The following is a 56,193-nucleotide window of genomic DNA, read 5'->3' on the forward strand; positions in this document are numbered from 1 at the left end:
CAAAACAGGTGTTGAAGCCTTTTGCATCGCGCCCGACCTATCTCATCAATATCGGTGACGCGCGCCATTTCCGCGCTTTCGGCAATGACAGCATGTTTGGTGATGTGCTGGAACGGCTTGGTCTGCCAAACGCTTGGACTGATCGTTCCCGCTTTACATTTGCGGCTCCCGTTCCGCTGGAAAATCTGGCGGCAAATCCTGATGCGCGCATCATCATTATATCGGATATTCCAGTTGAATCGCGCAACAGCCTGCGCAACAGCGTGATCTGGCAGTCGCTCAAACCTGTCCGCGATGGTCGTGTCTATATGGTAGATAACATTAGTCCCTATGGCGGACTGACGGCCGGATTGCGGTTTGCCCGGCTTCTGAGCCAGGCGTTGCAGGCAAGCGGCGAGGCATTCCTGTGACCCGTGGTGGACTGATTTCAAGCGCTGTAATCGGCGTTATGACTGCCCTTGGGCTGTTTCTCTGGAACGCCAATGCGTTCTTACCTTTTGCGCAATGGCCTTCGCTGCCGTTTAACCCGCAAAACATGAGCACCGAGCAGGTTATTCTGGCCTATGCGCTGTTTCCGCGCGCTTCCGTTGCGATTTTCGCCGGTGCAGCACTGGGACTGGCGGGTGCTTTGCTGCAGCGGTTGCTCAACAACCCGATTGCCGATCCTTCGACGCTTGGCGTGTCATCGGGCGCACAGCTCGCAATTGTTACGGCAACGCTGTTCTTCCCGACTGTGCTTGACCAGTTTCGCTGGGCGGTCGCGCTTTCTGGTTCTGGTGTTGCGACCGCAATCGTGTTTCTGCTTGGCTGGCGCAGTCGGCTTGAGCCGGTGACGATGGTTGTGTCCGGTCTTCTGATCGGTGTGACGTGCAGTGCGATTTCTGCCGCAATGACATTATCGCAGGGCCAGTATCTCATGTCGCTTGTGACGTGGAATGGCGGTTCGCTGAGCCAGCAGGACTGGTCATCGACGATGGCCCTTGCTTTGCAATTCCTTGTCTGTCTCATTGCCGCAATCATGCTGAGCCGTCCGCTGACGCTCGCAGGCCTTGGCGATAGCAGTGCGCGCTCGCTGGGTGTATCGCTTTCATGGTTGCGTGTTGCGGTCGTGGCTGTTGCGGTGGTGCTGAGCGCAGGCGTTGCGGCCAGTGTCGGGCTTGTCAGTTTCATTGGTCTGGCGGCTCCTGCAGTCGTCCGTGGCTTCGGCGTCAGAAAGCCGGGTTCAATCTTGCTGGCGTCGCCTTTTGCTGGTGCCGTTCTTCTCTGGATTTGCGACGGAGCGGTGCAAGTTTTTGGCGCAAATCTTGGCGAGACTTTCCCGACAGGGGCAGTTACCGCGCTGATCGGCGGGCCTTTGCTGCTCTGGCTCATTCCGCGTGTGCGTTCGACGGCTTCCCAGCAATCCTCGCCTGCACAGGTTTTCAAACGTGCTTCAAATGCCAAACTTGGCTTGCTGCTCATCGCTCTGCTGGTCGCAGCTTTTCTCGCGCTAGCGCTTGCGCGTACGCCAGAAGGCTGGTTGCTTCTGACAGGCGAAAATCTTCGCGATATCTTGCCTTTGCGCTGGCCGCGCCTTCTGGCTGCCGCTGCTGCAGGCAGTCTGCTTGCAATGGCGGGCGCCGTCCTTCAGCGCCTCACTGGCAACCCGCTGGCAAGCCCGGAAGTCATCGGTGTGAGTGGCGGCGCAGGCATTGGTTTTGCTGTAGCCCTTACAATTTTCGCGGCACCCAACAATGCGCAATTGCTGCTTTGCGCCTCCATCGGTGCGCTGATTGCCATGCTGGTCGTGTTGAGCTTTGCGAGCCGCAGAAGGCTCTCATCCGCACGCTTGCTGCTGGCAGGAATTTCGGTCGGTTCGCTGGCATCGGCCATATTGAGCATCTTCCTTTCGATCGGCGATCAACGGTCGTGGCAGATTCTTGCCTGGCTCAGCGGCTCGTCCGCAACGGCAACGCCGGAAAGTTCGCTTTTCCTCGTCGTGCTGACATTCACAGTGATTGGGCTGGCATTGCTCGCATCGCGCTGGTTGACCATACTGCCGCTGGGGCAGACAATTCCAATTTCGCTTGGTTTGCCCGTGCGGTCTGCGCGGATATTGACGATCCTGCTTGCCGCGATTGCCAGTGCCGCCGCATCGCTTCTCGTCGGCCCTTTGAGCTTTGTGGGACTGATGGCGCCGCATATGACGCGTCGTATGGGCTTTTATCAGGTACAGTCGCATGTCATTGCATCAGCCGTGCTCGGCGCGCTTCTGATGGTGATTGCCGATCTTGGGTCGCGCAATGCAGCCTTCCCCTATGAGTTGCCGCTGGGCCTTTTCGCAGCCTTGGTCGGTGCGCCCTACCTTGCCTGGGCATTGAGTAAAAAAGGATAATGTGATGAAGACGAACACGCCGCTCTGGATGGATTCTCCGGAGAGATACGGGCTTGTGAGCCGGATTCTGCATTGGGCAATGGCCTATATTCTGCTCTGGCAGTTTGTGATGATCCTTTCGTGGAAAATAGTCGGCCCTTCACCGGTGCTTGACACCGTCAGGGTTTTAGGCCCTGCACATGGAACTGTCGGGTTTCTGACGATTGTGCTGGTTGTCGTGCGTGGCATCTGGGCATTCATCAATCGCAATCAACGCCCGCCGCATCAAGCAGGGCTGATGGGCAAACTGGCGCGCATTGTACATATTGCCTTCTACGTGTTGCTGTTTGCCATTCCGGCTCTGGCACTGTTTCGTGCCTATGGCAGCGGCAAGGGACGCGAACAATGGGGAATCAATATTGTCCCTGCAACGGGCGAGAAGGTGGAATGGATGATGGCACCCGCAAATGCGCTGCACAGCCTGCTTTCATGGGTTCTGTGCGGGTTGATTGTCGCCCACATACTGGCCGTGCTGTTTCATCGACTGGTTCTTAAAGACGGCATTCTTTCACGCATGGCTGGCCCGATGCGCTCTAAATTCAGAGTTTTGCCGCAAGGAAGTCGATAAAGGCACGGATACGCGCGGCGAGGTGAGGGTGGCCGGGGAAAACCGCATGGATTTTCTCGGGCTCCGCAGGCGACCATGCAGCCAGCACTTCCAAAAGTCGCCCGCTTGCCAAATCATCGGCAACAGTATGTTCTCCGGTCTTCATCAGTCCGCCGCCTTCGATGCAGATGCGTCTTAGGATCGTGCCGTCGCTGCCAAGAAAATTGCCGGAAACGACCTGCCGAATGGTGCGGCCCGTTTCAGGATCGGCAAATTCCCATTCGCTCGGCTGGAAATTATAGCGCAGACAATTATGCGTTTTAAGGTCTTCCGGTCTTTGCGGAGTGCCATGTTTTTCCAGATAAAGTGGAGAAGCAACCACCAGCCGACGCATCAGCGTGATGGGGCGGGCTTTCAACGCCGAATCCTTCAATATGCCGGAGCGGATCGCAAGATCGGTTCGCTCCTGCCAGAGATCGATAATGCTGTCGTTCAAGGTAATGTCGAGTTCTACCTCCGGATATAGTTTCAGAAATTCAGGCACCAGTGGCATGATGACCGTTGCACCAAAGCCGACCGTCGAACTGACACGTAATGGACCGCGCACTGCCGCCTGTGCGCCCTCGGTGATGCGCGCCTCCATTTCGGTCAGCCGGTCGAGCAGGCTGCGCGCTTCCGCCAGATAGATTTCACCTTCCGGTGTCGGCGTCAGACTGCGGGTTGACCGCACCAGCAAACGCACCTGCAAGCGATCTTCCAGCCGCGAAACAAGGCGGCTGATCGCTGACGGTGTCATGTTGAGCTGACGGGCGGCAGCGGAAAAACTGCCTGTTGCCACTGCGCGCGCAAAGACCTCCATTTCACCGAAGCGGTTATCCAAAACATCACCTGTGAATTTGATGAACAGTTATATGCAGGATTATCACTCTTATCATTTGATATCCAGAGCGCGATATGGAGACAAAGTTAAACAACAGGAACTCCTCCCATGCCTGTCGCTCTCATTGCTCTTACGATCGCTGCCTACGCGATCGGGACGACCGAATTTGTGATCGTTGGCTTGCTGCCGACGGTCGCATCGGATCTGAATATCACTTTGCCGCTCGCCGGATTGATCGTCAGCGTTTATGCGCTTGGCGTCACCTTCGGCGCTCCAATCCTCACAGCCCTGACCGGTCGTCTTGAACGCAAGCCATTGCTGCTCGGCCTGATGACGCTGTTCATCGCTGCCAATATGGTTGCAGCCTCCGCCCCAAGCTATGAAATCCTCATGGTCGGGCGCGTGCTGTCTGCCTTTGCGCACGGCGTTTTCTTCTCTGTCGGTGCCACCATTGCGGCTGATCTCGTGCCGGAGAACAAACGTGCTTCGGCTATCGCCATGATGTTCATGGGCCTGACAGTTGCAATCGTTACCGGCGTGCCGCTCGGCACATGGATTGGACAGAACTTTGGCTGGCGTGCAACCTTCTGGGCTGTTTCGGCCATCGGCCTTGTGGCTCTCGTCGGTATTGCAGCACTTCTGCCGCGTGCATTGCCGAAGGCTGAACCAGCATCGCTCATGGATCAGCTGCGTGTTCTGGGCTCCGGTCGCTTGCTGATTGTTTATGGTATGACAGCACTTGGTTATGGCGGCACATTTGTTGCCTTCACCTATCTCTCCCCGATCCTGCAGGATATTAGCGGCTTTTCCGCAGATTCCGTCAGCTACATTCTCGTGCTTTATGGCATTGCCATTGCCATCGGCAATATCGTCGGCGGACGCATTTCAAACGCCGATCCGGTGCGCACCCTGACTGTTCTGTTCGTGTTGCAGGCGATTGTGCTGGTGCTGTTCAGCTTTAGTGCTGTGTCGCCGCTCTTCACGCTGATCACGCTTGCGGCCCTGGGCTTTCTGCAATTCGCAAGTGTTCCCGGCTTGCAACTCTATGTGGTGCAGCTTGCCAAGGAACACCGTCCGGGGGCTGTCGATGTCGCTTCGGCGCTGAATATTGCAGCGTTCAATCTGGGCATTGCGCTTGGCGCGTGGCTTGGAGGCATCGTGGTCGAAAGTCAGCTCGGTCTCATCTCAACCCCTTGGGTTGGGGCAATTCTCGTCGCGGGTGCTCTTGGCCTGACAGTTTTGAGCGGCGTGCTTGATCGCCGCACAGAAACCCGCGTCGCAACCGCTGTTTGAATTCGCTCCGGCACTCCCAAAGTGTAAGGACGGCACAAGCCGTCCTTTTTTCGTGACATGCTTTATCGCTGCACTTTCATGCCAACATAAATGCTGTTGGCATGATATTCGCGATAGGAGATTTTGCTGGTCTGAAACTCATGTCTTAGTCGCGCATCAATGCCGACAAAGCGATTGATCCAGTAGGTCGCGCCAACCTGCGCACCGACCGTGTAGTCGGTGCCGGTACCATCATTGTTGTCGCGGACATTGAGATCAAGCTTTCCGTTCAAGCTCAGATCGGACCTCATCTGACGTTTCACTTCGATACTTGTGAAATGTAAAAGTGCTCCGGCCACGCCCGGGGTTGTTGATGTATCGACTGTGGTTTGCGCATAAAGCTGCACATCAGTGCCGCGTAATGGAGACCAGTTGATGCGGGCAGCCAAGGAAGGCCCGCTGACATCAGCAAGGCGAGAATCATCGCTATTGGCACGCATGAAGCCAGCCGAGAATTCACCGTTGAACTTCTCGCCACGATCAAACATCAGACCGCCGCGTATGGCATATTGTGAGCCGCTTCGTTCATAGCCGTTGCTGTCCACCCGTTCGTCGAACATCCGCTTGCCAAGCTCAACTTCAGCAAAAGGCTTGAGCGCTGGCGAAATTGCAAAACCTCCACGCAACGTGACGCTGGCATAAGTATTGTCGCGGTCCTTCTGACTGACGTTGCCGCCTGAAGACAATTCTGCATCGCCATAGATTTCATGTTCGAGGTGACCCGTGGCACGACCAAAAAGCAGCCCGGTGTCGCGTTCGATGCCGAGGCTTCCGTTGATGGTATGAACGAGGGGCCGCTTCAAAGCGTCTGTGACGCCGTTCGGGCTTGATGCGCTTTCACGCCGCAGCTTATAACCCGCGCCTGCATTAACGGTTATTTGGTCGCTCAAATCAAATCGCAGATTACCCTGAACATCGACACGAGGTTCTGACACGTCCTGCCCGGAGATTGATTTGCTCATCGTGCCGGAAGCATCGATTTTTGCCTGATGGCGTCCCCAATCCGATTCAGCATTGAGACGGAGAGTTGTTTCCGACAGCACGGCACTGGAGCCGGTCGAGCTGTTGTCGCCATTGGTGGTGGCGCGAATGCCTTGTTCGAGTGTCGGACGCAATACAAACGTGCCCGCACGAATGCCGATTGGCGCGAACGGATCGGCTTCCTGTGTTACACGGCGGCCCTGTTCTGGAAGTGCGGGCAGGTTTTCTCGGCGCGCACGAGCGGTTTCGTTCTGCTCTTCAGTTGTGACCGCGCTGACGGGCATATTGTCGGTGGCAAGGAAGCGTGGAGCTTCTTCTTCGGTAATCGTTGCTGCCTGCGCCGTTTCAGCGGGCTGAGGAGGAGGGGGAGGCGTGTAGGAATCGTCTGCAAGATTATCCTGTGCAGGCGCATTCGGATTTGCAGGATCAATATCGCGATCGGCGTTCTGTTCTGACGAGGAAATGGGAAGATTACCGTCTTCGTCCAGAGCGCCGCGAAGCTGCGTATCCTGTGCAAATGCAATCGAATTGCTGATTGCCAAGGCGCACCCAGCCAGCAACAGGCTTCTCAGCCTGCGGGCAAAAGGCGATAGTCCGCCCGATGGGATATTGGCAAAAAGCATATTATCTTCAAACCGTTGCAACGTGGTAAGTGAACGGTAAAGAGACATGGTTAATTATTTATTGACGATTGCGTTTTGAGCTTCGTTATTGTGCGTCAACAAATGCTTGGACAAGCGGCAATGAAGGCGCTAACCGTTGGCGTCATGACAAAGCTCGACACGACACATGCAGCCGCGCATGCTGAGGATTCGATTGCCTCTGCTCTGCGCACCATCAAGACCGAAAATGCAGGCCTCGTGGCGCTCGAAGAAGCGTTGAACAACGGCCTCGCGGCACCCTTTGCCGAAGCAGTCAGGACAGTCGTTGCCTCGAAGGGCCGTCTCGTGGTGACTGGCGTGGGCAAAAGTGGGCATATCGGCACGAAGCTTGCAGCAACTTTTGCGTCAACCGGCACGTCTGCGTTCTTCGTGCACTCGGCGGAAGCCAATCACGGTGATCTCGGCATGATAGGTGCGGATGATGTCATTCTCGCAATTTCGTGGTCGGGCGAAACGGCTGAACTCAAGGGTATTGTCAACTATTCGCAGCGCTTCCGCATTCCGCTGATCGCAATTACTTCAGGCGAGGAGTCGGCACTTGGACGTGCGGCCAATGTCGTGCTGTTGCTGCCAAAAGCGCAGGAAGCCTGTCCGCATGGCCTTGCACCGACCACATCAACGATGATGCAGCTGGCCATCGGCGATGCGCTTGCAATCGCGCTTCTCGAAGCGCGTGGTTTCAGCCCGACAGACTTCAAAACCTTCCATCCGGGCGGTTCGCTCGGTGCAAGTCTCGTCCATGTTCGCGAGATGATGCATAAGGGCGACCGACTGCCGCTGGTCAGCGTGGGCACATTGATGCCGGACGCCATGAAGGTGCAGGCGCAAAAGAGTTTCGGCTGTGTGATCGTTGTCGATCAGGACGGCCAGCTCGCAGGTTTCATCTCTGATGGCGATATTTCGCGAAATCTGAGCCGCAATCTTTCGGAGCTGACCGTTGATGATATCATGACGCGTAAGCCAAGGACGATTGATAAGAACGTGTTGGCGAGCGCTGCGCTCAGCCTTATCAATGAAAAGCACATCGGCGCACTGATCGTGGTTGAAGACAATCGTCCGATTGGCCTCGTGCACTTTCACGATCTGCTGCGTATTGGGGTGGCTTGAGGTTAGGGGAATAGGGCCAAGAACTTGGTGCTAAAATTTGCTTGGGCTCCAAGAAGGCCCGTAAACTCCTTTACTCCGCCACTTCCATCTCAAGCGTGATCGGATCAAATGACACGATATGCACCTCTGTTCCTGCGGGTAAGTCGGGGCCTTTGATGCGCCATGTCGTGTCATTGATGCGGATACGGCCGCGACCGTTGACGATGGGTTCCGCAAGAGTGGCACGCTGGCCGACGAGTTGATCGCCGCGACGATTGAGTAAAGGCTCATCCTGACGATCGCTGAAGCCAAAAACGCGGCGTCCTACCAGCACGAAGATCACGGCCAGCACCAGAAACAGAACGATTTGCAATTGCCAGCCAAAGCTTATTATCGAGCCGAGTAGAAAAGCAAAGATCCCGGTTACAAGGGCTGCAAGACCGAACCAGATAAAGAAGATGCCGGGCGCCAGAATTTCCAGAATGAGCAAGACGAGTCCTAAAACGAACCAGCCCCAGAGCCCAAGTTGTGACAGGAAATTGATGATCATGACGCCCTGCCTGATTTAGCTGCGATTTGTGGGAACGCTGCGCGTGCGTGGAGCAGGTGCACTCGGAGTTGGTTCAACCGAATGGCTGCCATCGCCGAATACTTCCTTCGCAATCGCACCAATACCTGCCAGTGAGCCGATCACTGAGCTTGCTTCAAGCGGCATTAGAACGACTTTCTGGTTCTTCGCACTTGCTATGTTACCCAGTGCTTCGGTGTATTTCTGCGCGACGAAGTAATTGAGCGCTTGAACATTACCGCTTGCGACGGCGTCGGAAACCAGTGTCGTTGCCTTTGCTTCAGCTTCTGCAAGGCGTTCACGCGCTTCGGCTTCGCGCTTGGCGGCTTCCAGCTTGCCTTCCGCTTCAAGAATCTGCGACTGCTTCTGGCCTTCAGCGCGCAAAATCTGCGCATTGCGGTCGCCTTCAGCTTCCAGAACTTGCGCACGCTTGTCGCGTTCCGCCTTCATCTGTCGTGCCATCGAAGTGACGATGTCGGCAGGTGGGTTGATATCCTTGATCTCTACACGGGTCATTTTTAGGCCCCAAGGATGTGCTGCATCATCGACAATGCGCAACAGACGATCATTGATCGCATCACGGTTGGACAGCAACTCGTCAAGATCCATCGACCCCATGACGGAACGGATATTTGTCATGGTTAGATTGAGAATCGCATATTGCAGATTGGAAACCTGATAGGCGGCCTGTGCTGCGTTCAGTACCTGATAGAAGGCCACGCCATCGACACCAACAATGGCGTTATCACGGGTAATGACTTCCTGCGTTGGGACGTCAAGCACCTGCTCCATCATGTTGAGCTTTGCACCAATCCGATCGAAGAAAGGCACAATGAGATTGAGGCCCGGCATGAGCGTACGCGTATAACGGCCAAAGCGCTCGACGGTGTAGTTATAGCCTTGTGGCACAGTCTTGATGCCCGCAAAAAGCGTTGCAAGAACAAGTGCGGCTAAAATCAGCAGCGTAATGTCAAATCCAGTCATTGCGCAAATCCCTTAAATTAAACCCAACCCTGCAACTCGCGGCGAACGAGTGTCTCAATAACTTTCATGCCCTCTTCGCTATCGTTGAGGCATGGTATGTGGCTGAAATTCTCTCCGCCAGCTTCATGGAAAGCCTCTGCGGCTTCATGGCCAATTTCATCGACCGTTTCCAGACAGTCGACGACAAAGCCCGGATTGAGAACTGCAACAGATTTTACGCCCTGCTTTGCCAGTTCTTCAACTGTTTCGTCGGTGTATGGCTGCAACCATTCTTCCGGACCAAAGCGCGATTGGAAAGTGGAACGGAACTGCTTGTCGTCCATGCCGAGGCGCGCGCGCAAAAGCCGTGATGTTTCAAGGCATTGTGCGCGATATGGATCGCCCTTGTCGGAATAGCTTTTCGGAATGCCGTGATAAGAAGCGAGGATCACTTCCGGCTTGAAATCAAGCGTTGCCAGATGCTTCTCAATCGACTGTGCAAGCGCCTCGATATACACCGGCTCAACCTCATAGGAGGGGATCGTGCGCACAGCTGGCATGAAGCGCTTTTTCATAAGCACTTCAAAGAATTTGTCATTCACAGTGGCGGTGGTGGTTGCCGAATATTGCGGATAGAGCGGGAACATCACGATGCGTTCGCAGCCTTGTTTCAGTAGCCGGTCCGTCACTTCCTCAATCGAAGGCTGACCATAGCGCATGGCCCAGTCGACGATTACATTCGGATAATCTTTCAGCGCTACCGCAAGCTTCTCACCCTGCGCACGGGTAAAGGTGCGAAGCGGCGATTCATTTTTCTCACGGTTCCAGATGCGATCATAGAGCTTGCCGGAGCGCTTTGGACGCACGGTAAGCACGATGCCGTAAAGAATTGGATACCAGAAAAGACGTGGCCATTCGATGACGCGGCGATCCGAGAGAAACTCGGCCAGATAACGGCGCATCGGGGCATAACTCGTGCCATCTGGCGTGCCGAGGTTAACCAGCAAGACACCGACTTTGGGTTGCTTTGCAGCATGGTTGGCTGGGGTGGCGATCACTTTATTCGTCTCACTCATATTCCGACTCCTGCTTTGCCGGAAAACTAGAGAAAAAAAGGCAAATTACAATCCTAACAATCACTAAGGCAGTTGAATTGTCTGAAGATTACGAAAGTATCTTATAAAAAAACGGCACACGCCAAAGCGTATGCCGTCTGGAACGGATAATCAAAAGATTTTAGCTGCGACGGGTAAGCGAGAAGCGCGAACCGGCGGATGAGGTACAATTGAGCTGATTTTGCGAAACGAGCGCGCAGTTTACGCGGGACGACGTGCCACGCACGATCGAACGCATATCGATCTCCACGAGCTGCGGGGATTGATAACGATAGCTACCTTCTGCCAGCTTTTCGTTTGTATCGGTGGCGCGCGTTTCAAAAATACCGCCATTGAAGGATGAGACGATCCCGTTCGGATCGACCCAAGAACCATCGATACCGGATGGTGCACGATTGACCACAGGGACATTGCCACCACCGCCGGGGCCGGTTGCAACACAACCTGCAAGGGCGAGCGATACGATTGCCGTAGAGCCAATGATACGGAAGCGTTTCATGTCCATTTTCTCCATAAGAGTGTTTATGGTGTGATGTATGGAAATCTAAGCGAATACAAGTCCCTTTTAACAGGATTGCAAGACTGTTGCGAAACTGCCGCAATCGAAATTGCCCGGCAAAGGCCGGGCAATTCCGTTTGTTTTAGCGCACCAGAATGTTGCGGAATTGCCAAGGGTCTTTGGTGTCGAGGTCTTCTTCGAACAGGACACCACGACCTTCCAGCGGGTTCCAGTCAGTATAATAACCTTTGACGGGTCCCAAATATGGCATTTGCACTTCGAGACAGCGGCGATAATCCATTTCGTCGGTTTCGACGATGCCGCTTTCCGGATTTTCCAATGCCCAAACCATGCCCGCCAGAACAGCAGACGAAACCTGCAGACCTGTCGCGTTCTGGTAAGGGGCGAGCTTGCGGGCTTCTTCGACGCTCAGCTGCGAGCCATACCAATAGGCGTTCTTGTCGTGACCATAGAGCAGCACGCCCAACTCATCCGAGCCGTCAAGAATTTCGTCTTCTTCAAGCACATGCTGCACCGCCTGCGCACGCCCGCTGCCGCCAAACATTTCATCAAGCGAGAGAATGGCGACATTGCTCGGATGGTAGGCATAGTTGCAGGTTGGGCGATATTCGAGCTTGCCCTTCTTGCTGCGCACAGTGAAGAAGTCGGCAATCGAAATTGCTTCATTGTGGGTTACCAGCAGGCCGTATTGCGCACCATGGGTCGGGCACCAGGTGCGAATGCGGGTATTGCCGCCGGGTTGTTCAAGGAAGATGGCAGCCTTGTTGCCCTTCTTTTGCTTGCGGGCGTTTTTAGGCTTCCAGTTTTCATGAGTCCCCCAGCCGAGCTCGGCAGGCTGCAAGCCTTCAGCAATAAAACCTTCCACCGACCATGTGTTCCAGAATGTGTCGAAAGGCTTGGGCGCCTTGGCGCGCTGGGTGTCGCGTTCGGCGATGTGAACCCCCTTCACGCCGGCCTTCTTCATGAGCTTCGCCCAGCCTTGGCGGTCATCGACGGCCGGTTCTTCAAACTGAAGCTTGAGTTCAGTCGCGAGATCGACGAGCGCTTTTTTCACAAACCAAGACACCATGCCGGGATTGGCGCCACAGCAGGAAACAGCGGTCGGGCCACCCGGATTCTTTCTCTTCTCAGCGCGTACGGTCTCGCGCAGCGCATAATTGGTGCGCGATGCATTGTCTGCTTCGGTGTCAAAATAGAAACCAAGCCATGGCTCGACAACCGTATCAATGTAGAGCGCACCCTGTTCACGGCTGTAGCGCATCAGATCGAGCGATCCGGTGTCAACCGACAGATTGACGATGAAAGGCTGTCCTTCGCCTTCCTTGATCAGCGGCCCAAGAACTTTCTTGTAATTATCCTTGGTGATCGCTTCCTTGATAAAGCGGATATTCTTGTCATCAAGGATCTGGCGGTTTTTTTCAGAGGGGTCAATGACGACCAGACGGGATTTGTCGAATTTGAAATGACGTTCGATCAGTGGCAGGGTACCGCGCCCGATCGAGCCAAACCCGATCATGATGACAGAGCCGGTAATTTCGCCATAGACTGGCCATTTCGCTTTCGCCATTTTCTTTATCTCTCCTGCTGTAATGCTACAGCGTTGCACAATTCCTTTGTTTAAGAACTGCTGATTTCGCAACGATAGCACAGGTTCATAGAAAGAAAGAAACGTCACAAGCCTATGACAGCAAACGTGTTTAACGAATTTATATCATAACCAACTGAGCGCGGATCATTCCACGCAGTGAATTGCCGACAAGAATGTTGCGCGCACGGCTGAGATCATCGACGCTGACGGAGCCTTCCTGCACCACGCCATTGTTTAAAAGTTCGCGCCGCAAAACGCCGTCGAGCAGGCCGCAGGAGAGCGCAGGGGTGACGCAGGTTGTGCCGCCAATATCGAGGAAAATCGATGTGATTGTGCCTTCACACACTTCGCCACGATCATTAAGCAGAATGACCTCATCCACTTCCGCCGTCGAATATTCTTCACGAGCCGCAATATAGGCCTGACGCCGTGTGGTCTTGTGGCGCAGCAAGACATCATCATGTTTGAGGCGCGTTTCGGCCAAGGCGATGCGCCACACCGTCTGCGGCTGCAATGGCTCATAGGGAAAGGCTGCAATCTGGACGAGTCCGTCCGGGGCGAGGGTCAGACGCAGTTTGAGCGGTGTGTCGCCTGCACTGATCTCGGCGACCTTCTGATGCACCGTTTCCATATTATAGCGAAAGCCAAGCTCTCTCGCGGAGTTTTCCAGCCGCGCCATATGAAGATCGCAACGCAGGATTCCCGAAAGAGGCTCCCAGCGCATCGTCTCGATCAGCTGATAGTCTGGTTCCGGATGGCTGGTCGCTGTCCCGTCGCGAACCGTGCTTTCAGAAGACATTCCTCATACTCCGCTTGCGCTGTGGAATCGAAGACCACGCCGCCCCCGACATTGAAGATTGCACGATTTTGCTCAAGAAGCGAGATCGTGCGGATGGCAACATTGAACCGCATACGTCCACCCGGCTCTATCCAGCCGAGCGAGCCGCAATAGATATCGCGCGGGCTCGTTTCCAGCCTGCGCAGGATTTCCATCGCGCTGATTTTCGGTGCACCGGTGATAGAACCGCATGGGAAAAGTGCTGCAAAAATCGCGCGCAGCGGCAGCTTGTCTTTAAGCTTTGCACGCACGCGGCTAATCATCTGATGAACGGTTGGATAAGTTTCGACCCGGAAAAGTTCCGGCACATCAAGCGATCCGACTTCGCTGATCAATGAAATGTCGTTACGCAGCAGATCAACAATCATGCGGTTTTCCGCCTGATTTTTAGGATCATTCATCAGAAACTGACGATTGGCTTCATCCTCAAAAGAGGTGGAGCCGCGGGGCATGGTGCCCTTCATCGGGTGGGTTTCGATATAACCTTCACCATCCACTTCAAAGAAGAGTTCCGGTGAGCGCGACAGGATGATCGGCCCACCGAGATCGCAATAGGTCGCATAGCGAACCGGCTGACGCTTTGCGAGCGTGTTGAACAGCACGAGCGGATCGCCGTCCCATTCCGCATGAACCGGAAAGGTCAGATTGCCCTGATAGCAATCCCCTTCGCGCAAATGCTGGTGAAGGCGTGCAAACCTGGGCTGGTAATCCTCAAGCGACCACTGGGCAACCGGTTCCCGTAAGTACGTGATGTTGTCATCACTACGGCTATGCAAGGCTTCATCTGATGGACCGTCGAAGACACCAAAGCATAGAAGCGGCGCTTTGCGACCTTCCGGCAGAAGCTCTTTCAGTTTGGGTTCAAGCAGATAGCCCGCTTCATAGGAGAGGTAGCCTGCAAGCCATTTTCCCGCTTCATGGGCGCGTTGCATGGCCTTCCATGCTGCTTCAAACGTGTCTGGCGTGTCGGCACGGATAATCGAAGACGGAGCCGCGAATAAAACATCGCGTCCCGCCTTGTCATCCCGAAAAAGGATTTGCGGCCTGTTCAAACCCCTATTCAAACCCTTGTGGGTCACGAATTTGCTCAGTCTTCCATGGCTTCAAGTTCATCGATGATGCCTTCCACCACCGACAGGCCCTTGCTCCAGAAATCCGGATCGGTCGCATCAAGGCCAAATGGCGCCAGCAGTTCCTTGTGGTGCTTGGTGCCACCCGCTTTCAGCATGTCAAAATACTTCTGCTGGAAGCCCTTTTCCGAGTTCTGGTAGACGGCATAAAGCGAGTTTACCAGACAATCGCCGAAAGCATAGGCATAGACATAGAACGGCGAATGGATGAAGTGCGGAATATAGGTCCAGAAGGTTTCGTAACCCGGATTGAGATTGACCGCATCGCCAAGGCTTTCGCGCTGCACATCCATCCAGATTTCGCCGATACGCTCTGATGTCAGTTCGCCTTCGCGGCGCTCGGTGTGAACACGACGTTCAAACTGGTAGAAAGCGATCTGCCGCACAACCGTATTGATCATGTCCTCGGCCTTTTGAGCCAGCATGGCCTTGCGTTCGCGCTTGTTGGTGGTGCGTTCAAGCAGCGAGCGGAACGTGAGCATCTCACCAAAGACCGAGGCCGTTTCAGCCAGTGTCAGTGGCGTGGATGCCATCAGCGCACCCTGTTCGCCAGCCAGCACCTGATGCACACCATGGCCGAGTTCGTGCGCAAGCGTCATCACATCGCGCGGTTTGCCCATATAGTTGAGCAGCACATAAGGATGGGCCGAAGGCACGGTTGGATGCGCAAAAGCACCCGGGGCCTTGCCCGGACGCACCGGCGCGTCGATCCAGTTCTTGTCAAAGAACTTCTTGGCGATTTCGGCCATTTCAGGTGCGAAATTGCCATAGGCTGAAAGCACGGTTTCGCGCGCTTCATCCCATGAGATCAATGCCTGTGGGGTTTCCGGAAGCGGTGCATTACGGTCCCAATTTTCCAACTTTTCGAGGCCAAGCCATTTGGCTTTCAACGCATAATAGCGGTGAGAAAGGCGCGGATAGGCTGCTTCAACGGCTTTGGCCAGCGCATCAACGACTTCGCGTTCTACGCGATTTGCAAGATGGCGGCTGTCGGCGATATCCTCAAAACCGCGCCAGCGGTCAGAGATTTCCTTATCCTTGGCCAGCGTATTGGTGATCAGCGTGAAGGTGCGCAGGTTTGCGCCGAAAGTCTTGGCAAGCGCTTCCGATGCCTTTTTGCGCACGGCACCATCCGCGTCCTGCAACATGTTAAGCGTCTGTTCGATGGCCAGTTCTTCGCCATTGATTTCAAAACGCAGGCTCGACATGGTTTCATCGAACAGGCGGTTCCACGCACTATAGCCGGTGATAGACTTTTCATGGAAAAGCTGTTCCAGCTTGTCGTCAAGCTCATATGGTTTGTCGAGGCGCAAATCTTCGAGCCATGGGCGGTAGTGACCGATCGCCGGATTGGAGGCCATCGCCTCTTCGAGCACGTCATCGTCGATGCGGTTGATTTCGAGGCTGAAGAAAATAAGTGGCGTGTTGGCGTCAGTCAGCTTCTGCTGCACATCGCCGAACAATTTCATGCGCTTCGGGTCGGTGGTGTCGCCGTAATAATAAAGGCCCGCGAAGGAAGCGATGCGGCCCATGAGTTCGCTCAGACCTTCATATTCCTTGATCGCATCGGCAAAGTTTCCGCCCTTGGCCTTTGCCGCCTCGTCACCGAGTTTGCCCTTCCAGCGGGTTTCAAAATCGGCTGCATCCTTTGCCGCCTTTTCGAGATCAGCTTTCAATTCAGCACTCTCGGCAGAGGGGTAAAGGTCAGCCAGATTCCACTCGGGCAGCTTTCCAAGGTCGGCCTTCGCAGCAGCTCCCGTATCACCGGCTGGTATGCGCGGCATGGTGTCGAGCGTGACAGACTTTGAAAAACGGTTCATGGCAAAGGTCATAGCATTCTCCTGTTGCCCTCTTTTCGCATGTCTTTTTCAAGACGCCAAGAGGCAAGGCGCTCCCATGGGGCACCGAACTATTCTGAGGATGAAATGTGTTCCAGCTTTAGGAGGGGTTGCATTCACGTGAAGCGCTGCTTCAAATGCGTGCCTGAAATAAGACATATACTAGTTATTGGGATACATTGTCATAAAAACCACTGATAGATAAGCAGTTAATGAGTACGCGTATTCTTATAGTTGATGATGATCCGATACAGCGCAGAAGCCTTGAGGCTAATGTACTGCGTATGGGGTATAGAACCATTCTCGCGGATGGTGGCATTAATGCTTTTGGTTTTATTGCGAGCCGCAAGGATATTTCGCTGGTACTTCTTGATCTTTCCATGCCTGACTTGGACGGTTGTGCAGTTATTGCGAGGATGCGAGAAGCAAATATCAAAATCCCTGTTATTGCCCTTGTGCAGGCTGAAGAGATTGAAAAGGCGATGCAAGCTATTCGGCTGGGCGCTGCCGATTTCATGACGAAGCCTGTTGTTTTTGAACGCATGCAAGTATCAGTGGCCAATGCTTTCAAACTTGATTCTCTCACTCAGGAGCTGGAGCGCACGAGATCATCTCAAAAGCCCCATATCTTGCTTTCTGATATGGTGTCTAAAAGCACCGAAATGGAAAAAGTGATCGGTCTTGCTCGGCGTGTGATCCCTTTGGACACCCCATTGCTTATTGAAGGCGATGTCGGCACTGGAAAGGAAACACTCGCGCGCGCCATCGCAAGCGGAGGAGCGCGGTGGAAAGGGCCATTCGTGACGGTCGATTGTCGCGCGTTATCCAAAGATAACGCGGATAAGGTTATTTTTGGCCAAAACGATATTCATGAAGTGGGTAGCGCGCCTATTCAGATTGCGGGCAAAATAGGTGAGGCGAAAGGCGGCACCATTTTTTTCGATGAGATCAGATCTCTTCCTTATCGTACCCAGTTGCGGCTCTTCTCGGTCATGAAATTGGAACATTCGTCGGGTTGTGACGGACAGGAAATGCCACTTTCTGATACTCGAGTGATCGCTTCGAATAGTCATTCAGTCGCTGAATTGGTTCATCTGGGTCAGTTTCATCCCGGATTGTATAATTTATTGGCATCTTTTTCGATTTGCATGCCCGTATTGCGCAATCGAATCGTAGATATTCCTATTCTTGCACATGAGTTTTTAATGCAATTTGCCAGCGAGGAGCGGCTTGGGCATATAACTGGCATTACCCCTTACGCTATCGAATGTTTAAAGGCCTATGATTGGCCGGGTAATGTTCGTGAGCTTAAGAATGCAATCTTTCAAGCTGTTCTTCTAAGCAATGAGAATGCATTGACAGTAAGCGATTTCCGCAACATCGGGCTTCGAACTGTTTCCTCTTCCAACCAAGGTGATCTTGTTGACCTTTCATCGAAAGGAAGGGTGATAGCTCAAGGGCGCCAAGGGCAGGTGGATAGCCTTAATTCTGAAGGTGAAGTTCGTACTCTGGCTGCTACTGAGGAGCAGATGATCCGCTTTGCCGTAGCGCATTATGATGGGCAAATCAGTGAAGTTGCACGTCGCCTGGGTATCGGTCGAACGACATTGTATCGCAAATTGAAGGAATATGGCATCGATGTGGCTTCGATAGCGGGTAGGATGCGTGACGAAGAAACCTTTGTGGAACCTTCGTCAAAAAAGCGCGCTATTATCTAGAATTTTTATATTAAGTAACTGATTTATAAGAATTTTTACTAAAGAACGCGCACTGTTGCAAGAATGTTAGCATGATCAAACATTGTTAATAATTTTTTTACCATGCTGAAAATAGATGCGAGGCTGTGTCTTTTTTGCCATGGTGTTTCCTCATTTGTTGTTCACTAAGCGTCCATTAACCATTAAATCCGACAATCAGGGTTCACGCATATTCGTTTCTTGGAACTTTGATACGGCCCTTAGGGCGGACAACACGGTAAGGCGATATAATTCGATGAGCAGCATATCGACCATAAAAGCGCGGTTGGCGAAAGTCTGGACTGGATTGTTTAATTCGGTATCTCAGGTTCGAGCGTCGGCTTCGACGGCTTTGGTTGCAGTGGCGGTTCTAACAGCAATGGCGCCTTCGCAGGCATCGGCTGAAACCCGCACACTGAAGCTCTATTATGTCCACACCGGTGAAAAGGCAGAAATCACCTTCAAGAAGAATGGTAAGTTTCTGCCCGATGGCTTGAAGAAGCTTAACGTCTTCCTTCGTGATTGGCGTCGCAACGAGCCAACAAGAATGGACCCACGCCTTTTTGATCTTGTGTGGCAGGTTTATCGCTCTACCGGCTCCAACCAATATATCACTGTCGTTTCGGCCTATCGTTCGCCAGCGACCAACAATATGCTTCGCTCCAAGACAAGTGGCGTTGCTAAAAAAAGCCAACATACACTTGGCCGTGCGATGGACTTTTTCATTCCGGGCGTCCCGCTTGCAAAACTTCGCGCAATTGGTATGCGCTATCAGATAGGTGGTGTCGGCTATTACCCTCGTTCAGGGTCGCCTTTTACCCATATGGACGTCGGTAATGTCCGCTCTTGGCCACGCATGAGCCGTCGTGAGCTGCTGGCTCTGTTCCCGGACGGAAAAACGGCGCACATCCCCGCTGACGGTAAGCCATTGCCGGGCTATGAGCAGGCTCTTGCTATGATTGAACGGCAGAAGGCAAGTGGCGGTAACGTGATGATGGCGAGCAACTCGACACCACGTAAAAGCAAAACGTTGTTTGGCGCGCTATTCGGTGGCGGTGGCGCTGATGAAGAAGAAGATAATGGTGATGTAGCACCCGCCGCTGCTCGTCCGGCACGCGCTGCTCCTGTCCGTCAGGCACCTACACCAGCGGCACCAGTACAAACACCGCAGCCCGAGGCCATGGTTGCATCGTTGCCAGCACGCAATGCGCCTGTCCCAATCCAGGCTCCGCGCCCTGCGGCAATTGTTGAAACGCCGCCACAAGTGGAAGAAGTACCTGCTCCTGCTGTTGCATTTAACGTTCCAATTCCTTCCCGCAAACCTGCCAATGCTGCACAGGACGCAATCGCTCTCGCGGCAGCTGCAAATCCTGAGCTTAATTCCGCAGAACAAATTGCAGATGCGAGTACAAACGCTATGTTGACGGGTTTTGTTCCCGTCCCATCCTTGCGTCCACAGCAGGAAGCTTCACAGCAGATTGCAGCTGCAATTGTTCCAGGTGTGCGCCCTGAGCAAAACCCACAGGATGCGATCGCGCAGATCGTAAATGACAACCCGCATTCAACAGCGACAGTTACAAATTCCGCTGATGCTATCGCACAGGGTGCCGCAGCCGCTTATCCGGTGCCAAAAGAATCGCCCCGTGCTAATACGCAATTGGCAATGGTTTCCAAAAGGGATGAGATTGGCGAGCTGATCGCTCCACCGGAAGACAATTTTGACGCGCAGCCTGTTGCTGTTGCAAAGCCGCAGCCTGTGAAAATCGCTCCAGTCAAGACTGCATCGGTTGCAAAGACTGCCCCATCGCGCTCGCACATTGCAGCAGTAGGCAAGGGGGCTAAAACCGGCGTTCGTTCGACTGGCAAAAGCGATAGGCGTGTTGCTGCCGTTTCTTCGCGTCCAAAACCTGTGGTTCAGCCAGCTGCTATTCCCGCTTCTGCTGTTGCTATGTCGACGGATTCTGTTGCGCAGGCCGCACCGGCAACAAGTGCTGTACTGCGTAATGACGCAATGCGCTCGGCGCCAGCTATGGTTTACACCGCTGGCTTCCAGCGCGGCGATCTGCCAAGCGAACGCGCAAATAAATTCAGCGGCAACGCCGTCACCTTCCTGACTGTGGCGAAGTTCACTGAAACGAACTGACCGTCCGCGACATCAAGATAAGAGAAAAGGGGCCTGCAAGGCCCCTTTTTTATTCGGCTGTTTAAAGCTTAGAGCATAATTCCGTTAGCTTGGATCAGTTTAAGGTAAAATAGAGTGAACTTTTGGCGTCCAATAGGACGTCCGGCTCTCTATCCCTTCAAGGCTGCAGCTTCCGTGGCAAGCTTGGTGATGCCGTCCCAGTCGCCCGCTTCAAGCAGTTCCTTCGGTGCAACCCATGATCCACCGACACAGATCACATTTGGCAACGAAAGATAGGTCTTCGCATTTGCAAGGCTGATGCCACCAGTGGGGCAGAACATTGTTCCGGCCAGTGGCGAGGATAGGGCTTTGAGGAATGATGCGCCGCCTGCCTGTTCTGCCGGGAAGAATTTGAGATGCGAATAGCCTTCTTCGCGAAGAGCAAGCATCTCGCTCGGCGTGATGGCCGCAGGAAGCAGAGGCACGTCACTGTCATCGGCGGCAGCGAGAATATACTTCGTCGCACCAGGGCTTACGATAAAGCGCGAGCCGGCCTTTGCTGCTTCCTCATATTGCTTTGCATTGAGAACGGTGCCTGCACCGACGATTGCCTCGGGCACTTCCGATGCGACTGCGCGGATGGCGTCGAGTGCTGCAGCCGTACGCAGGGTGATTTCGATTGCTGGCAATCCGCCCTTCGCCAACGCACGTGCCAGAGGAACCGCATGTTCTAACTTGTCAATCAGCAAGACGGGGATGACTGGCTGGCCTTGCAGGACGGGAACGAGAAGATCGGTTTTCTGCGGCATGGGCTTGCTCTTCTGCTGATACGTGAATGTAAAAATCGATTTAAAGCGCATGGCCTTGTTTGTCTACCGCTCACATCAAAACCGATGCGATGCGCGAACTACATTCAGGCCACTTTGATTAAGTCGCCAACACTTCGGTTCCAGCGTTCAAAGGCTGCAGCCAAGCGGGTGTGATATTGATTATGCGCGAAGGCTGGCCCGTTATAGCGGCGTGCAAAACTGCGCCAGTCTTTCCGCTCCAGTTCGGTCTTCAATCCGGCTTTATCGATGAAGTTCAGCATCAGCCTGACCTGTCCACCAACGGAACTGCGCACTTCCCTCACAAGTTCATCAATGCTGTTGTAGCCCAGCCATTCCCAATGGGCACCCATCACCTGACCAAGCCCCCATGAGGTCGATTCAAGCGCTGCGTTTTTATGAATAGACATGGCCCGATTAAGCAAAAGCCAGCGCTCGCGCTGCGTTTTGGGATTGCGTACACGCCCTGCCTCCGGGGCTGATAATCCTGCTTTACGCGCCTGATCGCGAATACGGCCTTTGAGCCTGCGGTCGAAATAATGGCCTTCAAAGCGTATTGCCGGTTCTTTTACGCCGTTGACATCGAAAAGTGCGCGACCGCCACTTTCCACCTCGGTTACCGCCAGAAGTGCCGCCGGATCAATTCCTGCTTGCCTCGCCAGTGAAATAATTTCTGCAAAAGTTTCCGTATCGAACATCAGGTTTCTCCTCGTGCAAACCGTGTTTACTGACGTCGGATTTTCGCTTGTCTTGAGAGATTGGGGATAAATAACTTGAATTTGCTGCGTTCGAGGACTAGTTCGGAGGAAATTTGGAAGAGATCGAACGATGAGCAATCTGCCTTTTACTGTTGCCGCCCTTTATTGCTTTGCGCCGCTGCCGCAATATGAAAGCCTGCGCGAGCCGCTGGCCGAACTTTGCTGTGCGAATGGGATCAAGGGGACGCTGTTGCTTGCGGCGGAAGGCATTAATGGCACGGTTGCGGGCTCAGCAGACGCAATCGAAAAGCTCGTAAAATACATTACCGCTGTCCCCGGTCTTGCCAACCCTGAACTCAAATACTCCCATGCGACAGAAATGCCCTTCTATCGCATGAAGGTGCGATTGAAGCGTGAAATCGTCACCATGGGGGTAGATGGCATTGATCCGCTGAAAAGCGTTGGCACTTATGTTGCCCCCAAGGATTGGAATGCGCTGATTGCCGATGAAGATACGGTCGTTGTCGATACGCGCAACGATTACGAATATGCCATTGGCACCTTCGAAGGCGCACTTGATCCTAACACCAAGACATTTCGCGAATTTCCGCAATGGGTGGAGCAGAACCGCGACAAGCTTGAAGGCAAGAAGATTGCCATGTTCTGTACGGGCGGCATCCGTTGCGAGAAGGCGACAGCCTTCGTCAAGGGGCTCGGCTTTGATGATGTTTTCCATCTCAAGGGCGGCATTCTGAAATATCTTGAAGAAGTGCCACGTGAAGAAAGCATGTGGAACGGTGAATGCTTCGTGTTTGATGAACGCGTGGCAATAGGTCATGGTCTGACGGAAAGCGATATCGAGCTTTGCCGCGCCTGCCGTCGTCCGATTACCGCAGAAGACAAACTTTCGCAGTTCTTCGAGGAAGGCATTTCCTGCGCTGGTTGTTATGACGAACGCACGCCGGAAGATCGCGCGCGTTTCGCTGAGCGCGAAAAGCAGGTCAAGCTCGCCAAGCTTCGTGGCTCAAGCCACAAGCACATCGGACGCTAATTTTTTTTGAACGCGCATCTTAGTCCGAAAACCGCTTCACACTTTTCGGGATGCGCTTTGATGATGCGGTTCTTTTGCCGCATCATTCTTCTCAGCACTAGCCAAAGCTCATACTCCCCTTTAAGGTGGCCATGTTTTCGGAACGATATGAATTCGTTACGGAAATTCTGGGCGGCTTTTGCATGGACGCCCGTGTGAAAAGGGTCTGACGGCATCCGGGTCGCGTTTGCCTCCATCATACCCATCATCGCAAGTTGAGCATCTCGACAGGTCTTGATGCTCGAACAAACGGCGGCGGATTTTTTCCGGCATGTGATGGTGTTTGCCCGAAATACGGGCTTTATGGAGGTGACAATGAAAAAAATTATCGCGGCGTTTCTTATTTCGGTTGCAGCCGGTGCTGCGTCGGTTGCTCATGCTGCCGAGAAGGTCACGGTTTTTGCTGCAGCCAGCATGAAGGATGTGATCGAGGAAGCCGCCAAGCAGTTCAAGGCCAAGGACGGCACGGAAGTCGTGGCTTCCTTTGCTTCGTCTTCGGTTCTGGCTAAACAGATTGAGCAGGGTGCTCCGGCACAGATTTTCATTTCTGCCGATCTCGACTGGATGGATTATGTCGAGAAAGTAGACATGATCGACAAGGCATCGCGCAAGGTGATTGCGGGCAACGCGCTGGTGATTGCAACGCAGAAAGACGAAGCTAAAGGCGATGCCAAAGAACTTTTGAGCGCTGGTCGTTTTGCCATGGGTGATCCGTCGAATGTTCCGGCTGGCAAATACGGCAAGGCAGCGCTTGAAAAGCTCGATATCTGGAAAGACGTTGAAAAGAACGCCGTTTTCACCGAAAATGTGCGCGTTGCGCTGCAATATGTGAGCCGCGCCGAAGTGAAAGCTGCAATCGTCTATGCATCGGACCGCGCAGCAGCACCAGAACTCGTTGAAGCCTATCGCTTCCCGGCTTCAAGCCACGCCCCGATCCTTTATCCAGCCGCATTGATTGCAAAGAACGAAAGCGATGCCGCCAAGGCATTTCTTGCGTTTCTTGAAGGCGCTGCCGGTCAGTCGATCATCAAGGACAAGGGCTTTGTAGGCGCTGCCGAGGCCGCTCAGTAATGATGGAAGGCCCAAGCAATGGAAAGTAATGTCTGGCAGATTGTTGCTCTGTCGCTCCGGGTTGCCGGGATCGCTATTGTTGTTGCTTTGCCAATTGCCTTTCTTGTTGCGTGGATTCTTGCCCGGTTCAATTTTCCGGGCAAGTCTCTGGTACAGGCTATTGTCACCATGCCGCTGGTTCTGCCGCCGGTGGTGACGGGTTATCTTCTGCTGATCCTGTTTGGATCGCGTGGCGCGCTTGGCGCGCCTTTGCAGGAATGGCTCGGCCTTTCCTTTTCTTTCCGCTGGACCGGTGCAGCCCTTGCTGCAGGCGTCATGGCGTTTCCATTGCTTGTTCGCCCTATTCGTCTTTCGATTGAAGGACTTGATCGTGGGCTTGAGGAAGCTGCGCGCACGCTTGGCGCCAGCAGGTTTATTGCTTTTTTCACGGTGATTTTGCCGCCCTTGCTGCCCGGAATTCTGGCGGGCGCGGTGCTTGGTTTTGCTAAGGCGCTGGGCGAGTTCGGCGCCACCATTACCTTTGTCTCCAACATTCCAGGCGAAACGCAAACGCTTTCGCTGGCGATCTATGCCCTATTGCAGACGCCAACAGGCGACGCCGAAGCTTTCCGTCTGATTGCGATTTCTGCAGCCATTTCCATTGCTGCCGTGGTGTTGTCTGAATGGTTGCAGCGCAGGCTTGCAGGAGAAGCAAAATGAACGGTCTTGAAGTTTCCGTCGCTGGCCGCAATGGCAAATTCGCGGTCGAAGCAGATTTTTCCGCTCGTTTGGGCGTCACGGCTCTGTTTGGCCATTCGGGCGCTGGCAAAACAACGCTTCTCAAGATGATTGCCGGAACGCTGCGTCCGGAAAGCGGGCGCATCGCAGTCGGTGATTTTACGCTTTTTGATGCCGAAAAGGGGATCAATCTGCCACCTGAAAAGCGCCGTATCGGCTATGTGTTTCAGGAAGCGCGGTTGTTTCCGCATATGAGCGTCAAGCGAAACCTTGATTATGCGCGGTGGGCCGGAAAACGCCAGAACAGCCGCAGCTTCGACGAGGTTGTGGCGCTGCTTGGTATCGATCATCTCTTGGATCGTCGTCCGGCAACCCTTTCGGGCGGCGAACGCCAGCGTGTTGCCATTGGTCGTGCGCTTTTGTCTGACCCCGCGCTTTTGCTGCTGGATGAGCCGCTTTCCTCGCTGGATCATGCACGCAGGCAGGAGATCTTGCCCTTTATCGAGCGGCTTCGCGATGAAAGCCACGTGCCGATTGTCTATGTCAGCCACGAAATTGACGAGGTTGCGCGGCTTGCTGATGAAATCGTTCTTCTGTCGGCTGGCAAGGTAAAAGCCAGTGGCGAGGCTGCCGAGATTTTCCCGCTGATCGATGGCGACGGTGAGGGCGCTGGCGTGCTGCTGGAAGGGTCGGTTTTAGCTTTTGATGAACGCTACAAGCTTGCGGAAATTGATCTTGGCGGGACAATATTCCAGCTCAGTGATGCCGGGCTTAAGCAGAGCATGCATGTGCGTCTCCGGGTTCGCGCACGCGATGTCTCCATTGCGCGCAAGGCGCCTGATGCGATCAGTATCCGCAACGTGCTGCCGGTTTCCATTGTGGCGATTGAAGCCGGAGAAGGGCCCAACGCCCATGTTGCGCTCGACTTTCAGGGGCGGCGTCTGGGTGCGCGGCTGACGCGACGTTCGGTCGATGATCTGGGCCTTGCGGTGGGCGATCAGGTCGTGGCGCTCGTCAAAGCGGTCTCCGTGGATCGTGCCGCAATCAGAGAGAAATGAGGGTGACAATTTTCCTGTTTGCGTAATTCACCTTTTATGATCCTGTCTCCATTAGATGGGAGCATTGAAATGACTGATTTGCAAGATTGGACACCACGCCCGAAGCCGGAACGTAAAGTTCTGGAAGGCCATTATGTCAGGCTTGAGCCGCTTGATGCGAAAAAGCACGGTGACGAGCTGTTTGCGGCCTCTTCCGTTGAAGATGCGGATCAGCGGTTTACCTGGCTGTTCGAGCTTCCGCCTGCAGCGCGCGAAGATTTTGAGCCGTGGCTCGAAAAGGCGTCGGGCAGCGAAGATCCTTTGTTTTTTGCGGTCATCGACAAGGCCAGCGGCAAGGTCGCCGGGCGTCAGGCGTTGATGCGTATTGATCCGGTTCATGGTGCCATCGAGATCGGGAACATCTATTGGGGACCGCTCATCTCGCGTAAACCGGCTGCCACCGAAGCGCAGTTCCTGTTTATGCAGTATGTTTTCGATGATCTTGGCTATCGCCGCTATGAGTGGAAGTGCAATGATAACAACGCGCCATCCAAGCGCGCAGCGGAACGTTTCGGGTTCCAGTTTGAAGGCATTTTCCGCCAGCATATGGTGACAAAGGGCAAAAACCGCGACACCGCCTGGTTTTCAATTATCGACAGCGAATGGCCAGCGCTTAAACAAGCTTATCAAGCATGGCTTGCGCCGGCAAACTTTGGTAGTGACGGGCAGCAGATCAGAAAATTAGAGGATTTTCGCATTGGCGGCTGAACCGAAAAAGAGCAATCCGGCAATTGCTGCAGCTATTATTCTGGTCGGTTTTGGCGTGCTCGCCTATTATTTGCCAACCATTATGATCGCGCTTGGCGAACGCTCGCATATCGCAGCGGTGATTTTCGGGATACTCTTCGTACTCAGTTTCTTTGGTATATTCTGGCTGCGTTCGCGCCGCCAGAATAAGGACTAACCCACGAGTGCAGCACTAAGCAGCAGAGCGCCGGTCAAGGCAATAAACAGTGCTGCTCCCACTTCAATCGCCGCCTTCAGGCGACCGGACATCGCGCTGCTGCCTGCAAAGCGCAATGCCGTGTTCTTGGCGGTTACGGCCAAGGTTGCGAGAAATGCCACGGTCAGAAATGTGCCAAAGGCCATTGCGAATACCGAGAGCAGACCACCAACCATCAGACCATTGAGAAGCGCGAAGGTGAGTACGATCAGCGCGCCGGAACATGGGCGTAGGCCGACAGAGAAAATCGCCGACCATGCCGTCTTCCAGTTGAAATCGTCGCCGAGCGTCGATGGATCGGCAATATGGGCGTTGCCGCAATCGGCACAGATATCACCCTCACCGATAAAGACGTGATCGGCGGCGGCGTTGGCAGGTCTGTAATTGAGCTTGACCGTGTTGGTCGTGCCGAGCGCTCGCGTGCTTTGCGAAACGCTGCCCTGCCAGGCTGGACCGCTGGCTATCGCCGTTTGAGGGGCTGCTGCAAAAAGCGCGCTTGTCGGGGAAGGCTCAGCACTGTCACGCTTCTTGAACAGAAGCGGCAATTTGCGCGCCAGCAGCCACAGGCCAAAGAACAGCACCAGCGCGAAACTGGCAATTTCCATATAGCGGGCGGTCTGGTTCATCGAAATGCCGGTGCCGCGCAGCAAAAACCATGCGAGTCCGACCACAAATACTGCCATGATCGCCTGTAGCAGCGACGAGACGAAAGACAGGAAAATACCGCGTTTCAATGCCGATTCATTGGCGATCATGTAAGAAGAAATGACCGCCTTGCCATGGCCGGGGCCGGCGGCATGGAAGATACCATAAACAAATGAAAGGCCGACAAGCACCGATGCCTGCCACGGGTCTTCGCGCATGGCTTTGAGCGCAGTTGTCATCGCGAGATAGAAACTACGCTGCTGTTCATTCATCCAGAGAATGATATGCGCAAAAGGTCCGGTCGGTTTCATAGCGACTTCATTGGCACCGATGCCGAGTGACGATTGCGCCCATGCCTGGGCGGCGATCATCACGAGGCTGAAGGTGAGAATGAAACGGACCGTTCTCTTCATAAGGCTGATTATCCTTTTTTCTCGCAGTCTATCTCAAGGCGCGTGGCGAAAATCTTCGACATGTCTGTGCCTGCCGGATCATTGAAAAAGGCTTCGGTCAGTGTGCCCTGATTTTGCGCAAGCGCTTCATCGGGGTTAGGGCGAATGACCTCGGACTTGCAGCCCGCAGGCAGACCTTTGACGACCAGCTCATTATCACTCACATAGTCGATCGCCGTATAAAAGGTCGGATCGTAAACGCCGAAACTGACCTTATGTCCGGGTTCAAGCTTTAATGGTTTTTCAGGCTTGCTGGTGAAAACGATCATCAGATGATTGTCGGAAAAGTCAGCTGCCAGATCTTTCGGACGTGCCATTTTGACATCTTTGCCATCGGCAAGCACGGTCTGGAAATATTTGAACTCGGCGATGGAGCTGTTGATGACATGGCCAAGGTCGATCAGCTCGTTTTTGTCGAGCTGCAAATCACCATTCTTGTCAAATTCCATCAGAACCGTTGATGAAAACACGTCATCGAAACGCCAGATATGGGCGAGTTTATCCACGGTGCCGTCCGGTGCAATCGTCAGTTCCAACCTTGCATCGGCAAAGACATGCGGATGCGCTTTCGCGGCAAAAGGCGCAAACACTGTCACCAGCGTCACGGCAAGGCCAAGGGGGCTTTTCAGCCAAGAGCGCAAATCAAGCATATACGGGTTCCGTCAATTCATATGCAAGGCATAAGGGTGAAGGCGGCAAAAGTAGGACAAGTGGTGCGAGCGCCGCCTTTTAGACCGCGATCTTTTAAAGTTTTGTGTCGCCCTGCGTTTCGCGTTCCTTGAACCATTGCGTCAGAAAGTCGACGAGGGCGCGGATTTTGGCCGGCAGATAACGACGGTGCGGATAAACCGCGTAGATACCGCCGTCCTTTACGATGAATTCGTCGAGGCACGGGATGAGCCTGCCGCGCTCGATTTCTTCTTCCGCTATAAAGGCCGGAAGCGAGCAGAATCCAAGACCGGAGAGAGCTGCTGCCTTGGTCGCGACCGGGCTGTTGACTTCGATTGGACCATTGACAGTCACGGTCATCATCGAGCCATCTGTATTGCGGAAATGCCAGTTGTTGCGCGAGCGGGCGTTGGTATCGATGATGCAGGGTTTGTCGTGCAGGTCTTCCGGGCGTTCGGGCTTGCCGACGCGCTCAATGAGAGCCGGTGCGCCGCAAAGCACAGAATGAAAAGGTGATAGCCTTTTGGCAATAAGGGAGGAATCCTGCAAACGTGTAATGCGGATAGCAAGGTCGAAGCCTTCTTCCACCATATCGACGAAACGATCATCCAGCCGCACATCGAGTACGATTTCCGGATGGGCAAGGCAGAAATCGATCAGCGATTGACCGATCACCGCATCGGCAAAGGTACGCGGCGCTGAAAGCTTGATGCGTCCGCGTGCGTCTGAACTCGTTTCGCTGACAGCATCCTGCAGCGCGTCGATCTCGCGGATGATCTCGACCGCGCGATGGTAATAGGTGTGGCCTGCTTCTGTGAGCGAGAATTGGCGGGTCGTGCGGTTCAGAAGACGGGCACCAAGCTCGTCTTCAAGTTCCCGCACATATTTGGAAAGAAGCGCCTTGGAACGCCCGATCTTTCGCGCTGCCGCCGAAAAGCCTTCCGCTTCGACCACGTCGATGAATGCGCGCATACGTGTGAGGGTGTCCATGGTCTAATCCTGCTTTTCAAGAATGTTTCGGCCAAGCGCAATAAGCGCCCGGTCGCTGCCGCGTGGGCCAATGAATGAGATGCCAAATGGCGCGCCGTGAACCTGTCCCAGTGGAACAGTAATCTGTGGCAGGCCGGATAGCACGGAAAGGCAAAGCAGCCGCAGAGCCTGTTCACGATAGGCTTGCAGGCTCTCGAAGGTTTGGTTTGCGAATGGCGCTGCACCTGGTACGGTTGGCAGTGCCAGAACCGCATTGTCACCGATGATTGTTTCCAATTCGCGTGTGAAACGCGCTCGGCGGGTGCGATGCCGGGCTACTGCTTCGTCGGAGATTTGCGATCCATAAGCGAAACGGTCTGCGACGCCGGGGCCAAGCTTGCGATCACCGGATGAAATCCACGCACCATGCGTGTTCCATGCTTCCCAGCCCTGTATCTGGCGGAAGGTGATGTAGAGTTCGTCGATTGACAAGGTTGGCTGGCTTGCAGCCTTAAGACTTGTAAAATGCGGACGCACTTTCGCAAACATGGCGCGATAGCTGTCTGTTTCAGGATGATCGAGTAGCAGGTGCTCAAGCAAGGGCATATAAAGAAGCTGCGAGAAGCTGAAGTTCTGCTCATCATCGCCGAGCAGAACTTGACCGACCTTTTCATAAAGCGCGATGTCGCGGGCGAACCAGCCGATTGTGTCGAGCGAAGTTGCAAGCGGCATGATTCCTTCCAGCGGAATGCGCCCATGTGTGGTACGCAGGCCGATCAGCCCACAGAAGCTGGCAGGCGCGCGGATTGAGCCGCCAGTATCAGAGCCGAGCGCTATATCTGCAACTTTTCCGGCGACCGACGCCGCAGAACCTGATGAAGACCCGCCGGTAACGCGATCGGGTGCTGCGGGATTGATCGGATAGGGGAAATGCGAATTCTGCCCCATTAAAGAGAAGGCCAGCTCATCGGTCTGGGTTTTACCGATCAACGTTGCACCTGCTGCGAGCAGTTTCTCGATGATCGGCGCCGATTTTTCGGCTGCAACTGATTCGGCCAGAATTTGCGGATTGCCGCATCCGGTTGGCATTCCGGCCACGTCATAAATGTCTTTGACGGCCAGACGCTCCCCTTTTAGCGGTCCGGTTTCCGCTGAGGGAAGGGGCTTCGGGGGCTTTGCGATTATCGCATTGAACGGATCGAAGGGCGTCATTGTTCACAACCAGCGACGAGATTCCGGGGATATGGTAAATCAAAGCCTAAGCTTTGCAGCAGAATGTTTCACTAATATTGAACAATGGCAAGCGCAGTGGGCGGATTAACCGCCTCAAAAATAAATTTCGCTCAAAGAATATTTGTCATTGAATGGACACATCTTTGAGCTTATATCGCCCTTGCCCAAAGTCGCACGTGCCTGTGGGTGTCCGCCGATCCTCGAATGGTGAGGAATTCGGTACGGTACCTGGACCTAACCGCTCCAGTCGATCTGTAGGCCAACCGCCAGATCGAGGACATCTTGAAGCAACGACGGTGCGGGCCTTTCTAGTGTCTTTCGGCTGTCCAAAAGCCGAAATTACTGAAGAGGCACACCTTCATTGCCAGAAGTGCGGATGCGGTTCTCCAATTCCAATCCAAGGCAGACAAAGCGGAATAACGCGGATTGAGCGTTGTTCCACCGCCGCATGAGTTTTCGCGTGACCTCAGCATCTCCAAAGGCTGGCCTCACCGCGGATGCGCTTATGCATACTTTGTCCCTTAGAATGCGGCATCAGTATAAGCCGTGCGGGAGAACGACCATGGCTACACAGCGTATTATCGACTTCCTCAACACCCGCCGTCCAGAGGGCCCTTGCCTCGTCGTCGATACCGACGTGGTTCGCGAAAATTATCAGAATTTTGAAAAGGCATTGCCATACTCGCGCATTTTCTATGCTGTGAAGGCAAATCCTGCACCTGAAGTTCTGCGTCTTCTTGCATCGCTTGGCTCGTGCTTCGACACGGCATCGGTTGCCGAAATCGAAATGGCACTGGAAGCAGGCGCTACACCAAACCGCATTTCTTATGGCAACACCATCAAGAAAGAACGCGATATTGTGCGCGCGTTCGAGCTGGGCATCCGCCTCTTTGCCGTTGATTGCGTTGAAGAAGTCGAAAAGGTTGCGCGCGCTGCTCCCGGCAGCCGCGTGTTCTGCCGCGTTCTGACTGACGGCGAAGGCGCTGAATGGCCTCTGTCGCGCAAGTTCGGTTGTGTGCCTGCCATGGCAATCGACGTGCTGCGTCACGCAAAGTCGCTCGGCCTCGACTCCTACGGTGTATCGTTCCATGTCGGCTCGCAGCAGACGGATCTCACTGCATGGGATCGCGCTCTTGGCGATGCTGCATCGGTATTCCGCACATTGGCTGAGGAAGGCATCGTTCTGCGCATGGTCAACATGGGCGGTGGTTTCCCAACCCGCTACCTCAAGGACGTACCGACCGCACAGGCTTATGGCATGGCTATCTTCGATGCGCTGTCGAAGCATTTCGGCAACCGCATTCCAGAAACCATCATTGAGCCGGGCCGGGGCATGGTTGGCAATGCAGGCGTGATCAAGACCGAAGTGGTTCTGGTTTCGCGCAAGTCGGACAACGACAATGTTCGTTGGGTCTATCTCGACATCGGCAAATTCGGCGGTCTGGCCGAAACCATGGACGAGGCGATCCGCTACCAGATCGTGACCCCCCGTGACGGCGGCGAAACCGAACCTTGCGTGCTGGCCGGCCCAACCTGCGACAGCGCGGATGTTCTTTACGAAAAGACGCCGTATCCGCTGCCGGTTTCGCTGACCATCGGTGATGAAGTTCTCATCGAAGGAACAGGCGCCTACACCACCACCTATTCGGCGGTGGCGTTCAACGGCTTCGAACCGCTCCGATCATACGTCATCTGATCAATCGGGTTCTTCCCGATTGATCCTCTCAATCTGCCCAGCGCTGAAAAGTGCTGGGCAGGATGTGCGGCTGCCCATGTTTGGGGTGAGATGTCATGAACGCAAATCTGGAAATTCAGGAAAATACCGTAGCCGGCCTTTCGCCGCTTTTTGTGCCTGCTTTCACCATCGCGGGCGAAGCAGTGGAACACATCATTGCGCGCGAAGTTCTGCTCGATCGTGCCATGGGTGAAGGACGTCGCAGGAAATCGTCGGAAAAACTGCGGCGCGGACGCCTACCTGCGGAAGGTCTGGCTTTTTCGGCAATTGATGACCATGGGATACTGGCGGGCACTGTCCGGTTGTGGAATGTGCATGCCGGTCTCGATGCGTTCGGCTTTCCGGTTTCAGCTCTGTTGCTCGGACCGCTTGCGGTTGATCCATCGGCGGCGGGTCGCGGTATCGGTTCGGCTTTGATGCAGCACGCGATTGCCGAAGCAAAGCGCGTTGGTCATGGTGCCATTCTGCTGGTTGGTGATCCGGAGTATTACGGACGTTTCGGCTTTACGGCCGAGAAAACCAGCGATCTTGCCATGCCCGGTCCGTTTGAAAAGCGTCGGTTTCTGGCGCTTGAACTTAAAGTCGGCCATCTCGATGGCGCACAGGGAATCCTACGTGCCAGCGGACGCAAAATCTCGCGTTTTGAGAACCAAGCTCGAAAAGTGTGAAACGCCTATGCGGGGAAATCAGTCCTTTGGACTGATTTCTAGTTTCGCTTCTATCAGAAGAATATGTGCGATAAAACAAAGGGTTAGAGCGCTGATCTCGCCTAGTCAGATCGAAATACGCTTTAATGTATACGCACCAGCCGTCCGAAGTTGCGGACGGCTGTTATTGCAAGACCCAGCATAAAGCCCGCAATCAGCCCTGCAATCACCACAAGCTTGCGCGACGATCCTGCTGGATCGAGCGGTGGTCGTGCCTCCGAAATCACACGGACATTGGTTGTTGTGATGCCTTCCTGTTCGCTCGTTTCACGCGAACGCAGAAGGAAAGCTTCATAGACGGACCGCAACGTCGTTGCTTCGCGCTCGAGTTCGCGCAGCTTCACGCGATCATTGTTACTGTTGGCCTGTTGTGATTTGAGTTGCGCAAGACGGGCGCTCAGGTCTTTTTCCTGCTGAGCCGAGCGTGCGACTTCGACCTGTAATGAAGCGCGAATGCGACGCAGTTCCGCATCAATATCATTGAGAACAGTTTGTTTCTGCGACTGAAGCTGAATGAATTGCGGATGGCGGGGACCAAGCTGGGTAGATGCACCATTGGCGTTCTGGCTCGCCAATGCATATTGCGCACGTAATGCCGTCAGCGTGTTGGAACGCAAATCTTCCGGCAGGGTGCCGGAAATCACGCTGCCGGTATTGGCATCGCTAAGAACCTGAACCCGCGCCTGAAGGCGCATGGTTTCCGCGCGCTGATTGGTCAACTGATCGTTGAGGCGAGACAGGTCATTGTCGCTGATAAGCTTGCCATCGACATCAACGAGATCGCGCGAGGCGCGGTAATCTGCGGCTGCCTTCTCCGCGCTTTCGACATTTGCACGCATATCAGCGAGACGCTTTGAAAGTTCGTCCGCATTGCGGCGTGCAATATCCGACTGAAGCGAATCGAGCTCTGTCTGGAAAACGGAACCGATAAGATTGGCAATCTCAGCCGATTTTTCGGCATTTCGCGTCTTGACCGAAATCGAATAGATGAAGGTCTTGGGATCTCGACCGATGGTGAGGCTATCATAAAGATTATAGAGAACGCGGGTTTCAAGCGCCTGACCGTCGCTGGCCGTTGTCGGCCGGAACATGGTTTTCAGCTGTGCGAAGAAGCCGGCGACACCCGTAGGTACAAAACTACCGTTGAATTCAGGATCTTTGGTGAGATCTGCTTTATCAATAACTTTGAGAAGTACACTGCTCGAATCAAGCAGGCGTGCCTGACTTTCAGCGATGGCCAAAGAGGCGTCAGTCGGCAGTTGTCCTGGCGTCAATTCGGTGCCGACAGAGCGCACATTGCGCGGATCGACCAGAATATCGGTGGAAGCAACAAACATCTGCGGAATGGTCAGCGCATAAAGCGTAGCTACCATGCCGCCGAGCAAGGTGGTGGCCAGTAGCAGGCGACGAGAACCCTTGACCACTTCGATTGCGACACGCGGATCGATCAGCGGTTTCCATTCATTATCTGGTGTATCGTGTCGGGCAGGCAGAGTGTTTTTACGGGCGGGTGCCTCCGATTCTGGTGTCGCAGTCTCAGGCAATGCACCTTTGGGTGTTTTTTCATGCTCTTCGCGCTCTGCAATCTTGCGCTCCAGCTCAGCCTTTATCGAAGCCATCCGACTGCGCAGCTCTGAAACTTCTTTCTCTTCTGCAGCTTTGTTTGCCTGCTGGGTGCGGAAAAGTTCAGCTCGCTCTTCCGGCTTCGCAGGCGGTGTCCATGGCGGGGCGATGGTCTGAGATTCGCGTTCAGACGCGTCAGATTCTTCGCGGCTCCCCTCGGGCGCGCCTGAAAATGCCAGAAGAGGCTTGTCTTCTCTTCCTTTGTTGCGCTTGTCGTCACCGCTCATCGTCAAAGGTGTCCGTACCCAGAAATATCGCTCACTCACATTGAACTATAGGTTTTTTATGGAGAACAAATGGTTAATTTCTATCGCGATAATCGCGTTGGTGCTTTTTAATTAAGTCTTTTTCGCTAAGTATCGGTCTACAGTTGGTATGCATGGCTTAACAAGCAACAGGTAATATAAAGACGAGGCCTTGGGTGATCTCGAAAGTAGTTAAGAAATTATTGGGTAGCCGAGGCGGAATGGTGCGGGATTATTTCTCGCTGTTCTCAGGTTCGGCCGGGCGACTGGTCGTTTCGCTTCTTTATTTCATTGCACTTGCAAACACATTACCGACGGGTGACTTCGGTATTTTTGCCACCGCTTCGGGAACAGGTGTGGTACTCTCTCGTCTGGTGTCCCTTGGGTTCAGCTCGCCACTTTATCGCATTTCGACCGTCAAGCCTTTGTTGTTGGGAACCTATACTGCGGGCTATCTGGTGGCGGTGCTGTTGTCGCTGCCGCTTTTCGCGCTCTGCTCGTGGATCGTCTATTTCATCTTCTTCAGTCGAGATATTTCGTTCCTGCCTTTTGCCGTGGTGGTGGTTGCCGAAGCCCTGCTGTGGCGCTCTACGGAAATGATCATAATCGTTAATAATGGTCTGCGCCGCTTCGGCATTTCAGCGCTTCTGGTGATTTTCGGTACAACCATGCGCGCCATTGCTGCCGTGCTGTTCATGTTTCTGGCAGCGCACCATGATGTCGGTCATTGGGCATGGTGGTATCTGGCTGCCAATGCATTAGCTTTGCTTTTCGCGCTACGCTTCTATCCGAAAGTGAAATTGCGTTTTGAGCCGCGCCTTTATTTGAGACGCGTTTCCGATTCCATCGCCGTGATGGGGGCTGAACTGCTGTTTTATATCCAGAGCGAACTCGACAAGCTGCTGGTTTTGAGTATTGGCGGGGCGACCACGGCGGGTATCTATGCGATCATCATGCGCCTTGTGGACCTGACGGCACTGCCGATCCGTTCGTTTAATATGATGCTGGTGCAAAAGCTCATGCGCAATCCCGATATGCTGGCGTCGCTGCGCATTAGGGCAGGGCTGGAATTTGCGGTGTTTGCCGTGTCGGTTGCAGGTCTCGGCGCGATGGTGATCTTCCTGCAGTTCTTCCCGACAGCACTTGGTGCAAGCGTGGCACCGATCGTGGGTCTTCTGCCGCTGGTCCTGTTGGTGCCGGGCTTCCGCAATCTCATCGAGTATCAGACCGAGATTCTTTATGCGCGCGGTCAATCTGGCCTGCGCACTATAAGCATGGTGCTGATGACTGCGGCCAAAGCTTTGTTCGTTTGGCTGCTGCTGCTTTATCATGGCAACAACAATGACTGGATTGCCGGGCTTAACTTCGTCTTTGCCGGCATCTACATCCTCTCGCTGGTTTTCACCTATACAAGCATGAAGCTGCCCGCCAAACGGGTATAAAAAAGCCCGAAGCCATGCTCCGGGCCTTATATTCTCAGGATTGGGCTTTTAAGCGCCAATGATCCGGCGAATGTCATTCACTGACAGGCTCAGGAATGACTGCATGCCAATGGCAACCTGATGCGGTTCCATCTCGGCAATGAAGGTGCGAAATTCTTCCTCGGTCGGCGGAGGCGCGAACCACTGCATCCGGCAGAGATCGTGGGTATCGTGGAAATGGCCAGCACCTTCCAGAACGTCATCGACGTAATGGCCATATATAAAGCATTCCGAGAAGCGTCGGACATTGCCGATCGCGGCAACCCAATGCTGACCGGTGTGCTTTTCGATTCGCTCGCACATGCCGATCACTGAATCTCTGCGCCAGGAAACAAGTTGGCCTATATAATCATTCAGCGCGCTTTTGCCGTTTTTGACGCCAAGCAGTTTACCGGCATTTTCCGCCCAGACGGGATGCTCCGGCCATTCGGGATTGGCAAGCGCGTCGGGCCGATAGAACAGACGCAATTTATCGCCCTGCCATAGCGTGTTGCAATCGAAGGGTTTCACAAAAGCAGTGTCTGAATCGGTATAAAGAAGGCCTTCCTCGTCCACTTTGCCTGCCAGCGCAATGCGGCGCAGCTGCTGCACATGCCAGCCGCGCAATGGCTTGGTTTTGAAAGAAAGCCAGACACGACGGCGACCAAGATAGGTCGGGTCGGGGAACGCGCGAATCCAGGAAGGCAGCAAATCACGCTCGTCGATGACGATGCGGTTTGCACTCTCAATCTGCCGGAACAGGGCTACGTCCTTGCTATCGACAAGAATGTAATGCTTGGTGAAACCAGTGACATGCTTGTCCATGGTTTCACACAGGAGCTTGCAGCGTTCAAAATCCTGTTCCCAGCTGGCGGTCACAATCGCTGTCTTCAAGGTTTACCCCCTGAGAGCTTTTCTTTCGCCACGCGCCAGAGGAAAACCGGATTGCCAACCAGGTAGCGTTTTGCAAGACGCCGCGGTTCCTGCATAAGACGATGAACCCACTCCATCTTTATTGTGCGGACCCAATGCGGCGCACGCTGCACGCGGCCGGTATGCAGATCAAACAAGGCACCCACAGCACTTGCAATAGTGCAATGTTCTGCTGTGATATGCTTGTCGATGAACATTTCCTGCCGGGGAACGCCCATGGCCACCAGCAGAATATCGGGGTGATATTCTTTTAGCTGAGCCAGAATGCCGTCGGTATCGGCAGGCTTGAAATAGCCGTCCGAGATCACACGAAAATCGTGCTGCGGAATCTGCTTCTTGAAGAGCTGCGCTGTATCTGCTGCCACGCCGGGACCGCCACCCAGGAGCGCCACTTTCATAGGACGCTTTATGTGCTGCATCAGGCCGGGAATGAAGTCGGTGCCATTGAGATTGGCAGGGAATTTTTGGCCATAGGCGGCTTTACTTGCTATATCGACGCCAATACCATCTGGCAGGATCAGATAATTTTTGAGTGCCGCCATATAGGCCGGGTCGTCATGCGCAATATTGGCGTTGTTTGCGTTAAGCCAGCCCTGCTTCAAAAATTCACGGTTTTCGAGGCGCTTTTCAAAATAGGCGAATGCACTGTCCCAGTCGAAACAGACAACTTTGATGCCGAGAATATTTCGATATTCGAGTTTTTCGGATGAACGATGCGTCATGTTCAGTCTGCTTTTCCTGTAACGTCCTGCAGTTTCTTTAAGCCTCGGGCGATAGCGCTGTCCATGCCTGCGATTTGCGCCTGTTTAAAGGCTTTGCCATCAAGTCTTTGATTGTCACCTTCGTTGATTGCTTTGAGACGTTCGACGATGGCTGCGGCAAATTCTGCAGGCTTGTCGGCAATTGTGCAGTTTGCTGGAATATTGCCAATGCCGCGGACCGAATGTGCGGTGGCGACACTTGGTTTGCCCAGCTCAAATGTCTCTATGGTTTTCAACTGAACACCTGTGCCAGCGCGGCTTATAAGCGGTATCAGCTTACCGCTTTCGACAAAGGCTGTTGCATCCGGCACTTTGCCGATAAAGTTCACGCCCGGCCAGGCCGCAACCAGATCTGCCGGTGTGTTTCCGGCGATAGCAATTGATACATCCGTTGGCAGAAGCGGCTTTACCTCGCGCAGGAACCATTCAAGACCAATACGGTTTGGATGCCAAGTCCATGTGCCGATCAGCGTCAGATCATATTTGGCAGCTTCAGGCGTCAAGGTCTGGCTAATCCCCGGCATAACAAGGGGCAGGGTCGCAAACTTGTCGTTGTTTAGACCAAGAGCCGGACCGTCATCTTCCGCAAAAGTGAAGACAAAGCTCGCCTGTTTGCAAAGCCTGTCTTCTAACTTCTTGAGAATACGTGCCTCACGGCCAAATAGAAATTTCTGGATCTTGCCTTTGGCATCTGCCGCATTTTCCTCTGCCGAGCGATACTCGACATTATGTGCGATAAAGATTGAAGGCTTGTCTTTGAATATCTCTTCAAATGCGCCCGGCAACGTGACGCCATTCAGGACATAAGCGTCAAAGTCACCGAGTTCAGTGATTGCATTGTGCAGCTCAATAGCGGGAATCACCCGCAATTTTGCCGATGAAACTGTGAGGCCGGTCAGGAAAGATTTGAGCACCCACTCTATCTTGCGCTTGATGCCTGCGCCTTCGGTGCGCACTTCTACCTCGCCAAGGACGACAGTATCTGCACTTTCCGCGGCCTTGTGCCCCGGCCATGTGAAGCCCAGAACGGTCACATGGGCGCCTGCACGGCGAAGGCCATCTATAACGGCAGCGTTCGCAACTTCATAACCCGTAGAGGCAACAGCATGAGGAACAAGTGACGTCACGAAGACAAGACGAAACGGTTGCAATTCAACTCCTGACGGCTCTTAATGAATGTTTATTGAAGTTAGTGTCTACAGCCATGCGGTGAACTTTTCTTTAAGCGTTTATCAATAGTGGAAAGATAAACATAAAAACTTAAATCCTAGCCATAATCGGAAGCTGTGATGCCAGATTTACCGGATCATATTGAAGTAATCGCTAAAACGCCTGGTCTTCCCTATGACGAGATCGACATCGTCGTTTCACTCCCGACGTTCAAGCGGCCCGAGCACCTGATACGCACGCTCGACACATTGAATGCGCAGACAACCAAGCGTAAATGGGCGGTTGTCGTCATCGAGAATGAAACAGAGAAGAAAGAAGGTGCAACCGTCGCCGCCCCGCTTTTCGAAGCTGGCAAATATCGGGGCATGTTGATCGGTGAATCTCATCGCGGCAATTGCAACGCCTATAATGCTGGCTGGTTGACAGCCACGAAGTATTTCCCGAACTTCAAGTATGTCATCGTCATCGATGATGATGAATTGGCCGATCCTGACTGGATCGAAAACATGGTTGCAACCGCTGAGCGTTATGATGTCAGTCTGGTCGGCGGCCCGCAGTATCCAATTTTTGAAAAGCCGAATTCGGAACAGTGGGCAAAGCATCCGGTCTTTCTGCCACATTATAACAAGACTGGTCCGGTTCCCATTATTTATTCTTCGGGTAACCTTTTGATTGCGCGCGCAGTTCTCGAGGCACATAGCTATCCGTTTATGGATCTCAAGTTCAACTTCACCGGCGGCGGCGATTCCGACTTCTTGTCTCGCTCAATCGCTAAGGGATTTAAAGTCGCGTGGTGCGCTGAAGGGATCGTGCGCGAAACTATTCCAGCACGTCGTCTCGAAAATGACTGGATCAGATCACGCGGTCTGCGCAACGGCGTTCTCTCTACGCTTATCGAACAGCGTAAGCGTAAAGATGAGCCGCTTGGTCAGGTGCGTGTGTTCCTGAAAAGCCTCGCCCTTCTGGCTTACTCGCCGATCAAGGCAGTCAGAAGAGGCGTTGCGGCTGGCTTTGCGCCGGTCGGCATGTACTTTATCCATATTGGTTTGGGTCGGGTTATGGCGCATTTCGGATATCTGAATGAGCAGTATCGCAATCCAGACAAAAACTGATCTGGTTTCATAAATGCTGCTGGATAGAGAGTTATCCAGCGTTCAATATTAAACGCCCTGCCTTTCTTGACTGCTTGAAGGTCAGGGCGATTACTATTTTGATAAGGCATATTGCAGAAATCGATTATGCCGTTCGATGCAAAGGTAAACGCGCGCGGTTCATTGCATCCTCAAGCCGCGCCGTATTTTTGCTAGGCTCTGCATCAGCATCATCAAAAACGATATGATTAAGTTCGACACTTGCGCTTTTGCCCGACAGGTTTAAGCGAAAATAAGCATAAACACCTATGTGGTGGAACTCCATATCCAAGACGACTGAAGGTGCGGAGAACCAGTCGCAATGCAGTTCACCGCCATGTCCCATTTCGAGTGTTCCCGGGAAGAAATACAGTTCCGTAGAGGAGCTGACCAGATCAGCTATATTGGCGAAAAGCTCGCAGCGAAGGAAAGCAATGTAGTCTGCTGGATCGACTAGTCGAAGTTCTGCGACAACCTCGCGAATGTTCTCAGCAATGATTGCCTCGCGCTCGTTTGAGAATTGTAAGCTCTTCATTCAGTCACCACCGATCTGCGAGAACATATTATTACTACATTAGAATAAAATAAAATCATTTTTAAAATCCATTAACGAATGGAATGTCGAGCATTGATGACCCTGATGAGTTCCGCAACAGCTTTGTAGAATTCGGGTGCGATCATCTGGTCGACATTAACTTGTTTATAGAGTGCTCGTGCTAACTGTACATCCTCAAATACTGGAATGGAGTTTGCAGTCGCTATTTCTCTTATCTTGAGCGCGATGAGATCTTGTCCTTTTGCAACAACGATTGGCGCTGCATCCTCATTGGGTCGATAGCGTAGTGCTACAGAAAAATGGGTCGGATTTGCGACAATCAGCGTGGCAGTAGGAACTGCGTTGATCATGCGGCGCCGGGCGCGGTCTCGCCCCAGCGAGCGTAGACGTGCTTTAACCAGTGGATCGCCTTCCGACTGCTTGAGCTCGTCTTTTACTTCCTGCTTGGTCATGCGCAGTTCCTGCTTCCAGTGAATGCGCGACCATGCAAGGTCAAAGCCAGCAATTGCGGTGATCGCGAGAACATTGGCCACCAGAAGCCGCACCAGATTTTCTCGCAGAAACTCGGGTAATGCACGCGGGTCGGTTGCCACTGCGTCGGTAAAAAGGTTGTTGCCCTTGAAGAAGACGAAAAACACGATCACGCTGGCGGCAATGAATTTCGCCAATGATTTGAGAAACTCGACCTGACCGGCGCGACCGAAAATGCGCGACCAGCCTTTGAGCAGGGAAATGCGCGATGCTTGTGGGCGAATACGCTCACCGACAAATCGCGGTGCATTCTGGAAGGCAGATGCAGCAATGCCAGCAAGTGGAATGATGATGAAGACCGGAATGAGGGCTGCACCGACAGACAGCGCCAGAATGCCAAACAGATGGCTTGCATCTTCTGCGCTGTTAAGGGTCCAATCTTCCGGACGGTCCATCAGTTCGCGCAAGAAGACAGCCAGTTTGGTTGTTGCGGGTGCCGCGACGAAGACTGCAATCACCAGAAAGGACGCGATACCAGCGAGGATCGGCGTTTCGCGAGAGAAGGGCATATTACCCTTGTCCAATGCGTCGCGGATCTTCTTCTCGGTCGCGTCCTCGGTTTTGCTCTCTTTATCGGTATCGTCGGACATATGTCACACGCAAGATTAGAGCGCATCCCGAAAACTGTGCAACGGTTTTCGGACAAGGATGCGCGTTAAAAAAGATGGTCGGAGCACCGATCCAATCCAATCAGATCGGTGCCCTAATTCGGGTCTTCACCTGAGCCGAGAGTAATGATACCGCGCTCAGAAAGATCGATGGCGACACGTGCAATGGCGCGCCTTGCGTCTGTGATGTTCTGGCTGGTGATGTTGCCTTGTTCGGCTGCCAGTTCGCTTTCGACCATGCGGCGCCCACGCGTGGAAAGCGAGGACAGCACCATTTCCTGAAGCGACGCATTGGCACCACGCAAAGCGGTTGCAATCTGTTCGGTCTGGACTTCATCAAACAGCAGAAGACGGGCACGCTGCGAGAGGCGTTCGACATCTTCAAAGTTGAAGAGCTTCGCCTTGATGCGCGCGATGTCGTCCTGGCTGAGATCTTTGAGGCTCGACATGAGTTCTTCCATCTCCTGCCGGTCGAGCTGATTGAAGATGTTGGCGATCTGTCCGTGATGAGCTTTGACCGGGCCTGCATCGCTGCGGCCAAGCAGATCGCGACGCAATACATCTTCCAGAAGATCGGCGGCAGCTGGCGCAACATTGCCAATATGCAGCGAGCGCTGCACGACGGCGCTGCGCAGCTGTGGCGGCAGGCCTACAAACATGCGTGCGGCGAGATCCGACGGCAACTTGGAGACGATATAGGCGATGATCTGTGGATGTTGATCGGCGAGATAGGCCTGCAGGCTCTCGACCGGCAGACGCGCAAGCTGTGCCCAGACAGATTCCTGAACGAGCTGCGGCTGAACGCGCTCTTCAAACACGGCATCGGCTTCGTCTTGTGGAAGCGCTTCGCGCAGCAAGCCTTCGAAGCGCTGTGCTGCTTCTGAAACGGGCGCGCCTTCGGCAAATGAATCTTCGAACTGCTTCACCAGATGTTCAAAATCGAGCGGAGAAATGGGCTCAAGCGTGCGGGCATGGCCTGCAAGCTTCCGCAAATCTTCGGCGTTGAAGTGTTTGAGCAGCCGTGAGGCGGAAGGGCGACCGATTGCGACGAGGATCGCAGCCGCTTTCTGCGGACCGGAAAGAGTGTCAATCACTCCGCTTACGCTGTCATCGAGAGGCTTCTGCGATTCATTATCGGCCATGGTCGATCCGTTACTTACCGATGATTTCGGTCAGGCTGACGCCGAAGCGGGAAGAATCGTCTTCAAGAACGATCACTTCGCCGCGCGCAATCACGCGTCCATTAACGACGATATCGACCGGATCACCGATCTGCTTGTCGAGGGTGATAACAGCACCGCGACCAAGCTTCATCAGATTGGCAACAGGCATGGTTGTTCCGCCCAGCACGACCTGAACGTCGACCGGGATGCCCATGATGAGCTCAAGATTAGGCTTTGCTGCACTTGCCTTTGCAGCACGCGGCTTATCTTGTTGCAATTCTTCGATTGCCTCGTTGAGCTCATGCTGCATGTCTTCACCCTCACTTTTCTTGCTCATGCCTGCCCCGCAATTTCAATGGTCGCTTTCTTGACGGTTCGACGTACAAAGACAGGTAGTGCATTCTTTTCCTTTGGTGCCGGCTCGCTCACCGGAGCGAAAGCCTGCTCCTCAATACGGGCGACTGTAGCTGTAACATTGCGTGCCTGACGCACATCGCGGGAAAGAGCCTTGCGCACGCGGTTCAGCTCTTCAATCGCTTCGTCCATTTCCCGACGAACGCGGGCGGTTTCAGCGAGACGGGCCTCAAGGCGAACGGTTTCATCTGCAAGATCGGTGCGCTGGTTCTGCAAAGATTTTGCAACGCGTTCCAGGCCGCTGGAGGCCGCAGCCACACGAAGCGTCAGCATCTTGCCGAGCTTGATCGTCTCATTGGCTTTGCGCCCGACGATGATGAGCGCACCAAGCGAACCGAGAGCCATCAGCGTGGAAAGTATGTTAGCCAGCAACAAGCTCATCGATGAAATCCTCTTCCTGATTGACCGGATCGCCAACCTTGACTGTAAAATGAATGCCGGACTTGCCGAGTGTGCATTTAAAAAGCTGCTGTTCGCCAGCGCGCAGACGTACCTGTTCCATGGCATCCGTCGGGAGCTTCAGAACCTGACCGATTTCAAGCTTTGAAAGAGCGTCGAGCGTCAGGCTTCCCTGCTGGATGAAGGCTTCAAGCTCGATCCGTGCGCGGCTGACTTCGCTGCGCATTTTCTTGCTCCAGGCAGGATCGGCCTGATCCATTGGACGGCGCAGGAATGCAGCCACGGCATCTTGCATTGGCTTGTGCGTGCTGCGGGGCAGAAGAAGATGTACGGCCCCTGTCTTGCCTGCCGCAACCACATCGATCCGGCAAACGAAGAGGCGTGAACGCTCGAAGTCCTCGCTGTTGAACTCCGCCGTGTCTGTGCATTCGCCAGCAGCAAACAGTGCCTGGGCGTTGTTTGAGAAAACCTGATCAAGCGCTGCAGCCATGTGGGACGTCAGCAGGTTCGATATCTTGCGCTCCAACATACCGAAGGGGCGTTCCAGATCGAAGCTGCCGAGATTTCCCTGTGCGCCAAACATGGCTTCAATCACGGAAAATACCAGCGTCGCATCAGCGGTTACATAGAGCGTGCAGCCCCAGCGCTCGGCTTTGAGCGGAGCTATAATCGCAGCCTTGTCGATGATGGCATTGAATGCCGCATCGTCCGCAGCCTCAACAGGTCCTGCTTCCGCATCAAATGCAGCAGCACTGCCCTGTTTGAGACGACCGCAAAAATGCGCGGATGCATCCTTGAACACATGCGCAAGCGACTTCAGGTCGTCGCCCGACAATCCTGCCGCCCGCAACAGATTTGTGGCAAGCACGTCGTTTCTGCGGTTCTGGCCCAGAGTGGTCATATCAGGCTGCCTGCTGGATCGGCGCGGTGGACATGGTTTCCTGTTCGACAACGTCGATACTTGGACGTTCGTAAGCGGAGATGGTCTTGCGGCCATATTCAACGGCGATCTGCGGCAGCGAACCGTTCATATATGCAAGCAGGGTCTGCTTGACGATGGTGTAAAGACGGTTGTTCTTGTCCCGCGTCGACTTGATCTTGGTAGCAATCGGGCCAAAGACCCCATAGGAAAAGAAGATACCTGCGAAGGTACCAACAAGTGCCGCACCAATCAGATGGCCGAGCACTTCCGGGGACTGGTTGAGCGCACCCATCGCTTTGATAACACCAAGAACAGCCGCGACAATGCCGAGGGCTGGCAGCGCTTCGGAAATACTGACCATCGCCTGATAAGGCTTGAGCTTGTCGCGCGAAAGCGTATGGATTTCTTCATCCATAAGCGCTTCGATTTCATGCGAACGAACATTGCCAACGATGATGAGGCGGCAATAATCGCAGATGAAGTGGATGAGGTCGTCTTTCTTCAGGATGCTTGGATAGGCCTGAAAGATCGGGGATTCCTTTGGGTTGTCGATATGGACTTCCACCTCGTTGCGCGACTTGGCGCGCAGCTCGCGCATCAGGCTATAAAGCAATCCGAGAAGATCGAGATAATCACGCTGCTTCGGCACTGCATTGGTGAAGGCCTCAACGCACGCCTTGCCCGTATCTTTCACAAGTGAAAACGGATTGGCGATGAAGAATGTGCCAAGGGCTGCGCCCAGAATAATGACGAATTCCCACGGCTGAACAAGCACGCCGACGTGACCGCCCATGGCGATGAAACCGCCCAACATGCAACCCAATGTAATGGCAAGGCCAATGAGAATACCCAAAGCTCAGAACCCCTCAGACACAATTCCTATCATTGCATTATAAGAGGCCTGGCTTGCGCGAGGCTTGCAGGCGATAAATCCTGATCGACGCGTTCAAGAGTCGATGTAATTTGTTTTTTGAAATCATTCCATTTGAATAACTGTATGGCTCTTCGGGATTTCAGGCAGTATGAATTTAAAGTCGGCTTTATCTCCGAGTTTTTCTGTTAGCAGTTTGATCCCTTCCAAACGGTCTTTGCCAGGCTCTGTATGCGTTCGTATATTTCTGAATTCTTGTCGTTGGCGAGGGAATTGACATGATCTTTATTGCCGCTCCAACAGTCGATTGCCATTTTCGATAAGTTGTTCGCTGCTCCCCCAGCTACGGTGCCGCCGGTAATAGCAAGCGTAGAGTTGCAACCGATCGCTTCTAGCCCGCTTCTTACTACAAATCCCGCTGCCGTTGAAATAGCACCTGTAGCTGAGGTGAGCAGATTAGTTTTAATCTGTATCCCATCTTTGTCATGCTCCCTATTTGGAGCGCTTTTCAGACTGTGAGCTTTGAGATCAAAGAGCTGCAGTACCTTTTTAAACATATCACTATGCTCGTTTCCCTTTTTTGCCTTTCTAGACAGGTAGTCGATGAGATCGTTTTTATTGTATTCGCTTCGCGTGATTTCATTTAATCTTTTCTCGGAAGATGAATTAATAAAATTTATCATGGATGTATGAGCTTCACGTCCATACCTTGCTATTAAATTAGAGCTGTTAGAATTTTTATTTATTAAATTTAACTTGTTATTTATATCCTGAGAATTTGTTATAAATACGTAATTTTTCTTATTTTTTCTCTCTATTTCTAGATTCTCTTTTTTGAAATCAAATTGTTTTGCTATCGAAATAGTTGAATCACTGATACGATTTAATGGCATTATATGGTTTCCTTTATATCATTTGAATTTAATTACTTTTGAATGAATTTTAAAATATAAATTTTGAATACATTTAATACTTAGCAACGTTCGAATATCTACAGAATATGCTGCATCGTTGGCTTTCTGTAGAATTTTTTAAGTTAAGGGGAGTTAATCAGCTTCGGGCAAGCTTGTTAATTCATAAGGAGCTAACTGCGACAAAGGGGTTCCTGATGGTCAACACGATGATGAGTTATCGGCTGATCGCGTCCGATATGACGCGGTCGTTGCAGCGCGTTTCGAAGGAACCGCTGGTCGAGCGAGAAACCGCCTATTACAAAGAGACTATCGGCAAGGTGAAATCCATTGATGATTTCATGTCTGATACCCGGCTTTATAACTACGCCATGAAGGCATTCGGCCTGGAAGACATGGCCTATGCCAAGGCTTTCGTTCGCAAGATACTGACCGAAGGCGTCAAAGATGATGACGCCATGGCGAACAAGCTGACCGACAAGCGGTATAAAGAATTTGCAACGACATTCGATTTTGCAGGCAAAGGTGAAAAAGCCACCGAAAGCACGGCTGCCCAGCAAGGTGTGATGGATAAATATATCCGTCAGACACTGGAGACCGAGGCCGGCAGCCAGAACGAGGGTGTCCGACTGGCGCTCTATTTCGAGCGCAAAGCATCCACCATTACCAATGCATACGAAATCCTTGGTGATAAGGCTTTGCTGACCGTTATGCAGACAACATTTGGCTGGCCCTCGGTGATGTCAAATGCCGACATCGACAAGCAGGCCAAGATGATCGAGGCCAAGGTCGATTTCTCGAAAATGTCAGACCCTGACTATGTATCGAAGATGATCTCGCGCTTCACAGCCATGTACGAAATGAACAATCCAACCACGAGCAGCCCGGCATCAATCGCCTCGCTGTTGCTCGGTGGCACGTCATCGGTCGGCATATCGTCGAGCATTCTGACCACTTTGCAGAACTTCAAGCCGGGCGGACGCTGATCGATGCAGAATAATTCCATCTATGTAGGCCTGTCTTCCCTCGTCACACTTGAACGGCGGATGGATGCCATTGCGCATAATGTGGCAAATATTTCGACGCCGGGCTTTCGCGGCGAAGGCACGAAATTCAATACAATCGTCTCGAACAAGGCCAGCGAAGACGTAAACTTCGCGACGGCAGGCAAGAGCTATATTCGCACAGAAGCAGGCTCAATGCTGGAAACCGGCAATCCTTTTGATGTCGCCGTTAAAGGCGATGCCTGGATGTCGGTCAGCACCCCGCAGGGTGTTGTCTATACCCGCGACGGCCGTATGAAGATGATGCCGACCGGCGAACTTGTGTCTGTCACAGGCAATTCGGTTCTGGATGTGGGCGGTGCGCCTATCGTTCTCAATCCGGATGGCGGTGCGCCGAAGATTTCCAGTGACGGTGCGGTCTACCAGAACGGCGCACAGATCGGTGCGATTGGCCTGTTCTCGATCCCGGCAGATGCTGATCTCAGCTATGCAGGCAATTCCGGTGTCGTGCCAAGCAAGCCTGCACAGGCTGTCGTTGACGATATGAGTGTCGGCGTTGTGCAGGGGATGATCGAAGGTTCCAATGTTGATGGCATGACGGAAATGACCCGTCTGATCAGCATCAGCCGGGCTTTTGAGCAGGTCAATAATCTGCTTTCACAACAGGAAAGCACGGTGGCTGAAGCCATCAGGACGCTGGGCTCCAAAAACGGATGACGCCTGATTTACCGCTCGCGCGGCTCGCCGCCTTTGCACGCCAACAATCGATAGCGCCAAAGTCTCTGACGGGTATTGGCGGTACGGTGAGCGATGTGTCGCGTTCGGCGATTGCGGTACGGGGTCTGTCACGCAATGCGCGTTTGGGTGATGCGGTGGCTATCCGTGCCGACAGTGGTCAGAGCCTAGCCGAGATCATTCGTGTGGCTGATCATCAGGTGCTCGTGAAGCCTTTTGATGATCGCATAATTCCATCACTTGGCGCCGCTGTTTTTGAAGAAGGGCCGCTTCGCATTCGACCTGCGCCAGAATGGCGTGGTCGGGTCATCAATGCATTGGGCGAGGCGGTGGATGGAAAAGGCGCACTGCAACCCGGTTTGCGCCCCATGGCATCGGAAAACCTTGCACCAGCCGCCTTGCGACGCGCACGCGTGGATCGCGGATTGCGGACCGGTGTCAATGTAATCGATATTTTCACGCCGCTTTGTTTTGGGCAACGTATCGGCATTTTTGCAGGCTCAGGTGTTGGCAAATCCACCTTGCTCGCCATGATGACCCGCGCTGCCGATTTCGATACCGTCGTTCTGGCGCTGACCGGTGAACGCGGTCGCGAAGTGCGCGAGATGCTCGAAGAGACCATGGCGGGGCATCTCGATAAAACGGTAACGGTGGTTGCGACGGGCGACGAAAGCCCCATGATGCGCCGCCTTGCTCCCAATACAGCAACCGCGATTGCCGAATATTTCCGCGATCTTGGACAGAATGTCCTGCTGATTGTGGATTCTGTCACACGCTTTGCCCATGCTGCGCGCGAGGTGGCTATTGCTGCGGAAGAGCCACCGGTATCGCGGGGTTATCCGCCAAGCGTGTTCAGTCAGTTACCGCGTTTGCTTGAGCGCGCCGGCCCCGGCATAACCGAGGCGGGTGGCAGTATCACGGGTATTTATTCGGTGCTGGTGGATGGCGACGATCACAATGATCCAGTCTCCGATACCATTCGCGGTACGCTCGATGGGCATATTGTTCTTGATCGCGCAATTGCGGCTCAGGGACGTTTTCCGGCAGTCGATATTCCTGCATCGGTTTCACGTCTGGCAAAACATAACTGGACGCCAGAACAGCGCAAACTTGCCACTCAGCTGCGCAGTATGGTTGCCCATTTTGAAGAGACGCGCGATCTGCGTGCGATTGGCGCCTATCAGAAGGGCAATGACGGATTGCTGGATCAGGCTGTCGATTTTGTTCCGCGCATTTATGATGCGCTGCAGCAGTCGCCCGAGACAGGACTGTCGGCTGACCCCTATCACGATCTTGCCGCGGCACTGCGCGGGGAAAAACAGGTATGAAGAACATGAAGACGGGTTCGCGCAAAACCATGGAAGAGGCCATTCTCGCTGATCTGGCAGCAGAGGTGGAAGCTGCGACTGTGAGCGAAACCAAAAAGCCGCAAAGTCAGGTTGATCGCTATCTCAAGATTGCAGCAATCACACTTGCTGTTGGCTGTGCAATGCTTCCCTTCGTCACCTATTTGCAACGTGTCGATCTGAGCCCGGATAAGAAGGCCGACAGCAAAATTGTTGATCCGCTGGACCGCTCCGAGCAGAAGACTGTGCGTCACTTTCCGTCCTTCCGCCCGAATGATCAGGTCGCCCCGAGTGAGGATATCGACGCCACCACGACTGGTTCGGTCATGTCGAACGGCAAAGGCTTGCCGGGAACAGGCGCGGGTAATGGCGGTGAAGGCGGCGAGGGGCAGGCATTGCCAAAGCCGGTATTCGCATTGCGCGAAGTGGTCGGCGGTATGGCGATGATCGAAGATACGTCGGGCTATTGGTTCGTCGAAAAGGGATCGCTCCTGCCCGACGGCAGCCATCTGGTTTCTATCGGTCGCGGCAATCAGGCCGGTACGTGGAAGCTGACGACATCATCCGGCGATGTGATTGAAATGCGTAGATGAGGCTATGAGCCGGCCTTTTTGAAGCTTGTGTCAGTCCGGCTTGCAAACAGTTTTGTTCATTTTTCGGAATCAAAATCACTACTAATATAAGTATCTGATTTAAATATATTTTATGAGCGTTATCCGCATGTTGGAATGCTCTGCTTTTGTTAAACCTTGGTCCACGCAAGCTTGACGCAAGTTCCGGCCTTTAGGTTAACGAACTATAAAGGCGGGATACTCAATGAGCTCCATTCATCTTTTCGATTTGGCTGCAAGGCAGGCGCAGTGGTTGTCGGTACGACAGGCCACCGTTGCGGGCAATGTCGCCAATGCGAATACGCCGGATTTCCGGGCGCGCGACGTTCAGCCCTTTGCTGATGTGCTGGACAAGACCCAGCTCACCATGGCTGCGACAAACCCGCAGCATCTGGAAGTCGAGGCGAATGGCATCGCAGGCGCCCGGCTGCGCCCGGAAGATATCACCGAGCAGACCCATTCGGGCAATACGGTCGATGTCGAGCGGGAAATGATGAAGGCGGGCGAGATCTCGCGTGAGTATTCGCTCAACACCAGCATCGTCAAAGCGTTTCACCGCATGATGCTGTCTGTGGCGAAAGGGTAAGCCATGTCGGATGCCTTGCAAAATACCCTCAAGATTGCAGCGTCGGGGCTTTCGGCTCAGTCGACCCGTTTACGCATCGTTTCTGAAAACCTCGCCAATGCGCAGGCGACGGCCAAGACTGCCGATGCCGATCCTTACCGCCGCAAGACTGTATCCTTTCGCACGGAAGTGGAGCAGGGTACGGGCGCTGCCGAAGTGAGGGTTGCAGAAGTTGGCAAGGATACGTCGGCCTTTATCGAACAATATGACCCAAGCCATCCGGCAGCGGATGCGCGTGGCTATGTGAAATATCCAAACGTCAATATGGTCGTCGAAATGGCGGACATGCGTGAAGCCAACCGTTCTTATGAAGCCAATTTGCAGGTCGTCAAACAAGCCCGCGAGCTGATTTCAATGACCATCGATCTCCTGAGGAGCACATAATGTACGACTCAATCATGAGTGTTTCGGCGCGCAACGCCCTGTCGCGTCTTTCTGAAACGGTTGCTGAAAAGAGCGTTGGCTCGACCTCGGCTCCGCAGGCTATTCCTACGACGCCCGGCGCTTCCTTCGGGGAAGTGCTGTCGCAGATGACGGATTCTGTCGGTCAGAAGCTGCAGGCAGCGGAAGCCAACTCGATCCAGGGCATCAAAGGCGATGCGCCGCTGCGTGATGTGGTCAGTTCCGTCATGGAGGCCGAGCAGTCGCTTCAGACGGCAATCGCGATCCGCGACAAGATCGTGCAGGCCTATCTCGAAATCAGCCGTATGCCGGTCTGAGTGCTCTCACTGAATAAGGACCCGCTATGAAAGCCCTGACGATTGCCGCAACCGGTATGAACGCCCAGCAGCTCAATCTGGAAGTGATTGCCAACAACATCGCCAATATCAATACGACAGGCTTCAAGCGTGCCCGCGCCGAGTTTTCCGATCTTCTCTATCAATCGGAACGGACCGCAGGTGTGCCCAATCAGGCCAATCAGGCAATCGTTCCAGAAGGCGCGCTGGTCGGACTTGGTGTTCAGACAGCGGCAGTGCGCAATCTCCATATTCAGGGCAGCTTCAATCAAACCGGCAATCCCTATGACGTGGCGCTGACGGGTCGCGGCTGGTTCCAGATCCAGAGCCCAACGGGCGAAACGCTTTACACGCGCGCTGGCGCATTCAACAAGAATGCCGATGGCCAGCTGGTAACGCTTGATGGCAATCCGGTTGAGCCTGCGATCACTGTCCCGCCTGACGCTATCGAGGTGACAATTACAGAGACAGGGCAGGTTTTTGCGAAATTACAGGATCAGGTCAATCAGGTCGATCTCGGCCAGTTGACGCTCGCCAACTTCACCAACGAAGCGGGTCTCGAGCCACTGGGCGGAAATCTCTATCGTGAAACGGAAGCCTCTGGTGGTCCGCTGGTCGGCGTCCCGGGTGATCCGGGCTATGGCGCGATAAAGCAGGGTTATCTCGAAGCATCAAACGTAGATCCGGTGAAGGAAATCACTGATCTGATTACGGCACAGCGTGCCTATGAAATGAACTCCAAGGTCATTCAGGCAGCTGATGAAATGGCCGCGACTGTATCGAAAAATATGCGCTAAAGCATTAGAAATGCTTTCTTTTATTTCTACGCACATCTTGGCCCGAAAACCGTTTCCCACTTTTCGGGATGTGCTCCAACGGTGATGACGATGAGTTATGCGAAAGCAATTTTCCGCAAAACAAGGCTGGCAGTCGCTGCCGGCCTTCTGCTGTCCGCAGGAATGGGGTCTGCGACCACAGGCGTAAGCGCTGCCGACCGCATCGCTTTTGTCGTGCCTTCCGCAACCGTTTATCCCGGTCAGATCGTGAGCGATACAGCACTTCTGGAAAAGCAGTTCTTCATCAGCGCACCGGCTGCAAGCCAGTATGTGCTGTCGCAGGATCAGGCAGCAGGCAAGGTGGCACGCAAGACGCTGCTTCCCGGCAAGCCGATTCTCGTATCTGCGCTTGGCGAGCCATCGCTGGTCAAGCGAGGTGTGCCGGCTCCGTTGTTTTTCACGTCTGGTGCGCTTGTGATCACGGCTATGGGCACACCGCTTGAATCGGGTGCCGCTGGCGACTTTATCAAAATCCGCAATATCGACAGTGGCGTTATCGTTTCAGGCACCGTGCTTGCCGATGGCCGTATTCAGGTGGGGATGCAGTGAGAAAAGCACGCGCAGCCCTGATTGCCCTTCTGGCCATTGCGATGCAGCCTGTCTCTGGCTTCGCAGATGAACCTTCCAAGAATGTACGCGAGTTCGGTTCTGCTGTGAATGCTGATGCGGATTGGTTGGGTTCAGGCGGAGACCCATCAAAAATGACCTATGCAGAGCTTGGTCGCGGGAGTGCAGTCGCACGCCTGAAAGATATAGCAACAATCCAGGGCGTTCGCGAAAATCAACTGGTTGGTTATGGTCTGGTTATAGGGCTTAATGGGACTGGGGATAGTCTGAGAAACTCGCCTTTTACTGAACAGTCTATGCGCGCCATGCTTGAAAATCTTGGCATTAACGCACCGCGTAACTCCACACGGGCAAAGAATACGGCAGCAGTTATTGTTACAGCAAATATGGTTCCGTTCGCTGGTGCAGGATCGCGGATCGATGTGACGGTTTCTTCGATAGGCGATGCTACATCTTTGCAGGGGGGGACGCTGGTTATGACACCCCTACAGGGTGCCGACGGGGAGGTCTATGCTGTAGCGCAAGGCAATATGATTGTATCTGGCTTCTCCGCAGAAGGTCAGGCAGCAAGCGTTGTGCAGGGTGTACCTACATCCGGAAGAATCCCTAATGGTGCGCTGGTTGAGCGTGAGGTGCCAGGATCCTTTGGAAAAGAAGTTGAAATGGTCGTGGAACTTCGCGAACCGGACTTCACAACGGCTGTACGTGCTGCCGATACAATCAACGTTTATGCCAAGCGCCGTTATGGGCGTGGCGTCGCTGTTGCGCGTGATGCGAAGACCATTCGGCTTCAGCGTCCGAAGAACGTGCCTGCCGCTCGCTTCCTTGCAGAGCTGGAAGGTTTGCCCATCACGACGGATGAAGTTGCGCGCGTCGTCGTGGACGAACGCACTGGCACGGTCGTCATTGGCGACAAAGTACGAATTTCAAAAGTTGCGATCAGTCATGGCAGTTTGACCGTTAGGGTTACTGAGACGCCGATGGTCGTCCAACCCAATCCGTTCAGTTATGGCGAAACCGAAGTAGAGCCCAATACCGAAATTGCGGTTAATCAGGCAGATGCCAAGATTGGTATTCTTACAGGCGCAAATCTGGAAAACTTGGTCAAAGGCCTCAACCAAATGGGTGTAAAGCCCAACGGAATTATTGCGATCTTGCAGGCTATTAAAACGTCTGGTGCTCTTCATGCGGAATTGGTGGTGCAGTGACCATGAATGAAATTATCATACGTTTTGGTCTGTTCGTTTCCAGCCTGTTGATCACAGCCCCCCCGTGTTTTGCACAACAACCACTGCCGTTGCCACCCGGTACGACACCTTCGGCGGCTACACAGCAGTTGGCAACTTCTGCGCCAATCGGCAACCTTGATGAAATTCGCAAATTCTGCGGAAATATCGACGATCAGGCCGCTGATGCTCGCTATTCTTTACAGGCCAAGCAACTTACTGATCTCAAGGCTGACGTTGAAGAGCGTATGCGCGCACTGGAAGCCAAGCGCAAAGAATATGAGATGTGGCTGAAGCGCCGCGACGAGTTCGTGAACAAGGCGCAGGATTCACTTGTCGATATCATCTCCAAAATGAAGCCTGATGCAGCTGCGGCACAGATGACGCTGATCGGCGATGAAGCGGCGGCAGCTTTGATACTCAAGCTCAATCCGCGTGTTTCGAGCATCATTCTCAATGAAATGCCACCCGAAAAGGCAGCCAAGCTTGCACGGGTCATTGTTGGCTCGCAGCGTACGACCGCAACTCTGCCGCCCATTAGGGAGCAGCGCGCGCAGGCGGAAACCGGAAAATCTGTGCAATGACGAAAAGCATGAACAAAGCGCTCTTTGTAGTAATAACCCTGACACTTTTAGCTGGCTGTGCCACGAAGCCGGAAGAAATTGGCCGCACGCCAGATCTTTCACCTGTCGCCGCCAATCTCGGTGTCCAGAACAATCCGCAATATAGCGGCTATCCTGTCCGCCCAAGCAAGGCATCCTATTCGCTTTGGAATCAGCGTTCGACCAATTTCTTCAAAGATCCGCGTGCACAGGAGCCGGGCGATGTTCTGACAGTCATAATCTCGATTAATGACCGTGCGAACATGGATAATAAGACGGATCGTGAACGCGTGTCGAAAGGGCTTTACGGCGGCGGAGCGTCTTTTGATACCAGCAGCCTTTCTGGCTCGTTTGGCGGCGGCTCTATGGATGCTTCCGTCAACACCCGTTCCAATAGTGCGTCGAAAGGCAAGGGTACAATCGAACGCAGCGAAGATATTCGCCTTCAGATCGCTGCCATTGTTACGGACACGCTGCCCAACGGAAACTTAATTATCAAAGGCTCGCAGGAAGTCCGTGTTAACAATGAGCTGCGTGTTTTAAACGTTGTTGGTGTCGTTCGGCCGCGCGATATTTCAGGTTATAACACCATCTCCTATGACAAAATCGCCGAGGCGCGTATTTCTTACGGTGGACGCGGTCGACTGAGCGAAATTCAGCAGCCGCCTTACGGCCAGCAGATTCTCGATCAGATTTCTCCGTTCTGAAGTTGAGCAGGTATGAGCGATACGGCAATCGATAAGGACGGCAAGGCAAAAGGCTCTATCGCGGGTCTGTTGGGCGCTGTTGCAGTTCTGACCGCAATCGCTGGCGGTGGCGGATGGTATCTGGGTGGCGTTATCTCCGCTGACCAGCAAGCCGCAGTTAAATCCACGACGAAGGAAGACAAGCCAAAACAGGGTGATTTTGAATCGCGCTCCATTGGCGCAGTCATCCCTTTGCAGCCAATTGTAACCAATCTTGGCATTCCGCAGACCACATGGGTCAGGCTTGAAGCAGCGCTTGTCGCAAAGCCGGGCCGTGAAATTCCGCCCG

The 56,193-nt window shown here is 53.6% G+C and carries 58 protein-coding genes (2 of these 58 only partly in view); 30 read left to right on the forward strand and 28 right to left on the reverse strand.

What is annotated here, in order from left to right; genetic code table 11:
* The 3 genes in view from H5024_RS14795 to H5024_RS14805 are tightly spaced (at most 38 nt apart) and all read left to right on the forward strand, a layout consistent with a single transcriptional unit that may run on beyond the window.
* On the forward strand, positions 1-410 hold the end of the coding sequence (locus H5024_RS14795; protein WP_187547929.1) for an iron-siderophore ABC transporter substrate-binding protein. It extends 508 nt beyond the left edge of the window; only the last 410 of its 918 coding nucleotides appear in the window; its start codon lies beyond the left edge, outside the window; it ends in the stop codon at positions 408-410.
* A 38-nt stretch (positions 411-448) separates the two neighbouring features.
* Positions 449-2,374 (forward strand): Fe(3+)-hydroxamate ABC transporter permease FhuB, encoded by a 1,926-nt coding sequence (gene fhuB / locus H5024_RS14800; protein WP_210309740.1) that lies wholly within the window; start codon positions 449-451, stop codon positions 2,372-2,374.
* 4 nt (positions 2,375-2,378) lie between these two features.
* Positions 2,379-2,981 (forward strand): cytochrome b, encoded by a 603-nt coding sequence (locus H5024_RS14805; RefSeq protein WP_187547931.1) that lies wholly within the window; start codon positions 2,379-2,381, stop codon positions 2,979-2,981.
* On the opposite strand, the gene H5024_RS14810 is transcribed toward H5024_RS14805, so the two are convergent.
* The gene (locus H5024_RS14810; protein WP_247875297.1) at positions 2,953-3,840 is read right to left on the reverse strand and encodes a LysR family transcriptional regulator; all 888 of its coding nucleotides are present in this window, start codon (positions 3,838-3,840) and stop codon (positions 2,953-2,955) included. The genes H5024_RS14805 and H5024_RS14810 overlap by 29 nt on opposite strands.
* Before the next feature lie 108 nt (positions 3,841-3,948).
* On the opposite strand from H5024_RS14810, the gene H5024_RS14815 reads away from it, so the two are divergent.
* Complete coding sequence (locus tag H5024_RS14815) at positions 3,949-5,133, forward strand: MFS transporter (RefSeq protein ID WP_187547932.1); 1,185 nt, start codon at positions 3,949-3,951, stop codon at positions 5,131-5,133.
* 62 nt (positions 5,134-5,195) lie between these two features.
* Here the strand turns inward: H5024_RS14815 and H5024_RS14820 are convergent, their stop codons facing one another.
* On the reverse strand, positions 5,196-6,776 hold the full coding sequence (locus H5024_RS14820) for an outer membrane beta-barrel protein (protein ID WP_187547933.1): 1,581 nt from the start codon (positions 6,774-6,776) through the stop codon (positions 5,196-5,198).
* Positions 6,777-6,920: 144 nt separating this feature from the next.
* Between H5024_RS14820 and H5024_RS14825 the strand changes: the two genes are divergently transcribed.
* Entirely contained in the window at positions 6,921-7,922 is a 1,002-nt protein-coding gene (locus H5024_RS14825; protein ID WP_187548639.1) for a KpsF/GutQ family sugar-phosphate isomerase, read from the forward strand.
* A gap of 70 nt (positions 7,923-7,992) precedes the next feature.
* On the opposite strand, the gene H5024_RS14830 is transcribed toward H5024_RS14825, so the two are convergent.
* The 8 genes from H5024_RS14830 to H5024_RS14865 all read right to left on the reverse strand — a co-directional run bounded on the left by H5024_RS14830 (position 7,993) and on the right by H5024_RS14865 (position 16,455).
* Positions 7,993-8,451 (reverse strand): NfeD family protein, encoded by a 459-nt coding sequence (locus tag H5024_RS14830; protein ID WP_187547934.1) that lies wholly within the window; start codon positions 8,449-8,451, stop codon positions 7,993-7,995.
* A gap of 15 nt (positions 8,452-8,466) precedes the next feature.
* Positions 8,467-9,453 (reverse strand): SPFH domain-containing protein, encoded by a 987-nt coding sequence (locus tag H5024_RS14835; RefSeq protein WP_187547935.1) that lies wholly within the window; start codon positions 9,451-9,453, stop codon positions 8,467-8,469.
* Positions 9,454-9,470: 17 nt separating this feature from the next.
* On the reverse strand, positions 9,471-10,508 hold the full coding sequence (gene hemH / locus H5024_RS14840; RefSeq protein ID WP_187547936.1) for a ferrochelatase: 1,038 nt from the start codon (positions 10,506-10,508) through the stop codon (positions 9,471-9,473).
* Positions 10,509-10,668: 160 nt separating this feature from the next.
* The gene (gene omp10, locus H5024_RS14845; RefSeq protein WP_187547937.1) at positions 10,669-11,046 is read right to left on the reverse strand and encodes an outer membrane lipoprotein Omp10; all 378 of its coding nucleotides are present in this window, start codon (positions 11,044-11,046) and stop codon (positions 10,669-10,671) included.
* Between the two features lie 142 nt (positions 11,047-11,188).
* A complete protein-coding gene (locus H5024_RS14850) occupies positions 11,189-12,634 on the reverse strand; it encodes a homospermidine synthase (protein ID WP_187547938.1) in 1,446 nt (481 codons plus the stop codon).
* Positions 12,635-12,773: 139 nt separating this feature from the next.
* On the reverse strand, positions 12,774-13,454 hold the full coding sequence (locus H5024_RS14855; protein ID WP_187547939.1) for an aminotransferase class IV family protein: 681 nt from the start codon (positions 13,452-13,454) through the stop codon (positions 12,774-12,776).
* Positions 13,388-14,557: an aminodeoxychorismate synthase component I gene (locus tag H5024_RS14860; protein WP_187548640.1), complete on the reverse strand. Its 1,170-nt coding sequence runs from the start codon at positions 14,555-14,557 to the stop codon at positions 13,388-13,390. The genes H5024_RS14855 and H5024_RS14860 overlap by 67 nt, the downstream gene beginning before the upstream one ends.
* A gap of 23 nt (positions 14,558-14,580) precedes the next feature.
* A complete protein-coding gene (locus tag H5024_RS14865; protein ID WP_187547940.1) occupies positions 14,581-16,455 on the reverse strand; it encodes a M3 family oligoendopeptidase in 1,875 nt (624 codons plus the stop codon).
* 218 nt (positions 16,456-16,673) lie between these two features.
* On the opposite strand from H5024_RS14865, the gene H5024_RS14870 reads away from it, so the two are divergent.
* Positions 16,674-18,179 (forward strand): sigma-54 dependent transcriptional regulator, encoded by a 1,506-nt coding sequence (locus H5024_RS14870; RefSeq protein ID WP_187547941.1) that lies wholly within the window; start codon positions 16,674-16,676, stop codon positions 18,177-18,179.
* A gap of 274 nt (positions 18,180-18,453) precedes the next feature.
* Positions 18,454-20,340: a DUF882 domain-containing protein gene (locus tag H5024_RS14875; RefSeq protein ID WP_187547942.1), complete on the forward strand. Its 1,887-nt coding sequence runs from the start codon at positions 18,454-18,456 to the stop codon at positions 20,338-20,340.
* A gap of 149 nt (positions 20,341-20,489) precedes the next feature.
* Here H5024_RS14875 and H5024_RS14880 read toward each other — a convergent pair whose 3' ends face one another.
* Together H5024_RS14880 and H5024_RS14885 are read right to left on the reverse strand one after the other, a co-directional pair.
* The gene (locus H5024_RS14880; RefSeq protein WP_187547943.1) at positions 20,490-21,128 is read right to left on the reverse strand and encodes a 2-dehydro-3-deoxy-phosphogluconate aldolase; all 639 of its coding nucleotides are present in this window, start codon (positions 21,126-21,128) and stop codon (positions 20,490-20,492) included.
* A 104-nt stretch (positions 21,129-21,232) separates the two neighbouring features.
* Positions 21,233-21,844, reverse strand: a complete 612-nt coding sequence (locus tag H5024_RS14885; RefSeq protein WP_187547944.1) for an N-acetylmuramidase family protein — start codon at positions 21,842-21,844, stop codon at positions 21,233-21,235.
* Between the two features lie 130 nt (positions 21,845-21,974).
* On the opposite strand from H5024_RS14885, the gene H5024_RS14890 reads away from it, so the two are divergent.
* The 6 genes from H5024_RS14890 (at position 21,975) to H5024_RS14915 (ending at position 26,723) form a co-directional block, all read left to right on the forward strand.
* Positions 21,975-22,895 (forward strand): rhodanese-related sulfurtransferase, encoded by a 921-nt coding sequence (locus tag H5024_RS14890; protein ID WP_187547945.1) that lies wholly within the window; start codon positions 21,975-21,977, stop codon positions 22,893-22,895.
* A gap of 354 nt (positions 22,896-23,249) precedes the next feature.
* Positions 23,250-24,005: a molybdate ABC transporter substrate-binding protein gene (gene modA, locus H5024_RS14895; protein ID WP_187547946.1), complete on the forward strand. Its 756-nt coding sequence runs from the start codon at positions 23,250-23,252 to the stop codon at positions 24,003-24,005.
* An 18-nt stretch (positions 24,006-24,023) separates the two neighbouring features.
* On the forward strand, positions 24,024-24,704 hold the full coding sequence (gene modB, locus H5024_RS14900) for a molybdate ABC transporter permease subunit (protein WP_187547947.1): 681 nt from the start codon (positions 24,024-24,026) through the stop codon (positions 24,702-24,704).
* Positions 24,701-25,780, forward strand: coding sequence for a molybdenum ABC transporter ATP-binding protein (gene modC, locus H5024_RS14905; protein ID WP_187547948.1), 1,080 nt, complete (start codon positions 24,701-24,703; stop codon positions 25,778-25,780). The genes modB and modC overlap by 4 nt, the downstream gene beginning before the upstream one ends.
* 69 nt (positions 25,781-25,849) lie before the next feature.
* The gene (locus H5024_RS14910; protein ID WP_187547949.1) at positions 25,850-26,527 is read left to right on the forward strand and encodes a GNAT family protein; all 678 of its coding nucleotides are present in this window, start codon (positions 25,850-25,852) and stop codon (positions 26,525-26,527) included.
* A complete protein-coding gene (locus H5024_RS14915; protein ID WP_007877114.1) occupies positions 26,517-26,723 on the forward strand; it encodes a hypothetical protein in 207 nt (68 codons plus the stop codon). The genes H5024_RS14910 and H5024_RS14915 overlap by 11 nt, the downstream gene beginning before the upstream one ends.
* On the opposite strand, the gene H5024_RS14920 is transcribed toward H5024_RS14915, so the two are convergent.
* From H5024_RS14920 to H5024_RS14935, 4 genes are all read right to left on the reverse strand, one after another.
* Entirely contained in the window at positions 26,720-27,820 is a 1,101-nt protein-coding gene (locus tag H5024_RS14920; RefSeq protein ID WP_187547950.1) for a nickel/cobalt transporter, read from the reverse strand. The two genes, H5024_RS14915 and H5024_RS14920, sit on opposite strands and share 4 nt — an antisense overlap.
* Before the next feature lie 8 nt (positions 27,821-27,828).
* Entirely contained in the window at positions 27,829-28,509 is a 681-nt protein-coding gene (locus H5024_RS14925; RefSeq protein ID WP_187547951.1) for a DUF1007 family protein, read from the reverse strand.
* A gap of 94 nt (positions 28,510-28,603) precedes the next feature.
* Positions 28,604-29,518: a LysR family transcriptional regulator gene (locus H5024_RS14930; RefSeq protein ID WP_187547952.1), complete on the reverse strand. Its 915-nt coding sequence runs from the start codon at positions 29,516-29,518 to the stop codon at positions 28,604-28,606.
* A gap of 3 nt (positions 29,519-29,521) precedes the next feature.
* Positions 29,522-30,709, reverse strand: a complete 1,188-nt coding sequence (locus H5024_RS14935; RefSeq protein WP_187547953.1) for an amidase — start codon at positions 30,707-30,709, stop codon at positions 29,522-29,524.
* Positions 30,710-31,292: 583 nt separating this feature from the next.
* On the opposite strand from H5024_RS14935, the gene odc2 reads away from it, so the two are divergent.
* A complete protein-coding gene (gene odc2, locus H5024_RS14940) occupies positions 31,293-32,426 on the forward strand; it encodes an ornithine/lysine decarboxylase (RefSeq protein WP_187547954.1) in 1,134 nt (377 codons plus the stop codon).
* 95 nt (positions 32,427-32,521) lie between these two features.
* On the forward strand, positions 32,522-33,133 hold the full coding sequence (locus H5024_RS14945; RefSeq protein WP_187547955.1) for an N-acetyltransferase: 612 nt from the start codon (positions 32,522-32,524) through the stop codon (positions 33,131-33,133).
* 122 nt (positions 33,134-33,255) lie between these two features.
* Here H5024_RS14945 and H5024_RS14950 read toward each other — a convergent pair whose 3' ends face one another.
* Positions 33,256-35,022 (reverse strand): GumC family protein, encoded by a 1,767-nt coding sequence (locus tag H5024_RS14950; protein WP_187547956.1) that lies wholly within the window; start codon positions 35,020-35,022, stop codon positions 33,256-33,258.
* Positions 35,023-35,216: 194 nt separating this feature from the next.
* On the opposite strand from H5024_RS14950, the gene H5024_RS14955 reads away from it, so the two are divergent.
* Positions 35,217-36,482 carry a lipopolysaccharide biosynthesis protein gene (locus tag H5024_RS14955; RefSeq protein WP_187547957.1) on the forward strand — a complete coding sequence of 422 codons (1,266 nt, stop codon included), beginning with the start codon at positions 35,217-35,219 and terminating at the stop codon, positions 36,480-36,482.
* Positions 36,483-36,530: 48 nt separating this feature from the next.
* Here H5024_RS14955 and H5024_RS14960 read toward each other — a convergent pair whose 3' ends face one another.
* The 3 genes from H5024_RS14960 to H5024_RS14970 are packed head-to-tail and all read right to left on the reverse strand — an operon-like array spanning position 36,531 to position 39,345.
* Positions 36,531-37,394 (reverse strand): DUF6492 family protein, encoded by an 864-nt coding sequence (locus H5024_RS14960; protein WP_187547958.1) that lies wholly within the window; start codon positions 37,392-37,394, stop codon positions 36,531-36,533.
* Positions 37,391-38,155, reverse strand: coding sequence for a WecB/TagA/CpsF family glycosyltransferase (locus H5024_RS14965; protein WP_187547959.1), 765 nt, complete (start codon positions 38,153-38,155; stop codon positions 37,391-37,393). Before H5024_RS14965 ends, H5024_RS14960 begins: the two co-directional genes overlap by 4 nt.
* 2 nt (positions 38,156-38,157) lie before the next feature.
* Complete coding sequence (locus H5024_RS14970; RefSeq protein WP_187547960.1) at positions 38,158-39,345, reverse strand: glycosyltransferase family 4 protein; 1,188 nt, start codon at positions 39,343-39,345, stop codon at positions 38,158-38,160.
* 138 nt (positions 39,346-39,483) lie between these two features.
* Between H5024_RS14970 and H5024_RS14975 the strand changes: the two genes are divergently transcribed.
* A complete protein-coding gene (locus H5024_RS14975; protein WP_187547961.1) occupies positions 39,484-40,476 on the forward strand; it encodes a glycosyltransferase in 993 nt (330 codons plus the stop codon).
* Positions 40,477-40,600: 124 nt separating this feature from the next.
* Here the strand turns inward: H5024_RS14975 and H5024_RS14980 are convergent, their stop codons facing one another.
* From H5024_RS14980 to H5024_RS15015, 8 genes are all read right to left on the reverse strand, one after another.
* On the reverse strand, positions 40,601-41,029 hold the full coding sequence (locus H5024_RS14980) for a hypothetical protein (RefSeq protein WP_187547962.1): 429 nt from the start codon (positions 41,027-41,029) through the stop codon (positions 40,601-40,603).
* Between the two features lie 71 nt (positions 41,030-41,100).
* Positions 41,101-42,171, reverse strand: coding sequence for a flagellar type III secretion system protein FlhB (locus tag H5024_RS14985; RefSeq protein WP_187547963.1), 1,071 nt, complete (start codon positions 42,169-42,171; stop codon positions 41,101-41,103).
* A gap of 113 nt (positions 42,172-42,284) precedes the next feature.
* Complete coding sequence (locus H5024_RS14990; RefSeq protein ID WP_187547964.1) at positions 42,285-43,331, reverse strand: flagellar motor switch protein FliG; 1,047 nt, start codon at positions 43,329-43,331, stop codon at positions 42,285-42,287.
* A 10-nt stretch (positions 43,332-43,341) separates the two neighbouring features.
* Positions 43,342-43,689, reverse strand: coding sequence for a flagellar motor switch protein FliN (fliN, locus tag H5024_RS14995; RefSeq protein WP_187547965.1), 348 nt, complete (start codon positions 43,687-43,689; stop codon positions 43,342-43,344).
* A complete protein-coding gene (locus H5024_RS15000; protein WP_187547966.1) occupies positions 43,686-44,147 on the reverse strand; it encodes a hypothetical protein in 462 nt (153 codons plus the stop codon). Before H5024_RS15000 ends, fliN begins: the two co-directional genes overlap by 4 nt.
* The gene (locus H5024_RS15005) at positions 44,128-45,066 is read right to left on the reverse strand and encodes a FliM/FliN family flagellar motor switch protein (protein WP_187547967.1); all 939 of its coding nucleotides are present in this window, start codon (positions 45,064-45,066) and stop codon (positions 44,128-44,130) included. The genes H5024_RS15000 and H5024_RS15005 overlap by 20 nt, the downstream gene beginning before the upstream one ends.
* Position 45,067: 1 nt before the next feature.
* Positions 45,068-45,940, reverse strand: a complete 873-nt coding sequence (gene motA, locus H5024_RS15010) for a flagellar motor stator protein MotA (protein WP_187547968.1) — start codon at positions 45,938-45,940, stop codon at positions 45,068-45,070.
* 206 nt (positions 45,941-46,146) lie between these two features.
* On the reverse strand, positions 46,147-46,851 hold the full coding sequence (locus tag H5024_RS15015; RefSeq protein ID WP_187547969.1) for a hypothetical protein: 705 nt from the start codon (positions 46,849-46,851) through the stop codon (positions 46,147-46,149).
* A 215-nt stretch (positions 46,852-47,066) separates the two neighbouring features.
* On the opposite strand from H5024_RS15015, the gene H5024_RS15020 reads away from it, so the two are divergent.
* The 13 genes from H5024_RS15020 to H5024_RS15080 form a co-directional block, all read left to right on the forward strand.
* A complete protein-coding gene (locus tag H5024_RS15020; protein ID WP_187547970.1) occupies positions 47,067-47,855 on the forward strand; it encodes a DUF1217 domain-containing protein in 789 nt (262 codons plus the stop codon).
* 3 nt (positions 47,856-47,858) lie between these two features.
* Complete coding sequence (gene flgF, locus H5024_RS15025; RefSeq protein WP_187547971.1) at positions 47,859-48,590, forward strand: flagellar basal-body rod protein FlgF; 732 nt, start codon at positions 47,859-47,861, stop codon at positions 48,588-48,590.
* On the forward strand, positions 48,587-49,936 hold the full coding sequence (fliI, locus tag H5024_RS15030) for a flagellar protein export ATPase FliI (protein ID WP_187547972.1): 1,350 nt from the start codon (positions 48,587-48,589) through the stop codon (positions 49,934-49,936). Before flgF ends, fliI begins: the two co-directional genes overlap by 4 nt.
* 5 nt (positions 49,937-49,941) lie before the next feature.
* Entirely contained in the window at positions 49,942-50,547 is a 606-nt protein-coding gene (locus H5024_RS15035) for a hypothetical protein (protein ID WP_187548641.1), read from the forward strand.
* A 223-nt stretch (positions 50,548-50,770) separates the two neighbouring features.
* Positions 50,771-51,151 (forward strand): flagellar basal body rod protein FlgB, encoded by a 381-nt coding sequence (gene flgB, locus H5024_RS15040; protein ID WP_187547973.1) that lies wholly within the window; start codon positions 50,771-50,773, stop codon positions 51,149-51,151.
* A gap of 3 nt (positions 51,152-51,154) precedes the next feature.
* A complete protein-coding gene (gene flgC, locus H5024_RS15045; protein WP_007877060.1) occupies positions 51,155-51,574 on the forward strand; it encodes a flagellar basal body rod protein FlgC in 420 nt (139 codons plus the stop codon).
* Positions 51,574-51,909, forward strand: a complete 336-nt coding sequence (locus H5024_RS15050; protein ID WP_007877059.1) for a flagellar hook-basal body complex protein FliE — start codon at positions 51,574-51,576, stop codon at positions 51,907-51,909. Before flgC ends, H5024_RS15050 begins: the two co-directional genes overlap by 1 nt.
* A gap of 26 nt (positions 51,910-51,935) precedes the next feature.
* Complete coding sequence (gene flgG / locus H5024_RS15055; RefSeq protein WP_187547974.1) at positions 51,936-52,724, forward strand: flagellar basal-body rod protein FlgG; 789 nt, start codon at positions 51,936-51,938, stop codon at positions 52,722-52,724.
* Between the two features lie 90 nt (positions 52,725-52,814).
* Complete coding sequence (flgA, locus tag H5024_RS15060; protein WP_187547975.1) at positions 52,815-53,312, forward strand: flagellar basal body P-ring formation chaperone FlgA; 498 nt, start codon at positions 52,815-52,817, stop codon at positions 53,310-53,312.
* A 41-nt stretch (positions 53,313-53,353) separates the two neighbouring features.
* Positions 53,354-54,538, forward strand: coding sequence for a flagellar basal body P-ring protein FlgI (locus tag H5024_RS15065; RefSeq protein WP_210309741.1), 1,185 nt, complete (start codon positions 53,354-53,356; stop codon positions 54,536-54,538).
* Positions 54,535-55,140, forward strand: a complete 606-nt coding sequence (locus tag H5024_RS15070) for a MotE family protein (RefSeq protein ID WP_187547977.1) — start codon at positions 54,535-54,537, stop codon at positions 55,138-55,140. The genes H5024_RS15065 and H5024_RS15070 overlap by 4 nt, the downstream gene beginning before the upstream one ends.
* A complete protein-coding gene (flgH, locus tag H5024_RS15075) occupies positions 55,137-55,865 on the forward strand; it encodes a flagellar basal body L-ring protein FlgH (RefSeq protein WP_187547978.1) in 729 nt (242 codons plus the stop codon). Before H5024_RS15070 ends, flgH begins: the two co-directional genes overlap by 4 nt.
* Before the next feature lie 12 nt (positions 55,866-55,877).
* Positions 55,878-56,193: the 5' portion of a flagellar basal body-associated FliL family protein gene (locus H5024_RS15080; protein ID WP_187547979.1), read on the forward strand. Its footprint extends 176 nt past the window's final position; 316 of the gene's 492 nt are visible here — the first part of the coding sequence; it begins with the start codon at positions 55,878-55,880; its stop codon lies beyond the right edge, outside the window.

It is taken from the genome of Ochrobactrum sp. Marseille-Q0166, assembly GCF_014397025.1.
GTDB lineage: Bacteria > Pseudomonadota > Alphaproteobacteria > Rhizobiales > Rhizobiaceae > Brucella.

Excerpts from the sequence above, each read along its gene's own strand:
- fhuB (WP_210309740.1), top strand. The coding sequence starts at position 449 with ATGACTGCCCTTGGGCTGTTTCTCTGGAACGCCAATGCGTTCTTACCT.
- H5024_RS14805 (WP_187547931.1), top strand. The coding sequence starts at position 2,379 with ATGAAGACGAACACGCCGCTCTGGATGGATTCTCCGGAGAGATACGGG.
- H5024_RS14815 (WP_187547932.1), top strand. The coding sequence starts at position 3,949 with ATGCCTGTCGCTCTCATTGCTCTTACGATCGCTGCCTACGCGATCGGG.
- H5024_RS14820 (WP_187547933.1), bottom strand. The coding sequence starts at position 6,776 with ATGCTTTTTGCCAATATCCCATCGGGCGGACTATCGCCTTTTGCCCGC.
- H5024_RS14825 (WP_187548639.1), top strand. The coding sequence starts at position 6,921 with ATGACAAAGCTCGACACGACACATGCAGCCGCGCATGCTGAGGATTCG.
- H5024_RS14830 (WP_187547934.1), bottom strand. The coding sequence starts at position 8,451 with ATGATCATCAATTTCCTGTCACAACTTGGGCTCTGGGGCTGGTTCGTT.
- H5024_RS14835 (WP_187547935.1), bottom strand. The coding sequence starts at position 9,453 with ATGACTGGATTTGACATTACGCTGCTGATTTTAGCCGCACTTGTTCTT.
- hemH (WP_187547936.1), bottom strand. The coding sequence starts at position 10,508 with ATGAGTGAGACGAATAAAGTGATCGCCACCCCAGCCAACCATGCTGCA.
- omp10 (WP_187547937.1), bottom strand. The coding sequence starts at position 11,046 with ATGAAACGCTTCCGTATCATTGGCTCTACGGCAATCGTATCGCTCGCC.
- H5024_RS14850 (WP_187547938.1), bottom strand. The coding sequence starts at position 12,634 with ATGGCGAAAGCGAAATGGCCAGTCTATGGCGAAATTACCGGCTCTGTC.
- H5024_RS14855 (WP_187547939.1), bottom strand. The coding sequence starts at position 13,454 with ATGTCTTCTGAAAGCACGGTTCGCGACGGGACAGCGACCAGCCATCCG.
- H5024_RS14865 (WP_187547940.1), bottom strand. The coding sequence starts at position 16,455 with ATGACCTTTGCCATGAACCGTTTTTCAAAGTCTGTCACGCTCGACACC.
- H5024_RS14870 (WP_187547941.1), top strand. The coding sequence starts at position 16,674 with ATGAGTACGCGTATTCTTATAGTTGATGATGATCCGATACAGCGCAGA.
- H5024_RS14875 (WP_187547942.1), top strand. The coding sequence starts at position 18,454 with ATGAGCAGCATATCGACCATAAAAGCGCGGTTGGCGAAAGTCTGGACT.
- H5024_RS14880 (WP_187547943.1), bottom strand. The coding sequence starts at position 21,128 with ATGCCGCAGAAAACCGATCTTCTCGTTCCCGTCCTGCAAGGCCAGCCA.
- H5024_RS14885 (WP_187547944.1), bottom strand. The coding sequence starts at position 21,844 with ATGTTCGATACGGAAACTTTTGCAGAAATTATTTCACTGGCGAGGCAA.
- H5024_RS14890 (WP_187547945.1), top strand. The coding sequence starts at position 21,975 with ATGAGCAATCTGCCTTTTACTGTTGCCGCCCTTTATTGCTTTGCGCCG.
- modA (WP_187547946.1), top strand. The coding sequence starts at position 23,250 with ATGAAAAAAATTATCGCGGCGTTTCTTATTTCGGTTGCAGCCGGTGCT.
- modB (WP_187547947.1), top strand. The coding sequence starts at position 24,024 with ATGGAAAGTAATGTCTGGCAGATTGTTGCTCTGTCGCTCCGGGTTGCC.
- modC (WP_187547948.1), top strand. The coding sequence starts at position 24,701 with ATGAACGGTCTTGAAGTTTCCGTCGCTGGCCGCAATGGCAAATTCGCG.
- H5024_RS14910 (WP_187547949.1), top strand. The coding sequence starts at position 25,850 with ATGACTGATTTGCAAGATTGGACACCACGCCCGAAGCCGGAACGTAAA.
- H5024_RS14920 (WP_187547950.1), bottom strand. The coding sequence starts at position 27,820 with ATGAAGAGAACGGTCCGTTTCATTCTCACCTTCAGCCTCGTGATGATC.
- H5024_RS14925 (WP_187547951.1), bottom strand. The coding sequence starts at position 28,509 with ATGCTTGATTTGCGCTCTTGGCTGAAAAGCCCCCTTGGCCTTGCCGTG.
- H5024_RS14930 (WP_187547952.1), bottom strand. The coding sequence starts at position 29,518 with ATGGACACCCTCACACGTATGCGCGCATTCATCGACGTGGTCGAAGCG.
- H5024_RS14935 (WP_187547953.1), bottom strand. The coding sequence starts at position 30,709 with ATGACGCCCTTCGATCCGTTCAATGCGATAATCGCAAAGCCCCCGAAG.
- odc2 (WP_187547954.1), top strand. The coding sequence starts at position 31,293 with ATGGCTACACAGCGTATTATCGACTTCCTCAACACCCGCCGTCCAGAG.
- H5024_RS14945 (WP_187547955.1), top strand. The coding sequence starts at position 32,522 with ATGAACGCAAATCTGGAAATTCAGGAAAATACCGTAGCCGGCCTTTCG.
- H5024_RS14950 (WP_187547956.1), bottom strand. The coding sequence starts at position 35,022 with ATGAGCGGTGACGACAAGCGCAACAAAGGAAGAGAAGACAAGCCTCTT.
- H5024_RS14965 (WP_187547959.1), bottom strand. The coding sequence starts at position 38,155 with ATGACGCATCGTTCATCCGAAAAACTCGAATATCGAAATATTCTCGGC.
- H5024_RS14975 (WP_187547961.1), top strand. The coding sequence starts at position 39,484 with ATGCCAGATTTACCGGATCATATTGAAGTAATCGCTAAAACGCCTGGT.
- H5024_RS14980 (WP_187547962.1), bottom strand. The coding sequence starts at position 41,029 with ATGAAGAGCTTACAATTCTCAAACGAGCGCGAGGCAATCATTGCTGAG.
- H5024_RS14985 (WP_187547963.1), bottom strand. The coding sequence starts at position 42,171 with ATGTCCGACGATACCGATAAAGAGAGCAAAACCGAGGACGCGACCGAG.
- H5024_RS14990 (WP_187547964.1), bottom strand. The coding sequence starts at position 43,331 with ATGGCCGATAATGAATCGCAGAAGCCTCTCGATGACAGCGTAAGCGGA.
- fliN (WP_187547965.1), bottom strand. The coding sequence starts at position 43,689 with ATGAGCAAGAAAAGTGAGGGTGAAGACATGCAGCATGAGCTCAACGAG.
- H5024_RS15000 (WP_187547966.1), bottom strand. The coding sequence starts at position 44,147 with ATGAGCTTGTTGCTGGCTAACATACTTTCCACGCTGATGGCTCTCGGT.
- H5024_RS15005 (WP_187547967.1), bottom strand. The coding sequence starts at position 45,066 with ATGACCACTCTGGGCCAGAACCGCAGAAACGACGTGCTTGCCACAAAT.
- H5024_RS15015 (WP_187547969.1), bottom strand. The coding sequence starts at position 46,851 with ATGCCATTAAATCGTATCAGTGATTCAACTATTTCGATAGCAAAACAA.
- H5024_RS15020 (WP_187547970.1), top strand. The coding sequence starts at position 47,067 with ATGGTCAACACGATGATGAGTTATCGGCTGATCGCGTCCGATATGACG.
- flgF (WP_187547971.1), top strand. The coding sequence starts at position 47,859 with ATGCAGAATAATTCCATCTATGTAGGCCTGTCTTCCCTCGTCACACTT.
- fliI (WP_187547972.1), top strand. The coding sequence starts at position 48,587 with ATGACGCCTGATTTACCGCTCGCGCGGCTCGCCGCCTTTGCACGCCAA.
- H5024_RS15035 (WP_187548641.1), top strand. The coding sequence starts at position 49,942 with ATGAAGACGGGTTCGCGCAAAACCATGGAAGAGGCCATTCTCGCTGAT.
- flgB (WP_187547973.1), top strand. The coding sequence starts at position 50,771 with ATGAGCTCCATTCATCTTTTCGATTTGGCTGCAAGGCAGGCGCAGTGG.
- flgC (WP_007877060.1), top strand. The coding sequence starts at position 51,155 with ATGTCGGATGCCTTGCAAAATACCCTCAAGATTGCAGCGTCGGGGCTT.
- H5024_RS15050 (WP_007877059.1), top strand. The coding sequence starts at position 51,574 with ATGTACGACTCAATCATGAGTGTTTCGGCGCGCAACGCCCTGTCGCGT.
- flgG (WP_187547974.1), top strand. The coding sequence starts at position 51,936 with ATGAAAGCCCTGACGATTGCCGCAACCGGTATGAACGCCCAGCAGCTC.
- flgA (WP_187547975.1), top strand. The coding sequence starts at position 52,815 with ATGAGTTATGCGAAAGCAATTTTCCGCAAAACAAGGCTGGCAGTCGCT.
- H5024_RS15065 (WP_210309741.1), top strand. The coding sequence starts at position 53,354 with ATGCAGCCTGTCTCTGGCTTCGCAGATGAACCTTCCAAGAATGTACGC.
- flgH (WP_187547978.1), top strand. The coding sequence starts at position 55,137 with ATGACGAAAAGCATGAACAAAGCGCTCTTTGTAGTAATAACCCTGACA.